Consider the following 53,210-nt stretch of genomic DNA (forward strand, 5'->3'; position numbering starts at 1 on the left):
GCTGCTGGCCGCCGGCGCCGGCAACCTGGAGGGCTCGGCGTCGTTCCGGCTCACCATGCGGGTCGCCATGCCCGGCGGCGACGGCCGTCCCGCCCACCGGATGGACATGACCGGCGTGTGGGACGCGCGGCGGCCCGCGGGCCGCATGGACGGCGTCCTCAGGGACGCCCGCGCCACCGTGCTGTCGATCGACGGCACAGAGTACGTCTCGCTGCCGCCCGCGCTGCAGCGCCGGACCGGCCGCAGCTGGCTGCGCGCGGCCCGCGGCACCCGCACCTTCGCCGGGTTCTCCGACCCGCACCGTGTCGCGATGGTCCTGCGCGCCGCGACGCGTCCCGCCGCGTCCGGCACACCGGGCGGCATCTGGCACGTGCGGGGCGAGATCGACCGGGACGCGGCGCTCAAGGCGAGCCCCGACCCGGCGCTGAAGGAGTTCGTGCGGCTGCTGCCGTCCCGGACCGGCTTCGACCTGTGGACCGACGACGCCGGACGGCCCGGCCGGGTGCGGCTCACCCTGCCCGCCGGAGGGCAGGCCGGGGCCGGGTCCGGCGGGACGTCGGGGAAGAAGGCGTCCCAGGCCAAGACCGTCCAGGGAACGGTCGAGCTGTCGGCGTTCGGCGCCCGGCCCCAGGTCGCCGAGCCGACGGCCGCGCAGATCCTCACCTCCCCTCCCGAGGGGACCAGGTGACGGCGCCCGCGACCGGTCCGGGGACCGTGCCGCGCGCACCGCGCTCGGCGGCCCGCCCGGACGCGCCGGGCGGACCGCCAGGCCAGCGTCCACCCGAGCCGCGTCGCTCCCACTACGGACGGCCGGCGGCGGCCGTGGCCTTTGCCTCTCTGTCGTCCCACCCACCCAGAAAGGTTGCCGAACACCGATGACCCGCCCCTGTACGCCCATCCCCCACCCCCGAGGAGGACCCCGATGAGAAGGATCGCGCGCCGCGGCGTCGCCTCCGGAGCCGCAGCGCTGCTGCTGGCCTCCGGTGCGGTCGCCGTGGCCAACACCCAGGCGGCCGCCGCCGCGGGCTGCAAGGTGAGCTACACGGTCAACCAGTGGGGCACCGGCTTCACCGCGAACGTGGCGATCACCAACCTGGGCGACGCGCTGAGCAACTGGACGCTGGAGTGGGACTTCTCCGGCGACCAGCGGATCACCGGCAGCTGGAACAGCTCCTACACCCAGTCCGGGCAGCACGCCACGCTGAAGAACGCCTCCTACAACGCCGCGCTGGCGACCGGCGCCACGGTCACGCCCGGCTTCCAGGCGACCTACTCGGGCACCAACGCGATCCCGACCACGTTCAAGCTGAACGGCACCACCTGCACCGGCACCACCACCCCGACCGACCCGCCGACGGACCCGCCGACGGATCCGCCCACCGACCCGCCGGCCGGCAGCCGCGTCGACAACCCGTACGCGGGCGCCAAGGTCTACGTGAACCCCGACTGGGCGGCCAAGGCCAACGCCGAGCCCGGCGGCAACCGCATCTCCAACCAGCCCACCGGCGTGTGGATGGACCGCCGGGCCGCGATCGCCGGCACCTCCGGCGCCCGCGGCCTGCGCGCCCACCTCGACACCGCGCTGCAGCAGGGCGCCAACCTCATCCAGGTCGTCGTCTACAACCTGCCCGGCCGTGACTGCTCCGCGCTGGCGTCCAACGGCGAGCTGGGGCCCAACGACCTGGCCACCTACCAGTCCGAGTTCATCGACCCGATCGCGGCGATCTTCAAGGATCCCAAGTACGCCAATCTGCGGATCGTCACGGTCGTCGAGATCGACTCGCTGCCCAACCTGATCACCAACGTGTCGCCGCGGCCGACCGCCACCGCCAACTGCGACACGATGAAGGCCAACGGCAACTACCAGAAGGGCATCGCCTACGCCCTGAAGACGCTCGGCGCCATTCCGAACGTCTACAACTACATCGACATCGGCCACCACGGCTGGATCGGCTGGGACGACAACTTCGGCCCGACCGCCGACCTGCTCGCCCAGGTCGGCCGCGACTCGGGCGCGATGTCGAACGTGCACGGATTCATCACCAACACCGCCAACTACGGCGCGACGACCGAGCCCTACTTCTCCATCAACGACAACATCGCCGGCAAGTCGGTGCGCGAGTCCAAGTGGGTGGACTGGAACCGCTACACCGACGAGCAGTCCTACGCCCTGGCCATGCGGCAGCGGCTCATCCAGGCCGGCTTCGACAGCGGCATCGGCATGCTGATCGACACCTCCCGCAACGGCTGGGGCGGCTCCGCCCGCCCGACCGGACCGGGCCCCCAGACCAGCGTGGACGCCTACGTCGACGGCGGACGCCTGGACCGCCGCATCCACCTGGGCAACTGGTGCAACCAGAAGGGCGCCGGCCTCGGCGAGCGCCCGAAGGCCGCCCCGGTGGCCGGCATCGACGCCTACGTGTGGATGAAGCCGCCGGGCGAGTCCGACGGCGCCAGCAAGGAGATCCCCAACGACGAGGGCAAGGGCTTCGACCGGATGTGCGACCCCACGTACACCGGCAACCCGCGCAACAACAACAACATGTCCGGCGCGCTGCCCGACGCGCCGCTGTCCGGGCACTGGTTCTCCGCCCAGTTCCAGGAACTGATGCGCAACGCCTACCCGCCGCTCCCCTGACCCGGTGAGCGCATGACCAAGGGCCCGACGCGTCCCCCGCGTCGGGCCCTTCCGTCCGTTGATACGGTCGTCGTATGAGCGACCGGGGGGCCGACGCACCGATCGCCGGACGGCAGAACGCGCCGAGCGCGCACCAGCTCCACCTGTTCCTCACGCTCGCCGAGGAGCTGCACTTCCGCCGCTCCGCCCAGCGGGTCTTCATGTCGCAGGGAGCCTTCTCCCAGCAGATCAGCGCGCTGGAGCGCCGGCTGGGCGTGCCGCTGGTCGAGCGGACCACGCGGCGGGTGTCCCTCACCCGCGCGGGCGCCGAGCTGGTGCCCTACGCCCGCGCGGTGCTCACCGCGTTCGACGAGCTGCGGCAGGCCGCCGAACGGCACCGGGACGCCGCCGCCGGACGCGCGGTCATCGGCGCGTCGGAGGCGGTCACCGCGATGCCGCCCGTGCCGGCGGTGCTGAACGGGCTGCGCGAGCGGCTCCCCGGCCTGGACATCCGCGTGCTGCGGACGGGGTTCGCCGAGTCGCCGCAGGCGGTGCTGAAGGGGGAGGTCGACGCGGCGCTGGTGTTCCTGCCGGTGCCCGCCGGGATCCGCGCGCTGCCGCTGGCCACCGGGCCGCGGTGCGCGGCGATGCCCTCCGACGACCCGCTGGCCGGCAAGGACGCGGTGTCGCTGGCGGATCTGGCCGACCGCCCCGTCGTCGGCCTGTCCCCCGGCGTGCCCAGGGTCTGCCGGGACTACTGGTCGGCCGATCCGCGGCCCGAAGGCGGGCCCGTCCGCCGCACCTCCCACCGCGTCACCGACCTGGAGTCCCTGCTGTCGCTGGTGGCGCTGGGCGAGGGCATCGGGTTCGTCCCGTCCCTGGCCCGCGAGATGTATCCGCGGCCGGGCGTGTCGTACGTCGACGTGACCGACCTGCCGCCGTGGACGAGCGCGCTGGCGTGGCTGCCCGAGAACGGCGACCGTCCCGCCGTCGCGGCCCTACGCCAGGCCGCCCGCGCCGCCCTGCGGGAGTCCGGCGGCGCCCCGCTCCACGTGTGACGGGAACAGCCATTCGAGCGCGTGCAGGCTTTTGCGCAGGTACTTCTCGTCGCCGGTCTCGATCCCGAACGCCATGTCCTCCAGGACTCCGCACCGGGCGTAGAACACCGCGCGCTCCGCGGGCTCGCCGCTTCCGTACCCGCGCAGCGCCGCGTCGAGCGCTTCGGGCCCGAGGTCCCGGTACAGCTTGCCGAAGTCGACGGCCGGGTCGGTGATCGCCGCGTCGCTCCAGTCGATGACGCCGGTCACGCGCGCCCCGTCGGCGAGCACGTGCTCGATGCCCAGGTCGTTGTGGGAGAACACCAGATCCGTGCTGCCCTCGGGCGGCGGCGCCGCCAGGAACCTCTCCACGCCCGGACGGTGCTTCTCGGGCACTTCCTCGGCGAGTTCCGCGTACGTCTCCGCGGCCTCCTGCAGCCATATGTCCGTCGGCTCGTCGTCCACCTCGGCGAATTCCGACACCCGGCTCACCGGCACGTCGTGCAGGGCGCGCAGGAATTCACCGAGCACTTCCGCGACGGCCGCCCGCGGCCTTTCCACGTTGATCAACGGAACGCCGGGGAGTTTGGCGTACGCCAGGCATCCCAGTTCCGCGGCGACGAATTTCGGTTCGGGAACGGGCAGCGGTGAGATCCCGGCGACGAAGCCGAGCAGCGCGGCCTCCCGCCGCGCCTTTCCGGCCCGGCTCTCCGGGTCGTCGTCCTTGGCGAACCGCACGATGAGCTCGCCGTTGACCTCGTAGGCGACGTTGTCCTCGCCCTCACCGAGCGCCGCCACCGATTCGACCGGATATCCGGGCAGGTGCTCGCCCAGCACGTCACGAACGTCCACGCCGCCCATTGTGTCGTTTCCGGTCAGCGGGGTGCGCCGAGGCCGTGCAGGAGGGTGTCGACGATCCGGGTGGCGAGGGCGTCGATGTCGCCGTCGGGGGCGGTGCCGCCGTGGGTCACCTCGCCGATGAGCGCGTAGTAGCAGCGACGGGCCCACTCCAGGTCGACGTCGGCGCGCAGCAGGCCCTCGGCGCGGGCGCGCCGGAAGAAGCGGTCGCAGCGGTCGATCACGTCGGCGTGCACGCGGGCGATCTCGGGGTTGGCCGAGGCGGCGGCCCGGGCCATCGCGTAGTTCCAGTCGAGCTTGACGCGCAGCACGCTGGCGGTGACCCGGTGCAGCACGACCAGCGGCGGGGCCGAGTCGGAGATCTCGACGGCGGCGGCGAACTGCTCGGTGGCCCACGCGGTGAGCGCCTCGATCAGCGCCTCGCGGGTGGCGAAGCGCCGGTGCACGGTGGTACGGGCGACCCCGGCGGCCTCGGCGATCTGCTCCATGGTCGCCGCGGGGTCGGCGGACAGCACCCGCTCGGCCGCCTCCAGGATCGCCCGCACGGTCCGCTCGGCGTCGGCGCGCAGCGGCTTGCGAAGGTGCTGTGACGTCACGCGACCAAGACTAGCGCGTGGCCGTTGCGACCCGACTTGCATCATCCATGTTGCAAGTTCTACGGTGATGGCGTCTTCAGTGATGCAGATGGGAGCGAGTCATGGATTTGCGGCTGGACGGCAGGACCGCGGTGGTCACCGGCGCGAGCAAGGGGATCGGCCTGGCCACGGTCGAGCGGCTGACCGAGGAGGGCATGCGGGTGGTGGCCGCCGCGCGCACCGTCACACCCGAGCTGGAGAAGACCGACGCGATCACCGTCACCGTCGACCTGTCCACCCCGGACGGGCCGCGGCGGCTGATCGAGCGGGCGCTGGACGAGCTGGGCGACCTGGACCTGCTGGTCAACAACGTCGGCGGCGGCGACGGCGGCAGCGGCATGACCGCGGGCTTCCTCGACCTGGACGATGACCTCTGGCAGGCCACCTTCGAGCTGAACCTGTTCGCGGCGGTGCGGGCGACCCGGGCCGCGCTGCCGAGCCTGCTGCGTCGGCGCGGCGTCATCGTCAACGTCTCGTCCGTCGGCGCGCGCCTGCCGCACACCGGGCCCATGCCGTACACGACGGCGAAGGCGGCGCTGACGGCGTTCGGCAAGGCGCTGGACGAGGAGTTCGGGCCGCAGGGGGTGCGCGTCGCCACCGTCTCCCCCGGCCCGGTGCGCACCGCCATGTGGGAGTCGCCGGACGGCTACGGCGCCGAGCTCGCCAAGGCGCACGGGATGGAGCGCGAGCAGCTCGTGGCCGGGATGCCGCAGGTCATGGGCATGACCACCGGCAGGATCACCGAACCCGGGGAGGTCGGCGCGCTCATCGCCTACCTCGCCTCGCCGCTGGCGGCGAGCATCGCCGGCGCCGACGTGGCCATCGACGGCGGCGCCCGCAAGACCGCCTGACCCGGCCGGCGTCGAACGCCCCGGACATGACCGCGCCCCCTCGCCGCGACGGCGAGGGGGCGTTCCCGGACGTGGGTCAGGACGGGGGTCAGATCTTGCCGACGCCGGCGCCCGCCGTGACCGTGGCCTTGACGTTGGCCGCGTTCTCGCGGGTGTAGGAGTACGGGATCGCCGCCACCGAACCGGGGTTGCGGGTGACGATCGCACCCGAGTTCACGAAGTGGTTATTGGCCTCCCGGATGTTGCCCTCGTCCGAGTCGCCCTCCTGGATGGAGGTGGGACGGCGGACGTTCTCGAAGTAGTTGCCCTCGACGAACACGCCCGCGCCCATGGTGGACGCGGCGCCGTAACTGCCGATGTTGCTGTAGTAGTTGTTCAGCACGTGCACCGGGTTGGCGAAGCGCACGCGCGGGTGGCGCTGGTTGGTGCCCTGGAACCAGTTGTGCACGTAGGTGACCCGCAGGTGGCCCCGGTCCTGGGAGGCGTTGTCGTCGGAGTGGCCGACCAGCGAGGTCTTGTCGTGGTCGTGGAAGCGGTTCCACGACACGGTGACGAAGTCCGAGCCGCGCTTGATGTCGAGCAGGCCGTCATTGGCGCCCGACAGGTCGTTGTGGTCGATCCACACGTTGGTCGAGCCGTCCTGCAGGTTGATGGCGTCGTCGCCGGCGCCGGTGAAGGTCAGGTTGCGGATGATGACGTTACGGACGCCGTCGATGTCCAGACCGCCGCCGGTGATGCGGCCGTTGGTGCCCACACCGACGATCGTCTTGTCGGACGCCACGTCCTGCATGCCCGACAGCGAGATGGTGCCGTTCACCTGGATGACGTACCGGCCGGACGCCTTGGCGTACTGCAGGAACTGCGAGGCGTTGGTGACCGTCACCGTGGTGCCGCCGGCGCCGCCGGTGGTGCCGCCGTTCTGGGCGGCGTAGCCCACGGGGCTGTTCTCCGCGGCGGCGGCGACGGGACCGGCGTTCAGTTGGGCCTCGGCCGAGCCGTAGGAGCCGGCGGCCACGGTGACGCCCGAGGCGACGACGGATGCGGCGGCGAGACCGAGCACGGTCCTTCTCATGGGGGTTCCTCCTCGTGGCGGGATGCTCAGCGGACGTAGACCGACGGCTGAGCAGGGGCGGACATGCGGTCGCCGATGAAGAAACTGGGGTGGGGCGGCTGGTTGTAGGCGGTGTTCTGCCAGGCCAGCGCGACGCGGTACTGCGTGTCGTGCTGCAGGGTGTAGATCTTGCGGTCGGTGACGTCCCGGGTGGTGTGGATCCGCAGCCGCGTGTTGTCGCCGGTGCGCCAGACGACCTCCTCGCGCCAGTCGCCGAGCAGGTCGCCGGACAGCGCCGGGGTGGCCTTGGTGCCGTTGTTGGACGCCACGCCCGACCCGGTGAGCAGGCGGGTGTCGCCGTTGGGGCCGTACTTGTCGACGTGGGTGCCGTCCAGCAGCTCGCGCACCGGGTCGGCGTCCCACCACACCAGGAAGTTGATCGACGAGGGCTTGCGTCCGGCGTTGTTTCCGGTGACGCTGCGCAGGTTCGCGTCGGAGGCCGACCAGAACTCCGCGCCGACCCGCCCGTTCCAGATGTCGCCGGCGACGCCGCGGCCGTTGTCGCAGCACGCGGGCGTCGACCACAGGATCTGGCCGGTGCGGGCGTCGGCGTACCAGGAGGAGGGCTTGGCGGAGTCCTCGTCGACCTTGAAGTACTCCAGGCCCGGACGCGCCGGGTCGAAGTCGCCCAGGTGGGCGGCGTCGCCGTGGCCGTTCCTGGTGGTCCACAGGCCGTTGCCGTTGTCGTCGACCGCCATCGCGCCGTAGACGATCTCGTCGCGGCCGTCGCCGTCGACGTCCCCGACGGTCAGCGCGTGGTTGCCCTGGCCGTCGTAGCCCTTGCCCGCGTTGGTGGAGCTGTTGGTGTCGAACGTCCAGCGGCGGGTGAAGCGCCCGTCGCGCCAGTCCCAGGCGGCGATGACCGTTCGGGTGTAGTAGCCGCGGGCCATGATGAGGCTGGGCCGGGAGCCGTCCAGGTAGGCGGTGCCCGCCAGGAAGCGGTCCACGCGGTTGCCGTACGAGTCGCCCCACGACGCGACGCTGCCGCGCGGCGGGACGTAGTCGACGGTCTGCATGGCCGCGCCGGTCTGCCCGTTGAACATGGTGAGGTACTCGGGCCCGGTCAGGATGTAGCCGCTGGAGTTGCGGTGGTCGGCGGACGCGTCGCCGATGACGCGGCCGGTGCCGTCCACGGTGCCGTCGGCGGTCTTCATCGCCACCTCGGCCCTGCCGTCGCCGTCGTAGTCGTACACCTGGAACTGGGTGTAGTGCGCGCCCGCCCGGATGTTGCGGCCCAGGTTGATCCGCCACAGGCGGGTGCCGTCGAGGCGGTAGGCGTCGATGTAGACCGGGTCGGTGACACCGGACTGGGAGTTGTCCTTGGCGTTGGCGGGGTCCCACTTGAGCACGATCTCCTGCCGCCCGTCGCCGTCCAGGTCGCCCACGCTGGCGTCGTTGGCGCTGTAGGCGGACGAGGGCGGCTGGATCGGCACGTCGAGATAACCGTCGCCGAACCGCAGCGACGCCTCGGACGCCGCCCCCTCGGCCCCGTTCACCACCGGCCGCACCGTGTAGGTCGCGTCGGCGGCGGCGCCCGCGTCGTAGTAGTTGGTCGAGCCGGTGACCGACGCGATCCGCGTGGAGCCGCGGTACAGGTTGAACGTGGTCTCCGCCGGGTCGGTGCCGAGCAGCCGCCACCCGACGTAGTTCCCGTTACCGGACCGGACGCTGATCAGCCCCCGGTCGAGATCCTCCACCTGCCGCGCCACGGCGGCACGTCTGTCGAGGTGGATCGCGGGCTCGCCCGGCACCGCCACGGCGGTGGCGGCGACCGCTGCGGCGGCCAGGGCGACCGATGTCAGCGGGGTGGCGACGCGGCTGCGGGCGTAACGTCCGCGGGGTGGACGAGTCACGGCTCCTCCCTTGCGGTGGCCCCGGGCGGCGCTCGCACCGCCCTTCCGGAAAGGGCTTTCCCGACCGTAGTCCCCCCACCCCCGCGCGGCCTCGCCGCTTTCACACTTCTTTCACGCCCACCCCGGCGACCTGCCAATACGCCCGAAAACTTTTCGAGACGCGCCCCGTCTGCCACGGGGACATGCGCGACCGCGGGAAAGCCATTCGAACGTGTGGTGGCCGCGGCTGCTCGGCCACCGGGTCTGGGGGCTGCCTCGTATCCTGAAACGTGTGCTGCCGAATGTGGATATCGAGGGCGAGAAACTGAGCAGGCTTGTCCCGGCCGCCGCGACCGAGCCGGACGCAACGGTGCCGCAGCTCCCCGGCGGCCCGCAACGGCACTGAGCCGGCGATGACGAAAGCGGGTGGCGGTGGCCCGCGACCACGCGGCACGTGGTGGCGGGAGGGAGCGATCACGGCGACGGCGTTCGTGGTCTGTCTGCTCGGCGGGCTGGTGCAGGTCGACAACACGCTGTCACCGCCGCCTGCCGCCGCCTACCTCGTCGCCGTGGTGTCCTGTGCCGTGCTGCCGGTGCGGCACCGGGCGCCCCTGGCCGCCATGGCGGCCACGACCGCGATCGGCATGCTGGTGCCGCTCCTGGGCCTCGTGCTGACCCCGCTCATCGTGGCCCCCGCCGTGATCAGCGCCTACTCGCTCGCCGTGCGCACCGAAGGGCGCGTGGCGAGCGCGGTGTCGCTCGCCTCCGCGACGCTGCTGGTCGCCTCCATCCCCTTGTTCGAGGCCCTCTCGTGGCGGGACGCGAGCAGGATGGGAGTGGTGGCGGCGTTCCCGCTGGTGGCCGGCATCCTCGGTCACTCGACGCAGAACCGGCGGGCCTACCTGGCGGCTGTGGAGGAGCGGGCCCAGCGGGCCGAGGAGAGCCGGGACAGCGAGGCGCGCCGGAGGGTGGCCGAGGAACGGGTGCGCATCGCCCGGGAGCTGCACGACCTCGTGGCCCATCAGATCACCCTGGCCAACGCGCAGGCCACGGTCGCCGTCCACCTCTTCGACACCCGCCCGGAGCAGGCCCGCAAGAGCCTGAAGGAGCTCGTCGAGACCACCGGCAACGCGCTCGACGAACTGCGGGCCACGGTCGGTCTGCTGCGTCAGTCCGGGGACGCGGCCGCGCCCGCCGAACCGGCACCCGGGCTGTCCCGGCTTCCCACGCTCCTCGAGTCCTTCCGCCGCGCGGGTCTGGAGGTGTCGGTGCACCAGGAGGGCACGGCCAGGCCGCTGCCGCCGGGGGTGGACCTCACCGCCTACCGCATCGTCCAGGAGGCCCTGACCAACGTGACCAAACACGCCGGTACCGGTAGCGCCCGGGTGCGCCTCGTCTGGAACCGCGATCGCGTGACCATCACCGTCGCCGACGACGGAGGGGACGGACCGGGCGCGTCCACGGTGCCGGACCGTCCGCCCGGTTACGGTCTGATCGGGATGCGTGAACGTGCCACCGCGGTCGGGGGGCACCTCTCCGCGGGCAGGCGCCCGGAGGGCGGCTTCCTCGTCTCCGCCCAACTGCCCCTCCGGCCCGCCAAGGACACGACGCGGACGACTGACGGAGCAACGACCGTCGACGGACGGACGGGCGACGGTGAGGCCGGGGAGGCGCCGTGACGCTCCGGGTGCTGCTCGCCGACGACCAGGCCCTGCTGCGCGGCGCCTTCCGGCTGCTTCTCGACTCCGCCGACGACATCACCGTGGTCGGCGAGGCCGCCGACGGCGGGGAGGCGGTGCGGCTCACCAGGGAGCTGCGCCCGGACGTGGTGATCATGGACATCCGCATGCCCGAGGTGGACGGTCTCACCGCCACGGCGGAGATCTGCGCGGACCCGGAACTGCGTGCCAGCCGCATCCTGATCCTCACCACGTACGAGACCGACGAGTACGTCGCCCAGGCGCTGCGCGCGGGGGCCAGCGGCTTCATCGGCAAGGGCATCGGCGCCGAGGACCTGCTGGACGCCGTGCGTACGATCGCCAACGGCGACACTCTCCTGTCCCCCGCCGCGACCCGCTCCCTGGTCGCCCGTTTCCTGGCCACTCCGGACGGCGCCCCCGCGCACCACCACGAACGGCTCGCCCTGCTCACCCCGCGCGAACGCGAGATGGTGGCTCTGGTCGCGACCGGTCTGTCCAACCAGGAGATCGCCGAGCGGATGTTCCTCAGCCCCTTCACCGTCCGCGCCCACGTGCAGCGCGCCATGACGAAACTGGAGGCCCGCGACCGGGCGCAACTCGTCGTCATCGCCTACCGGACGGGCCTGGCCCGCGCCGCCCCCGACGGCGGCACCGACCGGCTGTCGTAGTCCGATCGGCCTTCGCCTGGACGAAGCCGCGGCCCCGGACGGCCGCCAGGCTCGGAGAACCGCCGCCTGGCGACCGCCGCGATGTGGGCCGCGTCCTCTCGACCGGCGGAGCGTACGCACCGCCCTCGCTGAGCCGGCAGCCGTATCAGGTCAGGGCGCCGGGACGAACTCGGGCAGCGTAAGGGCCGAATGGGCCGGTCGTGCCGTCGCGGAGGGCATGGTGACGAGGTCACGCAGCATGGTGTTGCGTTGCTCCAGGGCCCGCGCCGTGGTGGGGAAGAGTGTGGCCTCACCGTTGTCGACCAGTGCCTGATTCATGGCCACGAACCCGCGGACGTCGCGTTCGTAGGCGGCGAAGGCCGCGGTGTGGTCCCGGTTCGCGGACAGGGCGTTGGCGAGCATGTAGGCGCCGACCAGAGCAAGGCTCGAGCCTTGTCCGGTGAGGAACGAGGGCGCGTACGCGGCGTCGCCGACGAGCGCGACGCGGCCGCTGGACCAGTGGGGCATGCGGATCTGACCGACCATGTCGACGAACAGGTCGTCCGCGTCGCGCATGGCGTTGACCATGCGGGGAATCTCCCATCCCGCGCCTGCGAAGATCCTCGCGACCAGGTCCCGCTGGGCGTCGGGGTCCCGGAGGGCATCGAACGGCGGTTCTGGTTGGTGGAAGTTCAGGAAGGCGTGCAGTTCGTCGTTGTCCCCGACGGCGTAGAGGGCCGCGGCTTTGCCCGGGGTGTTCCACAACATGAGCTCGTGGGAGAGCCCGAAGGTGTTCGGCATGGTGAATATGGCGAAGCAGTACCCGAGGTAGCGGTGGAACTGTTCTTCGGGGCCGAACAGGGACTCCCGGGTAGGTGAGTGCATACCGTCGGCGCCGACCACCAGGTCGAACGTGCGCCGTCGCCCACTGTGGAAAGTGACGTCGACCCCTTGTTCCGACTGGTCGAGGGTGTCGATGGAGTCGTTGAACAGGAATTCCACGTCGTCGCGGACCATCGCGTAGAGGATCGCGGCCAGATCCCCACGACGCACCTCGAGGTCCTGCCCCTCGACACTGCCGGCGACGGCGTGCGGGTTGAGCGAGGCCACTACACCGCCCTCGGCGTCGAGGAAAGTGCAGCGACGCGAGTCGATGTGCGCGTCCCGCAGTCGCGGCAGTATCCCCATCCGCCGGACCACCTCTATCGCGGTACCGCGGATGTCGATCGGGTAACCGCCGTCGCGCAGTGCGCCTGCCTTCTCCACCACTGTGACCGTGAATCCGGACCGGTGCAGCCAGTACGCCAGCGCGGGTCCGGAGATGCCGGCCCCGGAGATCAGAATTTCGCGCTTGGCGGTGGTGCTCACCGTCATCGGCAGACCGGTGGGTGTCATTTCTGGGTTCCCTTCTTCGCGACACGAACAACGAGCAGGGACAGTGCGGCGACGAGGCCGGCGACGGCGAAACCCGTGACGAAGGCCGATTCGGCCGGCCGGCCCGTCATCGGGTCGGCCCCGGCGGCGAGGATCGCGCCGCCGAGCTGGACGCCCAGGGCGACGCCGATCACGCGTGTCACCACGAGCAGGCTGGTGGCGATGCCGGTCTCCCTGGCCTCGACGGCGGTGGCGGTGCCGGCGAGCAACGCCGTGGTGCCGACGCCCGCGGCGAACGCGGTCAGGACCTTCGCGAGGGCGAGCTGCCATGCCGCGGTGTGCAGCGACGCCAGGGCGATCATCGTGGCCGCCGTGACGACGGAGCCCACGATGACCACGGCACGCGGCCCGAACCGCCGCACCGCGATCCCGCCGACCGAATCGCTCACCGCCCCGGCGATGGCACCGGGCATCAGGAACAGCCCGATGTCGGTGGTGCTGATTCCGAAGCCGTATCCGTCGGCCGACACCGCGAACATCTGCGGGATCAGAAAGACCACCATCCCGAAACTCGTGGTGATGACGAAGGTGAGCACGCTCGCACTCCACATCGCGGGCTTCGCCAGCATTCGCAGATCGACCATCGGCGAGGCCGCCCGGCGCTCGACGGCCACCCATCCGGTCGCGAGGGCGGCCACGACCACCGCGATGGCACCGACCGCGAACGGCGGCAGGTCGGCGCTCGTCACCGTCACGAGCCCGAGCATGACCGCGAGCAGCGTGCCGCTCAGCAGGACCACGCCGGGCCAGTCGATCCTGTCGTCCGATGGGATCGGTGGGTCATGCGGCATCAGCCGGGTCACGGCCACCGTGGTTGCGATGATCGCGATCGTCGGCAGCGCGAACATCCAATGCCACGACAGTCTTTCCGCGATCGGCCCGGCGACCAGCGTTCCCACCATGCCGCCGCCCGTGAACAGCGCCATGACCAGCCCGATCGCCACCTGCGACCGTCCGGGCGGGAGGTGTTTGCGCACCAGGATGAACGAGAGGGGCAGCGCACCCACCATGACGCCCTGCAATACCTGACCGAGCAGCAGCACCGGCAGGTTCGGCGCCAGCCCGGCCAGCAGACCACCGGCCGAGACCACGGCCATCAGCCGGACCAGCACCCGCTTTCCGCCGTAGCGGTCGCCGAGTTTGCCTGCGATGGGTGTGACGACCGCGCCGGTGATGAGCAGCGTGTTGGCGACCAATGCCCCTTCGGCGGGACCGACCCCCAGCTCACGTTGCAGCAGCGGGAGCGCGGGCTCCACCACCGACTGCAGGGCGCCGAGGGCGAGTGCCAGGATGCCGAGGCCGCCGATCGACGGTCTCCCGATGCGGACCGGAGGGGAGAGCACAGTTTCGGACATGCATGTCCTTTTCATCGGAGGTTGCCAGCAAGCGCGTGGACCTGCTTGATGCGTGCGCTGCTCTCTCGTGGCGCAGCGCGAGATTCACGCGCCTCCCACACTCCCCTCCGGCACCCCCGCCGGGCATCGTCCCCCGCCACCGTCTAGATCTGGTGCACCCGGACCAGCCACTCACGTGTCCTGGTGCCTATGCACTACAGGCCGACTGGGACCTCACATAGATCGACCCCCGAGATCATTCGCGGTGGGTTCCGGGCCGGAGACGGACCGGAGACGGACCGGAAGCGTCCCGCCATCGCAGGGACCGCCCGCCAGGTCGACGTACACGAGGCAGTCGCTCATGGGAGCCCGCATCTCAGCCTCAGCCGACGCTCCGGAGAGCCGTAGGATCCCGGGATGAGTGACGATGAGTGGAATCACATCATCCGTTCGGCGAAGCAGGGCGAGTCCGGCCCTTGGACGTGCCCTGAGTGCGACGAGTACGCCGTCGAGTTGGGTCAGCGGTTCAAGCAGGGCCACGTGGTGGAGCACACACTGATGTGCCTCGCCTGCCAGGCAGAGGTCGTTGCACCTGCCTGAACTCGACCGTACAAGGACACGGCGTCCCTGCCACGGGCATCGAAAGGCGAGGTGCCGCGCCTTCAGAGCTGCGGCGGCCCGGCGTGGCGCCGGGCCGCCGCAGAGACACCCCGTCCTCCCCGGGCACCGGCCGCCGGATTCCCGCAGGCCGGTCTACACGGCCAAGGGCCGTCGCCCCGCGCGGAACGGCGTCTCATCGGCCTGCCGGTTACAGCGGACGGGGGCGGGTGGTGAGACCGCCGCAGCCGATTTCGCTGGCGGTGGCCGGGGTGTTGCCGGACGCCGCCAGGGCCTCCAGGCGGATGTAGCGGGCGGTGGAGGGGCGGAAGGTGATCTGTTTCAGGGTGTGGTCGGCCGGCCAGTCGCCTTGGGCGACGGGGCGGAAGGTGCTGCCGTTGGTGCTCACCGTGATCCGGTAGGACGTGATGTTGCCGTCGGTGTGGAAGTCCTCCAGGACGAAGTCCGTGCGGGTGTCCTGGCGGGGCAGGTAGGTGAGGACGTCGATGCCGGAGTAGACGCGCCCCAGGTCGAGGGTGACGGATTGCGGGGACGTCTTGGTGGGGGCGGTGTCGGACGTCCACAGTGTTTGGTCGGCTTGGCCGTTCCAGCCGAAGTCGCTGTGGCCGTCCACGGCCCGGGTGGCGTCACCGCTGGTGGCGGTGGCCGCTGCCGGGGTGAGCGGGTGCATGACCGCGTCGGGTTGGGGTGGGAGCGGCGGGCGGGTCCGGTCGGGCCTCCAGCGTCGTCCCACGTCGCGGAGGGTCTGGACGACGGTGTCGTCCAGCAGGCCCTGCGGGTTGGGCGGGCAGTTGAGGATGAAGGTGCAGTACCGGGCTTCGAGTGTTTTGAGGTGACCGTCGACGATCTGCTCGACGCTGAGGAGGTTCGTCGGCGTCGACCGGTGCCAGAACCAGCCCGCCGGGGCGATCGTCTGCCCCTGGGAGGCGGCGTAGAGGTTGCCGGGCGGGCAGAACACCCCGCCCTTGGTCTCCTCGATGAACAACAGTTCCGAGTGCCAGGGGACGCTCAGCCCGTTCAGGTCGAGGACCAGGCAGTCGGGCTGCAGTGACGCCACGTGCTCGCGGATCTCGTGGAACGGCAGCGACTGGTGGCCGAACGCCCAGTGCCAGGCCCAGCCGTCGAAGATCAGCAGCGGGATGGGCCCGTAGCCGGTGAGCAGCTCGGTGAGCTGGTTCTTGACGAACGCGATCGCCTCGGGGGTGATGGGCGGACGGTCGTCGAAGCCGGTGGGGCCGACGCCGTTCGTCCGGTCCCAGATCGAGAAGTACAGGCAGGGTGCCAGGCCGCGCGAGCGGAACGCCTGGACGTACTCGCGCACGATGTCGCGTCCCCGTGCCGGGCTGGACGCCACCGAGTAGGCGGTGTGCTTGGACGGCCATAGGCAAAAGCCGTCGTGGTGTTTCGCGGTCAGCACGCCGAACTTCATGCCTGCGGACTTGGCCGCGTCCGCCCACTGGCCGCAGTCGAGGTGCGTGGGGTTGAAGGACTGCGGGTCCTGTTCGGGCTCCACCCATTCGGCGTCGTGGTAGGTGCCCATGTTGTAGTGCAGGAACATGCCGAAGCGCCAGTCGACGAAACGCTTCTGCAGGGCGTAGCGGTTGCCCCGCGACCCGATCGTCGCCTGGGCGGGGGCGGGCGCGCCGAGGAGCGTGGCGGCTCCGGCGGTGGCGGTGGCCGCGCCGAGGAAGGTGCGGCGGTTGAGCTGCGTCATGAGGTCCTCCCGGGTGAGGGGACGTCGTTGACGGGGACGCCGCCGCGATGGGCGGCCACGGCGTTCAGGCTGATCGGGCCGACCGTGGCCTGACCTTCGGCGACCACGGCGAGGGCGAGGGTGTTGGCGCCGCGCTGCCGCAGGATGCCGGCGGGCAGGGTGAAGTCGCGCTGCGGTCCCCCGGTGACGTACTCGCCGAGGTTCCAGCCGTTGACGTAGATCAGCACGCGGTGTTCCGCGCCGTTTCCGCCGCCGAATCGCAGGGTCAGCGGGACGTCGTGGCCCTTGGGCAGGTCGAGCCGGAAGCCGCTGCGGAACCACGTCACGCCCGGGCCGACCTGGCGCGCGGCCGGGGACGCCGGCGTCCACGAACGGTCGGCGAAGCCGGGCAGGTGCCGGCCGGTGCGCTCGCCGTACAGGCCGCCGTTGTTGAGCGGGCCGCGGACGCGGTCGGTCTTCGCCGTGCCCTGGATCTTCCAGGCGATCGGGCCGGCGCCGGCGACGGACGCGCCGACCAGGCCGCGCGGCTGCTTTTGCCGGGTGTCCTCGGCCGTCCAGTCGTCGTTGTGGCCCATGTTCTCGACCAGGACGGACAGTACGGCTGTTTCGCCCTTCTTCAGCAGCCCGGACGGGACGGTGAAGTTCCCGGGGCCGGGGTCGGGGTTGATGGGGGCGTCGGAGTCCTTCTGCTCGCCGCCCGCGGCCGAGCCCAGGTAGCGGCCGTTGAGCCACACCTGGTAGATGCCGCCCTTGCCGGTGATGGCGTTCAGCCGCACCTCGCTCTCCTCGCCGGTGGCGGTGAAGCGGCCCCGGTACCAGACGTGGCCGTGGTGGTAGCCGTAGTCGTCGGCGTACAGGACGGGCAGGGTCTTCGGCTTGATGGGGCTGACGGTGGTGGTGCGGTCGGCGACGGTCCAGGTCCGGTCGTCGAAGCCGGGGGCGGCCTCGGGCGCCTCGGAGGCCGTGCGCCAGCCGGTGAGCTCGGGCAGCCGGACCTTGGCGGGCCCTGGCACGCGGCCGATCACCGTGCGGTCGGAGGTGTTTCGGGTCGGGACGGGGGCGCCGTTCACGGTCATGCGGGACGCGTTCGTGAACACCTCGACGTCGGTGGCCCTGTCGGTGTCGGCGCGCAGGTGGACGGTGTTTCCGGTGATCTTGGCGGAGCGCACCAGGGTGCCGCCCCGCACCAGCAGGTCGCCGGACTTCCAGAACTTCGCGGCCTCGGCCTCGGTGCCGAGCAGGAGCAGCAGCGGCCGCCGCCCGCCGCCCGTGATCAGTACGCGGGCGAGGCCCCGGTGGTCGTAGTCGAGCTGGAGGTTGCCGTTGCCGTCGTAGGTCGAGCGGACGTCGCCGTCCAGCACCTTGACGGTCGGCTTGGACGTGTAGCGCAGCACGGTCATGCCGGGGACGTCCTCGGTGCCGTAGAGCACGGCGACGTCGCGTCCGCCGGCGGTGGTGTGGGTGAGCAGTTCGGAGCTGGAGACCGCCAGGCGCTGGCCGCCCATGTCGTACCCGGCGACCAGCACCTTGGCGTCACGTCCCTTCACCCGCACCGGGACCTTGTAGGTGCCGTCCGGCGCGTTCCAGGTGAGGTCGGCGGACGCGTCGGCGTCGGTCTTGCGGTCGGGATGCCGGACGAGCACGAACTGCGTGCGCGTGTCGGGGTTGGCGCGGGCCTCGGTGTGCACGGCGGCGTCGTCTGACGACGGCGCGGCCGCCGGGTCGGTCTTGGTCAGCGGCGCGACCGTGGTGGTGAACAGCCCCTGCCGCTTGAACTCGTCGTACTTGCCGGTGAGCTGCCGGTTCTCGGTGATGGCGGCGCCGTAGTCGTAGGAGGTGTAGACGTCGTTGGGCTGGGCGAGGCGGCCCCAGTTCGTGCCGCCGAACGACATGTAGTAGCCGAACATCGTCGCGCCCGAGGTGATCAGGTTCGACTTGTAGTACACCTTCATGAAGTTCGGGCCGGTCAGCTCGCGGCAGCCCTCGCACCCGGCCTTGTTGCCGTCGATCGCCCCGGCCTGGTACTCGGCCGCGTACACGGGGGCGTCGTCGCTGAGCCGTTCGGTGACGCCCTCGCCCCAGGTGCCCCACACGTCCGGCTCGCGGCACTCGAACGCCTGCGGGTAGTCGTCCACGCCGGGGATCTGCACCGCTCCCTGCCCGGACGCCCACGTCGGCGTCCACGACGCGTCGCAGCACTGGTTGTGGGTGATGGGCACGTCGATGCCGGCGGCCCGCGCCTGCTTCTGGACGTCCTGCATGTAGGCGGCGTCGGTGTTGGCGGCGTACTCGTTCTCGGCGTTGTAGGCGATCACCGAGCCGCCGCGCGTGAGCTGGTGCCGGGCGATGATCGGGTTGATGTGCGACAGCCACTCGCGGTAGGCGCGGGTGTAGCCGGGGTCGCTGGAGCGGGCGCGTCCCGGCACGTTCTTCAGCCAGGCGGGGAAGCCGCCGCCGGTGGTCTCGGCGTTGATGTACGGGCCGGGACGCGCGACGACGTACAGGCCCGCCTCCTCGGTCATCCGCAGGAGCCGGTCGACGTCGCGGACGCCGGTGAAGTCGTACACGCCGGGCGCGGGCGAGTGGTAGCCCCAGTGGAAGTACAGCGACACGCCGTTGAACCCGGCGGCCTTGATCTTCTCCAGCACGTCCCGCCACAGGTCGGGACTGGGCAGGCGGAAGTAGTGGAACTCGCCGCTCCACAGCAGCACGCGCCTGCCGTCGACCATCATCGAGTACCGGTCGTAGGTGACGCGGTGCGCGGGCTTCCCGGCGGTCGCTGTTTCGGCTGTCTTCTCGGTGGCGGCGGCGCCGGTGGGCGCCCAGAGGCCGCCCGCCGCCGCGAACGCGGCGAGCAGGACGGTGAGCTTCGTTCGGGGACTTCCTGGCATGTCGGCGTCCTTCCAGGAGGGGGTGGACCCGGAGGAGACGGACGGCGCCCCGCCCCGCGCGAGGCGGCGGGGCACCGTCCGTGGATCGGCGGATTACCTGGTGAAGGAGAAGGAGCTCAGCCGCACGTCGCCGCGGAACACCAGGTACACGTCCTGGCGTCCGGTGGCGCCGGAGATCGGCGCGGTGAGGTCGCGGTAGGCGTACTTGTCGCCGGTGGACGGGACGGTGATCGTCCCGGCGCGGCGGCCGTCCGGCCCGCCGAGCCGGACCTCGATCGTCGCGTCGCCCACGTCCGCGCGGGACGCCCGCGCCGTGATCCCCGTCACGCCGCGGCCGAGGTCGGCGCCGGCGAAGGAGATCCAGTCGCCGGAGCCCGCGCCGACCGCGTCGCCGCGCACCTTGGACTCGTCGACCAGCTCGGCGCCCTGCTGGTCGTCGAAGTCGGCGGCGCGGGTGGACTTGGCCAGGTCGCGGGCGGGGATCGTCTCGCCGCGGACCTTCAGCGCGGCGCGCTGCCGGATGTCGGCCGACGACGCCCCGATCAGCACGTCGTGCGCGGCCTTCTCGACCGTCCACTTGTCACGGGTGACGTCCCAGTGGCCGAGGTCGGCGGCGCGCAGGGTGAGCGTCACGGTCTTCGTCTGGCCGGGCGCCAGCCGCACCTTCTCGAACGCGCGCAGCTGCTTGACCGGCTGCTTCACCCGCGAGGACTTCTGGTGGGTGTAGAGCTGGACGACCTCGTCGGCGGTGCGCTCGCCGGTGTTGGTGACGGGGACGGCGACCTTCACCGTGCCGTTCGCCGCGACCGAGTGCGCGCTGAGCTTCGGCGTGCCGTACCGGAACGAGGAGTACGACAGCCCGTACCCGAACGGGTAGAGCGGCTTGCCCTTGAAGTACAGGTACGTGCGGTCGTTCTTGATGATGTCGTAGTCGAGGATGTCGGGCAGGTCCTTGTCCGACCGGTACCAGGTCTGCGGCAGCCGCCCGGACGGGCCGGCGTCGCCGAACAGCACCGAGGCCAGGGCGTTGCCGGTCTCGGCGCCCGCGTGGCTGGTCCACAGCAGGGCCGGGACGTTGTCCTGCTCCCAGTTGAGGGTGGTCGGGTAGCTGTTCTCCACCACCACGACCGTGTTCGGGTTGGCCTTGCGCACGGCCTTGACCAGCTCGGACTGGGCCCCGGCCAGCGCCATGGAGGCGCGGTCGTGGGCCTCCCGGCCGTTGATGAACGGCATGCTGCCGACGACCACGACGGCGGCGTCCGCGCCGGTGGCGGCCTTGACCGCCTCGTCCACGCCGCTGCGCAGCACCTCGCGGGTGAAGCGGGCGGCCTCGGCCTTGGTGCCCAGCGCCAGCCGCCCGTCGGCGGCGGCCTTCAGGTAGTTCTTGTCGGGCTCGCCCCAGCTCTCGTCCTTCTCGTAGCCGGTGTAGCGAACCAGGTAGGACCCGTCGTCCTGCTTCTCCAGGTCGAACATCTGCTGGACGAACCAGCCGTTCGGCTGCGCCTGGTCGTTCTTGAAGTTGTCGCCCGACCGGCCCACGATCTTCCCGTTGGCGACGTTGCGCAGGGTGAGCTTGCCCTGCCCCCAGTCGAACACGTCGAACTGGGTGGTGGCGTCGGCGGTGGTGGCGCCCAGCCTGAGGAAGTCGCCCTCGGCCGTGCCGCCGCCGGTGATGTAGCGGCCGGTGGCGGTGTCCTTGAGCGCGACGCGGTCGGCGGCCTCGGTGCCCGCGACGGTGCCCCTGTTGCCCAGGCGGTTCTTGATGCCGTCCAGCGGGGTCACCCGGTACGGCAGGGCGCCGGAGTACCAGTCGGTGTAGAGCGTGTTGGCGAGCGGGCCGACGACGGCGACCTTCTTGGTCCGGCCCGCGTCGAGCGGCAGCGTCCTGCCCTGGTTCTTCAGCAGGACCATCTGCTCGGTGGCCGCCTGCCGGGCCAGGGCGCGGTGCGCGGGGCTGTCGACGACGTTCTTGCCGATCCGGCCGTACGGGCCGCCGTCCGGGTCGAACTCGCCGAGCCGCACCCGCAGGTTCAGGATGTGCCGCACGGCCCGGTCGACGTCGGACTCGGCCAGCAGGCCCTTGGACAGCGCCTCCTTGACGGCGTTGATCGTGATGGACGAGTTGGTGTCGTCCACGGTGAAGCTGTCCACGCCCGCCTTGATGGTGGCGGCGTCGGCCTCGGCCAGCGTGCCGTAGTAGCGCTGGGAGTTGACCAGGTTGTTGGGGCCGCCCGCGTCGGTGACGTTGAACAGCGGCTTGGTGGCCCACTTGCGCACCAGGTCGTTGACGTCGGAGTGCGCCGTGGCCGGGCGACCGTTGATGAGGTTGTAGGCCGTCATGACGCCGGTCGCCGCGTCGGCCTGCAACGGCTGCTTGAACGGGACCTCGTCGTACTCCTTCTTCACCCGGGGGCGCAGGCTGGAGTTGGTCTGGTCGCGGCGGACCTCGTTGTTGTTGGCCATGTAGTGCTTGAGCACCGGCGCGGCCTTGAGGTACCTGCCGTCCTCGCCCTGGACGCCCTTGCCGTACGCGGTGGCCAGGGCGCCGGTGAGCAGGGCGTCCTCGGAGTAGCCCTCCTCGTTGCGGCCCCAGCGCGGGTCGCGCAGCAGGTTCACCACCGGCGCCCACAGCTGCAGGCCCCAGACGTCGGAGTTCTCCTTGTTGTAGCCGCGGGCCTCGTCGCCGACCGCCGACCCGACCTTCTTCAGCAGGTCCGGGTTCCAGGTGGCGCCCAGGCCCACCGACTGCGGGAAGACGGTCGCGGTGGCGGTGCGCACCGCGCCGCCCGCGTTGACGTCGGTGGACCAGGCCAGGCCGTGCAGGGCCTCGGTGCCGGTCTTGAACCGCTTGATGCCCAGCCGCGGGATGGCCGGCTGGTACTGGTGCAGCAGCGACACCTTCTCGTCGAGCGTCAGCCGCTTGAGCAGGTCCTCGACCCGCGCGTCCACCGGCAGGCGGGGATCGCGGAACGGCAGGGTGTCGCGCGCGGCCGCCGGTGCGGCGGTCAGCCCCACCGAGGCGACCCCGGTGACGGCGGTCAGGGCCGCGGCGACCACGGGGATCAGCGGCCGCCGGAAGCGGCCGGGCGAACGGGTACGTCTGGACGACCATGGACGGGTGATCGGCACCACGCCTCCTCGACTCGTGCGACGATCAGGAAATTCGGCCCCATCCCCCGAGGTGTGCGGTTGTGCGGTTGTGTTCGGTTGCGTGCGGACGTGTTCGGTCGTGTCGGGCGTTCGACGTCCGGGTCCGGCGGCGCCGCCCGCGCCGTCCGCACCGACGAAATCGAAGCGCTTCGATTGGCCGACGGGATCGCTTGTCCCAGGTCCTCCTAGCGGTGAGCGGATCGAGCGGTGAGCGAGCGGGAGATCGGTCAGGACGGGACGGGCGCGGGCGCGCTGCTGGCCCGCGCGGTCAGCCGGGGCGGCACCAGGGTGGCGGCGGGCACCCGGTCGCCCTCCAGCTTGGCCATGAGCAGCTCGACCGCCTGCCGCCCCACCTCCTCGGCCGGGACGGCGACGGACGTCAGCGGCTGCTCGGCGTGCTCGGCCACCTCGTCGGGGCAGATCGCGACCACCGACAGGTCGCCCGGGACGCGCCGGCCGGCGGCGCGGAACGCCCGCACCAGCGGGTCGACGATCGGCTCGTTGTGCACCACCACCGCGGTCGGCCCGTGGGCGTCGGCCAGCAGCCGGGCGGCCAGCGCGCGGGCCGCGTCGGCGGTGGCCTCGCAGGGGTGCAGCGCGCCGGTCATGCCGCGCTCGGCCACCGCCGCGTGGAAGCCCTCGGCGACGCGTTCGGCGTAGCCGCTGCGCCGCCGGTAGACCTCCGGCGGCGAGCCGACCAGCGCCACCGAGCGGTGCCCCAGCTCGGCCAGGTGCCGCACGCACGCCTCGGCGGCGGCACGGAAGTCCAGGTCGATGCAGGTCAGGCCGGTCGCGTCGGCCGGGAACCCGATGAGCACGCTGGGCCGGTCCAGGGTGCGCAGCAGCGGGACGCGCGGGTCGTCCATCTGCACGTCCATCACGATCAGCGCGTCCACCAGCGCGCTGTCGGCGACCCGGCGCAGCCCGTCCACGCCCTCCTCCTGGGTGAGCAGCAGCACGTCGTGGTCGTGCCGCCGGGCGGTGGTGACGGCGGCGACGGCGAACTGCATGACCACGGGCACGTGGATGCCGCTGCGCAGCGGGATCATCAGCGCCACCACGTTGGACCGGCTGCTGGCCAGCGCGCGGGCGCCCGCGTGCGGCCGGTAGCCGAGCTGGCGGATGCTGGCCAGCACCCGCTCGCGGGTCTCGGCCGAGATCGAGCGCTTTCCGCTCAGCACGTAGGAGACCGTGCTCGGGGACACCCCGGCATGGCGCGCCACGTCAGTGATCTTTACCACGTGCCGTCCTCGTCTGCGGATATGTGAAGCGATTCGATTCTGGAGAGGATAGCGGCCGGTTCAGGGCGGCTCCCGACCGCGCGGCGGCGGCCTCGGCCGTGGTCACGGGGTGCCGGCGGGGGCGCCGCCCGCCGCGATGAGGTCCCGGTACCAGCGGGCGCTGTCCTTCCAGGTCCGGCGGCCGGTGGGGTAGTCGACGTGGATGAGGCCGAACCGCTTGGAGTAGCCGTAGGCCCACTCGAAGTTGTCCAGCAGCGACCAGGCGAAGTAGCCGCGCACGTCGGCCCCGGCGTCCATCGCGGCGCGCACCGCGGCGATGTGGTCGCGCAGGTAGGCGACGCGGCGGTCGTCGTGGACGCGGCCGTCCCGGTCGACCTCGTCGTCGAACGCGGCGCCGTTCTCGGTGACCACCAGCGGCACCCCGGGATGGTCGCGGTGCAGCCGCAGCAGCATCTCGGTCAGTCCGGTCGCGTCGATCGGCCAGCCCATCGCGGTGTACGGGCCGGGCTGGCGCGGGAACTCCACGTCCTCGCAGCCGACGAAGGGGGTGGCGGCGCCGTCGCGGTGGCCGTCGTCGGTCTCGCGCGGGGACGCGCCGTCCCACCGCCGCACCCGGGTGGGGTTGTAGTAGTTGACGCCGAGCATGTCCAGCGGCGCCGCGGCGGTCTTCTCGTCGCCGTCGCGGACGAACGACCAGTCGGTGAGCGCGGCGGTGTCGTCCAGCAGGTCGGCCGGGTAGCCGCCGCCGAGCATCGGGCCGAGGAAGATCCGGTTGGCGACCGCGTCCACCTTCCGCACCGCCTCCGGCTCGCCGCGCAGGTGGTGCAGGTTGAGGGTGACCGAATGCCGCGCCGACGGCGCCACCACGTCGCGCAGCGCCCGGTTGGCCAGGCCGTGCGCCAGGTTGAGGTGGTGCGCGGCGGTCAGCGCGGCCACCGGTTCCGTCCGGCCCGGCGCGTGCACGCCCGAGGCGTAGCCGAGGAACGCCGAGCACCACGGCTCGTTCAGCGTCGTCCAGGTGTGGACTCGGTCGCCGAGCGCCTGGCCGACGCGGGCGGCGTACTCGGCGAAACGGTACGCGGTGTCGCGCCGGGGCCAGCCGCCCGCGTCCTCCAGCTCCTGGGGCAGGTCCCAGTGGTAGAGGGTGACGACGGGGGCGATGCCGTGTTCGAGCAGCGCGTCCACCAGGCGCGAGTAGAAACCGATGCCGAGCGGGTTGAGCCGCCCCTCGGGCAGCACCCGCGACCAGGAGACGGAGAAGCGGTACGCCTTCAGGCCCAGCTCGGCCATGGCCGCCACGTCCTCGCGCCACCGGTGGTAGTGGTCGGTGGCCACGTCACCGGTGTCGCCGTCGAGCACGCGGCCCGGGGTGTGGCTGAAGGTGTCCCAGATGGACGGGGTGCGGCCGTCCTCGGCGGCGGCGCCCTCGATCTGGTACGACGCGGTCGCCGCGCCCCACAGGAAGTCGTCGGGGAAGGTCATCGGTCCTCCAGGGTGATGGCGATCTGCGGGCCGGCGGCGTGCACGAGCGTGCCCTGCTCGTGCTCGGCCGCCGTGCCGCCCTCCACGCGGGCGACGGACCGCACACCGGCCAGCAGCACGTTCCACGACACGTCCGCGCCGCCGGTGAACTCGGCCGCCACCCGGACCGCCGCGCCGTCCCGGGAGGTGACGAACGACGCGGCGGTCCCCCCGCCGGCCGGGGCGGGGATCTCGGTGGTGACGCGGGCGCCGTCGGCGAGCTCGTACACCCGCAGCGTCACGCCGTCGGCGTGGTCGTAGTCGGGCCGGTCGTCCACGGCGCCCTCGGGGATCACGGCGCCGGGCCGCACCAGCAGCGGCAGGCTGTCGAAACCGTGCCGCTCGCGCACCCAGCGCCCGCCCTGCACCTTCTCGCCCGTCAGGTAGTGCGTCCACACGCCGTCGGGCACGTAGTAGGCGACCTGGCCGTCGGCGGAGAAGACCGGCGCCACGAGCAGGTCGTCACCCAGCATGTACTGCCGTTCCAGGTGCGTGCAGGCCGGGTCGCCGGGGAACTCCAGCACCATCGCGCGCATCATCGGCAGTCCCTCGCCGTACGCCTGCCGCGCCGCGCCCGCCAGGTAGGGCATCAGCCGCATCTTCAGCCGGGTGAAGTCGCGCAGGACGTCCACCGACTCCTCGTCGAACAGCCACGGCACCCGGTAGGAGTGGCTGCCGTGCAGGCGGCTGTGCGACGACAGCAGACCGAACGCGATCCACCGTTTGAACAGGGCGGGGTCGGGCGTCCCCTCGAAGCCCCCGATGTCATGGCTCCAGTACCCGAACCCGGACAGGCCCAGCGACAGGCCGCCGCGCAGGCTCTCCCCCATCGCCTCGAACGTCGACTCGCAGTCGCCGCCCCAGTGCACCGGGAAACGCTGCCCGCCCACCGTGGCGGACCGGGCGAACACCACCGCCTCGGCCTCGCCCCGCCTCTTGCGCAGCAACTCGAAAACCGTCTGGTTATAGAGGTAGGTGTAGTAGTTGTGGGCGCGCTCGGGGTCGGAGCCGTCGAAGAACACCGCGTCGGTGGGGATGCGCTCACCGAAGTCGGTCTTGAAGCAGTCCACGCCCATGTCCAGCAGCGCGTCCAGCTTGGCGGCGTACCACTCGCGGGCCTCGGGGTTGGTGAAGTCGACGACCGCGCAGCCCGGCTGCCACTTGTCCCACTGCCACACGTCCCCGTTCGGCCGCGTCAGCAGGTAGCCGCGCGCCCTGCCCTCCTCGAACAGCGGGGACCGCTGCCCGATGTAGGGGTTGATCCACACGCAGATCCGCAGCCCGCGGTCCTTCAGGCGGCGCAGCATGCCCGGCGGGTCGGGGAACACCCGCGGATCCCACTCGAAGTCGCACCACTGGAACTCGCGCATCCAGAAGCAGTCGAAATGGAAGACGCTGAGCGGCAGGTCCCGCCGCGCCATGCCCTCGATGAACGAGGTGACGGTCTCCTCGTCGTAGGAGGTGGTGAACGAGGTGGACAGCCACAGCCCGTACGACCAGTCCGGCACCCGCGCCGGACGGCCCGTCAGCGCCGTGTACTTGCGCAGGATCTCCCGGGGCGTCGGCCCGTAGATCAGGTAGTAGCGCATCGACTGGCCCTCGACGCTGAACTGCGCGCGGGCCACGGCCTCCGACGCCACCTCGAACGACACCCGGCCCGGATGGTCGACGAACACCCCGTACCCGGCGTTGGTCAGGAAGAACGGCACGTTCTTGTACGCCTGCTCGCTGGCGGTGCCGCCGTCGGCGTTCCAGATGTCGACCGACTGGCCGTTCTTGACCAGCGGCCCGAACCGCTCCCCGAGCCCGTAGACGAAGTGGTCGACGCCCAGGTCGAGCTGTTCGCGCACGTAGTGGCGGCCGTCATCGGTGTCGATGACCGCCATGGCCTTGGAGCCGCTGCCGGTCAGCCGCCGTCCCCCGGCCAGGAACTCCACCCGCCACTCCTCGCCGCGCGCCACCCGCACCGTCAGGTCGCCGGAGGTGAGGGCGACCGCGTCGTCGTCCACGGCCACCGTCGCGGCGACGTCGGGGTCGGCGGCCACCTCGAACTCCGGACGCGGCGCCCGCTCCCCGGCGAAGTGGGTGACGGTGACGCCGACGACGTCCCGCATGGGCGAGGAGCAGGTCAGCGTCACCACCGGGCCCTTGAGCAGATCGCCGCGGTGCCGGATGCGCTGCACGGGCGCGTGCACCACGAACGAGCCCGTCCCGGCGTCGACGTCGAGCACCTCCGCCGGGTAGGACGCGCGCACGCCCTCGCGCATCATCCAGTAGCCGTCGGTGAACTTCATTTGATGGCTCCAGCCGTGAGTCCGCGCGACAACGTGCGCTGGAAGATCAGGAAGAAGACGACGGTCGGGATCAGCCCGAGCAGCGCCGCGGCGCTGGACATGGTGGCGTCCATCAGCCGCTGCCCGTGCAGCACGCCGAGCGCGACCGAGACCGTCTGATTGTCGTTGGACTGCAGGAAGACCATGGGGATGAGGAACTCGTTCCAGGTCCAGATGAAGAAGAACACCAGCAGGACCGACAGGGTGGGCCGCACCACCGGCACCACCACCCGCCACAGGATCTGCCGGCGGCCCGCGCCGTCGATCCGCGCCGCCTCCAGCAGCGGCCGCGGGAACGTCGACAGCACCGACGACAGCAGGTAGGTGCCGAACGCGCTCTGGATGACGGTGAACACGATGATCACGCCGAGCCGGGTGTCGTACAGCCCGAACTGCTTGGACAGGTAGAACAGCGGGTAGACCAGCGCCTCCTGCGGCAGCGTGTTGGCCATCAGCAGCGCCACCAGCACCCACATGCGGCCCTTGACCCGGCCGATGCCCAGCGCGTAGGCGTTCAGCACCGACAGCAGCACCGCGCCGACCGCGACCGCCCCGCTGATCAGTGCGCTGTTGAGCAGCACCCGGCCGAAGTCCACGCGTTCCCAGAAGTCCCGCACGCCCTGCAGGTGCACGCCCTCGGGCGGAGCCAGCGGTCCGTTGGCCGTGTACTCGGCCGGCGACTTCAGCGCGTTGAACACCACCACCACGAACGGGATCAGCATGATCGCGGCCAGCGCGGTCATGCCGATCAGCACCGCGTACGCCGACGGCCCGCGCCGGCGCCGCCGCCGGGTCCGCCGCGCGGGGCCGCGCTCCTCGCCGGCCGGCGCCCCGGCCGTGCGCGTGGTCAGCGTCGTCACCGCTCCTCCCCCAGGTCACGGCTCTGCATCCGCAGGAACACCACGGTCAGGGCCAGGATGATCAGCGTCAGCACGGTGGAGATGGCCGAGCCGTACCCGACGTCGGTGCGTTCGAAGAAGCTGACGTAGGAGTAGTAGGACGGCACGTTCGTCGCGCCGCCCGGCCCGCCCTTGGTGAGCACGAAGATGTGCGCGAACGCCTTGAGCGCGGCGATCGTCGTCCACAGCAGCACCACGAAGATCTCCGGGCGGATCTGCGGCACGGTGACGTGCCGGAACCGCCGCGCCCAGGACGCCCCGTCGATCTCGGCCGCCTCGTACAGGGACGGGTCCACCCGCTGCAGCCCGGACATGAACACCACCAGCGGGAACCCGATCTGCACCCACACCATCACGGCCATGACCGTCCACAGGGCGGTGCCCGGGTCGCCGAGCCAGTCGTGCGCCAGCGAGCCCAGGCCGACCGCGTCCAGCAGCTCGTTCACCGCGCCGTTCTCGGGGTTGAGCAGCCAGCTCCACACGATCCCGGCGATGACGACCGGCAGCACCTGCGGCAGGTAGACGCAGGCGCGCAGCACGCTGGCGGTGCGCGGCCCGAAGTGCCGGTCGATCAGGTCGGTGAGCACGGCGGCCAGCACCAGCCCGACCGCGGTCGGCGCGATCGCCATGCCCACGATGACCAGGACGTTGTTGCGGAACGACGACCAGAACTCGCCGTCCCCGGCCAGCTCGGTGTAGTTGTCCAGGCCGATCCAGCGCGGCGTGCCGATGCCCTCCCACTCGGTGAAGCTGGTGTAGAGGTTCATCAGGAACGGCACGCCGATGACGCCTGCGAACAGCAGCACCCCGGGGACGAGGTACGGCAGGTAGGCCAGGCGGCTGTCGCGGTGACGGGCAGCCGCCTGCTTCGGGGCCCGCTCGGTCACTTCGGCACGCCGCTGTCGTAGTCCTTCTGCAGGTCACCCAGGACGGAGCCGGGCGAGCTGCCGTTCATCAGCTTCTGCCCGGCCGACACCCACTTGTCGTAGAAGCCCGGCACGGGCCAGTCCGGGTAGAACGCCAGCGCGTTGTTCCTGGCCAGGTCGTCGAAGTTCTCGATGAGCTTCTTGGCCTTCGGCTCGGTGATCGCCGCCGGGTCGGCCGCGACCGGCACGCCGCCCGCGTTGCCCAGGGCGTTCTGGATGTTCTTCTTCATCGTGATGTCGATGAAGTCGTAGGCCAGCTTCTTGTTCTTGGAGCCCTTGGGGACCACCCACAGGTTCCCGCCGGAGCCGGCCGTCATCTTCCCGCCCGGCCACACCATGGTGTCCCAGTCGAACTTGGCCTCCTTGACCACCCGGCCGAACCACCAGGTGCCGGAGAACATCATCGGGAACTTGCCCTGCATGAACGCCACCCCGGCGTCCTCGGCCTTCAGGCTGACCGAGCTCTTGGCGACGTAGCCCTTCTTCACCCAGTCGGCGAACGTGGTGGCCCCGGCCGTCCACGCCGGATCGGTCAGGTTGGCCTTGCCGGTGTAGCGCTGGTAGGCCTCCACCCAGCTCTGGTCGGCCTTGTCGAGGGCGAGCTGGTAGATGAAGTGCTGCGCCATGACCTCGGCGCCCGCGTTGGTGAACGGCGTGACGCCCTTGGCGACGAACTGGTCCATCGCCCGCACCAGCTCGTCGTAGCTGGTCGGAACCTTGACACCGTGCTTGTCGAACAGGTCCTTGTTGTAGTAGATCAGCGTGTACTCGGCGTAGTTGGGGATGCCGAACCACTTGTCGCCACCCATGGTGCCCTTGGCGTCGTACTTGGACGTGGCGGCGATGTTCGGGCTGAGCATCTTGTCCCAGCCGCGCTTGGCGACCTCGGCGGACATGTCGTCCAGCAGCCCCTGCTTGGACAGCAGCCCGGCCGTGGCGTTGCCCTTGTTGTACTCCAGGATGTCGGGCGCGTCGTTGGAGTTGAGCACCATCGGCGCCGTCTTCTGGATCTGCTCGAAGCCCTTCTCCTCGAACTTGACCTTCACCCCGGGGTGGGTCTGCTCGAACTCCTTGATGGCCTGGTTCCAGGCCACGCCCATGGCGCTGTCGGGCGCCTCGTAGTGCCACAGCCGCAGCTCGTTGGGGTTGGACTGGTCGTCTCCGCCGCCGCACGCGGTCAGCGCCAGCGAGCCCGCGGCGAGCGCGGCCAGCAGCGCCGTGCCCCTGCCTGGTCTGTTCATCGGTGCTCCTCCGGGGGTGGGAACTCGCGGCCCCCGCGCCGGGCGACGCGAACGTTCCGGTCGCGGACGGGCCGGTGGACGCTCGGTCGTGAACGCGGGTGTCGAAAGGGGTGTCGAAGCGCTTCGATTGTGGGATCGTAGACCCGCGTGACCTGGGACACAATAGGAGAGTTACCGAAAGATCCCTTGTACCCGAGCTGACCAGGGGTTTTCTATGGGAGCGCTCCCAGCATCGGCGGCCCGGCCCCGTTCCGGCGGCCGCGGCGGCACGCCGCTGTTACCCTCGGACGCCCGGAAGCCAGGGATGATCAGGACAAGTCGACCCGAAGGCGGTGGCGGCCGTGCCGCAGCAAGCGCGGGAGTGCTCCTCATGAGGTCCACCGACGACACGTTCGACCCGGCGTCCGACGACATGGCGTCCGGCGACCGGACGCACGACGAGGAGGCCGCACAGCCGGGCGGGATGCCGGGGGAGGCGGGCGGGGCGGCGGCGGAGGAGGAGCGCGACGAGGAGGCGTTCCGCCTGGAGTTCCGGCGGTTCTTCGAGCGGCACCACCGCGACCTGGCCCGGCTGGCGCACCTGATGCTCGGCGACCCCGACTCGGCCGACGACCTGGCCGCCGACGCCCTGGCCGCCGCCTGGCACCGCTGGGACCGGGTGCGCAGCTCCGAGCATCCGCTGGCCTACGTCCGCCGGATCGTGCTGAACATGTGCCACAGCCGCATCCGCGCCCTGGTGCGCGAGCGGGACCGGCTGGCGGCGCTCGGCGCGACCGTGCAGGAGCACGCCGACGGGCCGGACATGCCCGCCGTGCTGGACGTGCGCGCCGCCCTGCAGCGGCTGCCCGAGCGCAAGCGCGCCTGCGTGGTGCTGCGGTTCGCCTTCGACCTGTCGGAGAAGGAGACCGCGCGGGTGCTGGGCATCACGGTCGGCACCGTCAAGAGCCAGACCTCCAAGGGCATCGCCGAGTTGCAGCGGGCGCTCGGCGACCCGGAGTCGCCGCGTGCGGAGCGGCCGGGCGGGGAGGGCCGCGGCGCCGGGCCGCAGCCGAGCGCGAACGCCCATCAGGAGGACAGGCGGCTCGCGGACGTGCATGCTAAGGAGAACGGGCCCGCGGACGCGGGCGGTGACGGCGGGCGGTCCGGCGACGACGGCGGACGCTCCGGGAACCGGCGGCCGGGGGCGATGCTCACCGGTTCGGCACGGCCGGAGGAGACCGCCTCGGGTGGCAGGCGGCCGGGCGGCGGGCGGCCCGGCGGGGCACAGTGGCGGCGCGGCGCGGTCGGCGTCCTGTTGGGTGCGGTCCGGGCGGGTGAACGGCCGCAGGAGGGCGCGTGATGGGGGGCCGAGGGAACGATCCAGAGCGCACCGAGGAGTCCCTGGCCCGGCTGCGGGACTGGCTGCACGCCGAGGCCGAGCGGCACGAGCCCGACCGCGAACGCATCTGGGCGCGGATCGAGGCGGCCATGGACCGTCCCGCCGAGACGATCACGGCGGGCGGCACGCACCCCGGCGACCCCGCCGGAAACGGGCACGCGGACGGCGCCGAGGGCGGCCACGAGGGCGCGCGCGGCGGCCGCGAAGGGGTGCGCGTGGGCGGCCACGAGGGTGGACGGCGCGGCGGCCGTCACGCGGCCGAGCCGCCGCACGACTCCAGGCGGCGCTGGCTGCGCGCGGGCGTGGCGTCCCTGGCCACGGCGGGCGTCGTCGGCCTGACCTCAGGGGTGTTCTGGGGATTCAACGAAGGGGACACCGGCCCCGCGCTGCCATTGGCCGGGCGGAGCGGCAACCAGCCCGAGTCGCCCGCCGGCACCGATTCCTCCACGCCGGCCGGCAGCCCGCTGACCGGCAGGACCGCACCGGCGGCACCGTCCTCACGGGGCGAGAGCGAGTCCTCGCCACCGCCCCGGCGCTCCGCGTCCGGCGAGGGCAGGCGCACGGAGCGTCCCGAGAAGTCGCCGTTCGCGGCGCGCGGCGCCCTGGACTCCGGGAGCAACGAGTACTGGGCGCAGAACAACGTCGTGCTGCGGGTGCACGAGCCGCTGCACGCGCTGACGGTCACCATCCGGGTGCGGCGCGGCGAACGCGTGTCGTCCACGGGCTCGTGGCTGTCGCTGCCCAACGGCGACTTCCGTTCGTCCATCGAGACGACGCCGGACGTCATCGTCTACAAGTGGACGCTGCTGCCCGGACGTACCGTGTCGCCGGGCTCGTACACCTTGGCGGCCCAGTACAGCCGGACCGCCGCCCACGATCCGGGCAAGGACGTCTACTCGGTGCGGGCGGCCGTGCGGGACGGCCCGTCCGACCCAGCCGAAGGCCACTTCTGACCCAGGCGACGAGCGGAGACGCTTGCGTTCCCTCGTTGCGGTGCGCGCATCACCTCCCAGAAGGAAAGCGCTTGCCGCCGACGTTAAACACTCCGCGCGTCCGCGTCAATACACTTGAGAAGTTCTGGGGAACCGCGGCAACCTCTTGGGGCGCCCAGACGACTATGGCGATGAAGGCTCCCCGCACCGGCGCCCCTACCCTGCCCCGGTGCGGGGGGTCTGCCAACGTTCAGGCCCCCGCGAGACGGGCCGCGTACTGGATGCCGCCCAGCAGGTGGGCGCGGAACTCCGGCTCGGCGAACGACTCGACGGTGTGGCCGAGCGCGGTGTAGAAGCAACGGCCGTCATCGATGTCGTGGCACCAGGCGAGCGGATGCGGCTCCCCCATGCGGGCGCCCTCGTAGCTGGACTCGTCCACGGTCAGCAGCACCCGGACGCGCGCGCTTGGAGCGGACGCGAAGTCGTACCACTCGTCGGTGCGCGTCCACGTCCGTCCCAGGTGGGCCGTGGCGGGATGGTCGTGGTGCTGGACGAGCATCGTGGCGGGCTGCACGTGCGGGTGGCGCGCGAACCGCGCCCCCACCAGCTCGCCGTAGAAGGGCCAGTCGTACTCGGCGTCGGCGGCGGCGTGCACGCCCGCGAAGCCGCCCCCGCCCCGCACGTAGGACTCCAGCGCCCGCCGGTGCGCGTCGGCGAACAGCTCCCCCGTGGTGCTGAGGAACACCAGCGCCCGGTAGCGGGCCAAGATGTCGGGTGAGAACAGCACGGTGTCGTCGGTGACGTCCACCGTGAAGCCGTTGCGGGCGCCCAGTTCGCGGACGGCCTCGGCCCCCGCGGGGATCGAGTCGTGACGGTAGCCGGTGGTCTTGGCGAACACGAGCACCCTGGGCATGGCGCCTCCCGTCACTGCGCGGACCGGCAGTCCCGGCCGTTGAGCGTGAACCGGCCGGGACGTCCGTTCCCGCCGTCCTGGCGGCCGATGAACCCGAACTCCACGACGCCGCGCGGCGGGATGGTGCGGTTCCAGCCGGCCGCGGTCACCTCCACGTCGGAGCCCTGCTGGCGCTGCGCGCCGTTCCACAGCTGGGCGACCCGCTGCCCGTCGGGGAACGACCAGGCCAGCCGCCATCCGTCCAGCGGCGCGTCCGCCAGGTTGGTGACGCGCACCCGCGCCTGGAAGCCGTCCGGCCACTCGCCGACGACGTCGTACGACACGGCGCACTCGCCGGCCCCGGACGACGACGCGCCGTGACCGGGCGCCGGCCCCGCCGCCCCTCCGCCGGAGGACTCGGGGGACAGCGCGACGAGCAGCAGGGCGAACAGGCCGAGCGCGCCCACCACGCCGCCGACGACCAGCAGCAGCGGCCTGCGGGCGCCGCTGCCGGGAGACGGCGCCGGCGGGGGGCGGGGGTCGTCCAGGACACGCGTGTGGTGGTCGCGCGCCGGGCCGTGCGGCGGCGGCGCGGTGGTCGCCCCGACGACGGCGTCCTGCGGGATCCCGGCGGCCGCGCGCAGCACCGCGGCGACCTCGGCCGCCGACGGCCGCGCCTCGGGCCGCTCGTCCACGCACCGCCGCCACAAACGCTCGACCTGCTCCGGCGCGCCCTGCGCAGGCTCGTCGCCGGCCAGGGACTCGCGGAGCAGAACGCCCAGGGAGTACACGTCGGCGGCGGGGGTCGGCGCGGCGCCGCCCAGCAGCTCGGGCGCGACGTAGGCGGGGGTGCCGAGCACCGGGCCGGCGCCGTCCGGCCGCCCGCCGGCCGGGGCGGTGAACGCGATGCCGAAGTCGAGGATCTTCGCGCCGGTCGCGGTCAGCAGCACGTTGCCGGGTTTGACGTCCCGGTGGACCACGCCCGCGGCGTGCGCGGCGGCCAGCGCGTCCGCCAGCTGCGCGCCCAGCACCGCGGCCTCCCGCCACGGCAGCGGGCCGCGGGCCAGCCGCGTCGCCAGGCTCTCGCCGTCCAGCAGCTCCATCACCACGTACGGCAGGCGTTCGCCGTCCGGCAGGTCCGCCTCGCCGTAGTCGTAGACGCCGGTGATGTGCGGGTGGGTCAGGCTCGCGGCGGCCTTGGCCTCCTCGTGCAGCCGCGGGGTCAGCTCCCGCGGCCAGCCGTCGCGCGGCAGCTTGACCGCCACCGGCCGGTCGAGGACCAGGTCGACGGCGCGCCACACCGTCGCCATGCCACCCGAGCCGACGGGCGCCACCAGCTGGTAGCGCCCGCCCAGACGGCCCCCGGGGATCTGCGACATGCCTGGCAGCTTATTCGGCCGGTCCCCGGGGGCGCCTGTCCGCTCTTGCAGGGGTCATGGTCCAGGGGTCATGGTCCAGGGGTCATGGGCTAGGAGGTCATGCAGTGGGTGTCCAGGCCGCTGACGGCGCTGGACGTCTTGGCGGTGAAGCCGAACGTGGTGGACGCGCCGGCCGCCAGCGAGCCGTTCCAGGAGGCGTTGGCGACCTCCACGTCCGCCCCGGTCTGGGTGTAGGAGCCGCTCCACAGGCCGTCGACGGTGCCGCCGTTGGCGAACGTCCAGTGCACCCGCCAGCCGTTGATCGGGACGGTGCCGGAGTTGGTGACCTTCACCTCGCCCTGGAACCCGCCGTTCCACGAGCTCACCGTGCGGAACGAGGCGGTGCACACCGCGCCGGGCTGCTGGGTGGGCGGGTCGGTCGGCGTGGTCGGCGGGGTCGTGGGACCGCCGTTGCCCGAGCCGATTCCGGTGACCTCGCCGTTGCCGCCGTCGAACACCACGTCGGAGCAGTTGTAGAACGTCTCCTGGCTGTCGGAGCGCTGCCACACCGAGTAGATCAGGTGGCGGCCGCTCTTGCCCGACGGCAGCCGCGCGTTCCAGTAGTAGTACGCGCTCTCGCTGCCCGGCGACCCGACGCTCGGCGGGTCGGTGACCGAGTCGAACGGCTGCTCCTCAAGGTCGTCCCAGGTCAGCGGGCGCGTGGGGCTCCAGCTGTCCTTGGTGATGTACGACCGGAAGGTGCCCGGGTGCGCGGCCCACTTGTTGTAGCGCATCTGGATCTGCGCGCCGGACGTCAGGTGCGTGACCGGCCAGTCGTTGCGCGGCAGGTCGAAGCCGCTGAAGTCGTACACCTTCGCGTCGCCGCTGCACAGCTTGCCGTCGGGGATGAAGCCGCGCATGCGCCCGGCGCCGTCCGAGCGCAGCACCGCGAACCAGTTGTAGAGGGAGTTGGTGCCGCTCTGCGCGACCGCGGCGGCGCACGCGGGGTTCTTGGGCTGGATCGCGCCGGTCGAGGTCAGCCCGTCCTTCCAGCACAGGTACGTGCGGCTCCCCGGAACCATCATCGCGCCGTGCGCCGACGCCGGGGCGGCCGTCAACACGGATCCGAACACGGCCGCCGCCGCTCCGAGCGCTCCTCCGGCGAGCACCGCCCGCCGCCGCTGACTCATCGAAACGCCTCCGTTCTCCGCCCCTGATGGTGGCCTCTGGCCGTCGCCGGACGGCGACGTCCGTCGCGCTGGAACGTAACCGGCGCCGACGGGTCGGGTGAACGGCTCTTTCACGCTTTCATGGGTTCACTAGACTGGTCGAAAGCGCTTTCCACCTGGCGGGGGGTCAGATGGTCACTCTGGAGGACGTGGCGCGGCACGCGGGGGTCTCCCTCGCCACCGCCTCGCGGGTGCTCAACGGCAGCAACCGGCGGGTGGGGGCGGCCCTCCGGCAGCGCGTGGAGCTGGCGGCGGCCGAGCTCGGCTACGAGCCGGACGTCACCGCGCAGGCGCTGGCCCGGGGGTCCAGCAACGTCATCGGACTGGTCGTGCACGCGCTGACCGACCCCTACTTCGCGGCGCTGGCCGAGGGCGCCATGCGCGCCGCCGACCGGCACGGGCTGACGGTGATGGTCGGCACCACGCACCGCGACCCGGAGCGCGAGATCGCGGTGGTGTCCACGCTGCGGGTGCAGCGGGTCCGCGCGATCGTGCTGGCGGGCTCGCGCACCAGCGACGACACGATCACCAAGCGGCTGGCGGCCGAGCTGGCCCGCTACCGCGACTCCGGCGGGCGGGTGGCGTGCGTCGGCCAGGACCTGCTCGGCGTCGACACCGTCGCCCCCGCCAACCGGGAGGGCGCGGCGGCCCTGGCCCGGTCGCTGGCCGGACTGGGCCACCGCCGCTTCGCCGTGCTGGCCGGTCCGCCCGGCCTGCTCACCGCCGCCGACCGCACCGCCGGATTCACGGCGGCGCTGGCCGACCTCGGCCTCCCCGCCCCCCGCGTGCTCCACGGCGACTTCGACCGCGACGGCGGCTACGCGGCCGCGGCGGAGCTGGCCGGCTCCGGCCTCGGCGACGTGTCCTGTGTGTTCGCCGTCAACGACGTCATGGCCCTGGGCGCCCTGGCCGCCCTGCGCGACCGCGACGTCGACGTTCCCGGCGACGTCTCGGTGGCCGGCTTCGACGACATCGCCACCCTCCGCGACCTGGTGCCCGCCCTGACCACCGTGCGCCTGCCCCTGACGGAGATGGGAGAGCGGGCGCTCGACCTGGCCCTCTCCGACACCCCCGAACCCACCACCGAGCAGATCACCGCCGAGGTCATCCTCCGCACCAGCACCCGCCGGGTCTGAACGGGCCCGGCGCCTTGGAGGGCTCGTCTCCCGCCGCCACGGGATCGTGCCCCGATACGGGACGCGAACGCCTCGGGCTCGGAACCGGACGGGTTCCGAGCCCTGGGATCGAGGCGGCGCTCCGGCCTGCGGGAGGTGCGGGCCGGGGGGCTTGCTGCGGCCTTGAGGCCGCAGGGGGTGGGTCAGGGGTAGTTGGGGTTGTTGGCGTCGGGGATCTCGATGCTGATCGGCAGGTCCCCGCCGGACAGGACGAGCAGGGCCGCCAGGCGGAGGATCTCGTCGAAGGCCCAGTAGAACTTCTGCAGGGCCCCCGGCGCCTGCTCCATCGAGAGCAGTCCCTCGCGGACGGCGACGAAGGGCTCCCAGAGGGTCTCGAAGACGCCGTCCCACAGCGGTTCCCTGGGGATCTTCAGCCAGTTGGCGATCTCGTCACCGAGCACGTAGCGGGTGAGCGAACCGAGGATGGGCTTGGTGACGTACCTGAGGGGGCCGCCCGGGACGATCGTGGCGAGGTTGAGCAGGATGTCGGCCAGCTTGATGCCCTCGGGCGTCGGGGCCAGGATCGGGTTCAGGACCTGCCTGGCCTGGGCGTTGGCCTCGTCCCACGAGCTGGGGATGTACTCGTCCCTGATGCCGAGCATGTGCGCGCACAGCTGCCACGAGTGCAGGAACGCCTCGGACTCGGCGGCGGGGATCGGCACCTTCCACTTGACCAGGTTCTGCATGACGGTCGTGGGCAGGCTGTGCCAGGTGACCATCATGTCCGCCTGGCTGATCGGGATCGTCTCCTCGGCGACCTTGTTCCAGTGCGGGGACTTCGGCAGCAGGTGGCGTACGCCGGCGTGCGCCAGCCGGGTCTTGACGCAGGTCACGATCATCTCGCCGTCGGGCCTGTAGGCGTTCGACGACCCGATGTCGTATCCGAGCTTGGCGGTCTTGGTGATGCGGTCGCGCATGTCCGCGCCGCCCTTGGAGTAGTAGACCGCGCGCGCCTCCCTGGGGATGACCGTGCTCATCATCCCGCTGGCGAAGCCGTAGGTGACGCCGAGGTAGAGGCCCCGCTTCTCGTTGAAGTCGACCGCGGTGGCGAGCTTGCCCTGGTCGGCCCAGGCCGGCATCCGGCGGGCGCGTTCCATGAAGTCCCGCAGGTCCGCCGGCAGGTCGCTGGGCAGCGGCTGGCCGTTCTTGGTCCACTTGCGCAGTGCCCTGTTGGCCTTGGCGACGTCCCCCCGGTCGATGATCGAGGCGACGAGTTCATCGGCCTCCGGGTCCCACACCCACCGCGGGTCGGCGCCTTCTCCGGCGCCCGCCACCGAGCCCTTGGGCGACCACGTCCACAGTGAGCCCGCCTGCGCGGGCGCGGCGACGCTGAGCGCGCCGACTGCGCCCAGCGTCCCGCCCGCCATCAACACGTTGCGCCTGCTGGGATTCTCCATGCCTTGCTCCTCCTCGGGGCCGAGAGCACCGTTCTGATACGGTGATACGTGGTTCGTATCTGCGTATCATCGACGGCATGTCCAATACAGCACACTGTGGCGGCCGCCACAAGACCCGAACGTGAGGGAGGCTGTCGGAGGGTGAGGCAGAATCAGGCGACTCAGGAGGAGCCCATGGAACCTGCGCTGTCCGCCCTCATGACGGCCTCGGGCGCGGAGTCGTTGCTCGAACGCGCGTACATCGACGCCGTCGAACAGGTCGACGACATGGACGAGACCCGCGCACAGATACTGGACGCCGCGTACGAGCAGTTCTGCCGGATGGGCGTCCAGCGCTCCACCATGGAGGACGTGGCCCGGCGGGCGGGGGTCTCGCGGATCACGGTCTACCGGCGGTTCGCCACGAAGAACGCGCTGGTCGAACATGTCGTGCGGCGGGAGTTCCGCCGGTACTTCGACCAGTTCCTGCGCGACATCCAGCAGGCCGAGACCGCCGCCGACCGGGTGGTGCTGGGCTTTGTGAGCTCGTTGCGCGCCATCCGGAGCAACCCGCTGATCGGCGGTCTGATCGCCACGGAACCGGACCTGCTCGTGCCCTCCATGATCAGTGACGGGGGGCGCACCCTCGCCACCGTGCGGCAGTTCGTCGCGGGCCAGCTCCGCCAGGAGCAACGCGCGGGCAACGTGTCGAGCGACCTGGACGCCGACCTCGTGGCGGAGATGATGGTCCGGATCTCCGCCTCGTTCCTGGGGATCCCCAGCCACCTCGTCGACCTCGACGACGACGAGCAGCTGGCCATGGTGGCCCGGCGGTTCCTCGTGCCCATGCTGGAACCGCCGGCTCCCCTGGCCGATCGCGAATAGCCCGTCGCCCTCTCAGCCTTTCGGCGTCAGGGCGACGGGCGGGAGACCGTGGGTCAGGGCGCGTCGACGACGACGGCGCCGGCGGTGCTCCGGGTCGCGGCCAGGCTCGCGTAGTTGGATTCGACGGCGGCGCGCTCGGAGGCGTTGGGGGTGGCGTTGGTGCAGGTCACGCCGCCGGTCGAGCCGGACATGAGGGACGAGCACGGGCCGGGCTTGCGGTCGGGCAGGCCGAGGCTGTGGCCGAGCTCGTGGGCGGCGATGCGGGTGGTGTTGTAGCCCTCGTTCACCGCCTGCCGTCCGAACCACACGGTGACCTGGCCGCCGGGGCGGACGGGGCCGAGCGTGGCGCGGGGCCATCCGTCGTCGGCGATGACGCGGATCTGGGCGCGGGTGCCCGCGGGGGCCTTGACCAGGCGGACGTTCTGGACGCTGGAGTTCCACGACTGGGCGCCGGCGGCGACCGCGCTCTTGAACTCCGCGGCCTGGCTGTCGTCGTAGTACAGCGTGGTCACGGCGAGGGACGGGGCGGCGCCGGCCGCGGGGGCGAGGGTGAGGGACAGGGCGATCGCGCCGGCACCGACGAGGGTGCGCGCGACGGTGCGATGCAGCATGGCGGGGGCCTTCCTGTGTCGGAACGGTGCTGCCGCAAGGTCGGCCCGAGCGTATTTGCCATGCCTTTACTCAACAAGTGGCGTCATTTACTGAAAAGTCCGGAGTCGTCTGGCAGCTGTTCGAGAACGCCGTAACGGGACCGGAGATGACGCCGGAAGGCGGCCGGTGCCACGGAGGGGTGCGGCACCGGCCGCCGGGGTTCAGGCGAGGGCGGGGGCGATCAGGGTGGTGAAGCGTTCCTTCATCGTCGCCAGCACCGTGTCCGGGTCGGCGGCCCAGACGTCGGCATTGAAGATCTCGACTTCGATGTCGCCGTCGTAGCCGGTGGCGGTGACGGCCTCCGTCAGCGGGGTGAAGCCGATGACGCCGTCGCCCATCATGGCGCGGCCCAGCAGCACGTCCTGCGGGAGCGGGTGCAGCTGGTCGCACACCTGGTAGCTGGCGACGCGGCCCTCCGCGCCCGCACGGGCGATCTGGTCGTAGACCTCGGGGTCCCACCAGATGTGGAAGGTGTCGACCACGACCCCGACCTGGTCGGCCGGGTGGGGGGACGCCAGGTCGAGCGCCTGTTTCAGCGTGGACAGCACCGCGCGGTCGGCGCAGTACATCGGGTGCAGCGGCTCCAGCGCCAGGCGGACGCCGCGTTCGGCGGCGTAGGGCGCCAGCTCCTCCAGCGCTTCGGCCACGCGCGCGCGGGCGGCCTTCAGGTCGCGGGAGACGCCGTCGCCCAGCGGCTCCCCCGGGACGACGCCGGGCAGGCCGCCGACCACCAGCACCAGGCAGGCCGCGTCGAGTTCGGCCGCCTCGTCGATGGCGCGGCGGTTGTCCTCCAGCCCGGAGCCGCCGGTCAGGAAGCCGCCCCGGCACAGCGACGAGACGCGCAGGCCCGCGTCGCGGACGAGCTTGGCGGTGGCGGCGAGGCCGTGCTCGGCGACGGGCTCGCGCCACAGGCCGATGGCCTCGATGCCGTGGCGCCGGCAGCCGTCCACGGCATCGGGCACCGACCAGCGCCGGGTCGTCCACTGGTTCAGCGACAGCCGGCTCATGCGTCCACCCCGTGGACGGCCAGCAGCGCGCGCATGCGGCGGACGGCCAGGTCGGGGTCGGGCAGCAGGCCCGCGGCGTCGGCCAGGCGGAACACCTCGGCCAGGTGGACGACGGAGCGGGCGCTCTGCGCGCCGTTCACCATTGTGAACGCCTCCTGGTGCCCGGCGAGCCAGGCCAGGAACACGATGCCGGTCTTGTAGTTGTAGGTGGGCGTCTCGAAGATCTTGCGCGACAGCGGCACCGTCGGCCCGAAGATCTCGGCGTAGGCGGCGGTGTCGCCCGCGTCCAGCGCGTGCAGGGCGGCGGCGGCCGCGGGCGCGATCGCGTCGAAGATGCCCAGCAGCGCGTCGCTGCCGGACGCGATGAGGTCGGGGTAGTTGAAGTCGTCGCCGGTGTAGAGGCGGACGCCGTCGGGCAGCCCGGCGCGGATCTCGATCTCCCGGTCGGCGTCCAGCAGGGACACCTTGACGCCGTCGACACGGGACGCGTGCTCGCGCACCAGGTCGAGGAAGTGGCCGATGGCCTTGTCCAGGTCGTCCGAACCCCAGTAGCCCGCCAGGTTCGGGTCGAACATCTCCCCCAGCCAGTGCAGGATCACCGGGCGGTCGGCCTGCTCCAGCAGGCGGCCGTAGACGGCGCGGTAGTCCTCGGGACGGCCGGCGGCGATCCGGGCGAGCTGACGGCTCGCCATGATGATCACTCCGGCGCCGGCGTCCCGGACGACCTCGATCTGCTCCTCGTAGGCGGCGACGACGTCGTCCAGCGTGGCCGCGTCGGGCCGGTGGTCGGTGCCCGCGCCGCAGGCCACCAGCTCGGCCGGGTCGCCGTGCGCCCCGGCCTCGGCGGCGCTGCGGCGGATCAGCTGGCGGGTGGCGTCCCAGTCCAGGCCCATGTTGCGCTGGGCGGTGTCCATCGCGTCGGCCACGCGCAGCCCGAGCGACCACAGGTGACGGCGGAAGCGCAGCGTGGCGTCCCAGTCCACGGTCGCGGGGACGCCGGGGCCGTTGTCGGCGCGCGGGTCCGCCACGACGTGCCCGGCGGCATAGGCGATGCGGGACGACGGCGGCCCGGACGGCGTCCGCCAGGCGCGCGGCTCGCCCGGGGAGTACGGCTCCAGACGGCCGTCCGCGGTCGGCAGTTTCAACGTGTTCGGCGTGATCATGAGGCTCACTCCTCGCCGAGGTCGATCGGGTCCAGCTCGACGCGGCGTCCCTCGGCGGACGACAGCAGGCCCGCCTCGGCGAGCTGCACGCCGCGCGCGCCGGCCGCGAAGTCGTGCGGGAACGGGGCGTCCTCGACGACGTGCCGGACGAACATCTCCCACTGCACCTTGAAGCCGTTGTCGAAGTCCTCGTTGTCGGGGACCTCCTGCCACTGCTCGCGGAACCTCTCGGTGGCGGGCAGGTCGGGGTTCCACACCGGCTTGGGCGTCATCGCGCGGTGCTGGACGCGGCAGCGGCGCAGCCCCGCGATGGCGCTGCCCTCGGTGCCGTCCACCTGGAACTCCACCAGCTCGTCGCGGAACACCCGTGTGGTCCACGACGAGTTGATCTGCGCGACGACGCCGCCGGCGAGTTCGAAGATGCCGTAGGCGGCGTCGTCGGCGGTGGCGTCGTAGGGCGAGCGGCTCTCGTCCCAGCGGCGCGGCACGTGGGTGACCGCGCGGGCCGTCACCGCCTCCACCCGCCCGAACAGGTTCTCCATCACGTAGTGCCAGTGCGGGAACATGTCGAGCACGATGCCGCCGCCGTCCTCGACGCGGTAGTTCCAGCTGGGCCGCTGGGCGTCCTGCCAGTCGCCCTCGAACACCCAGTAGCCGAACTCGCCGCGCACCGACAGCACGCGGCCGAAGAAGCCGCCGTCGATGAGCCGCTTGAGCTTGCGCAGGCCCGGCAGGAACAGCTTGTCCTGGACGACGCCGTTCTTGACGCCGGCCGCCTGCGCCGTCTTGGCCAGCGTGATGGCGTCCTCGAGGGACTCGGCGGTGGGCTTCTCGGCGTAGACGTGCTTGCCCGCCTCGATCGCCCGGGTGACCGCGCCGACGCGGGCGGAGGTGACCTGGGCGTCGAAGTAGATCTCGGTGTCGGGGTCGGCGAGGGCGGCGTCCAGGTCGGTGGTCCAGTCGGCGATGTCGTGCCGTCCGGCCAGCTCGCGCAGCTTGCCGGCGTTGCGGCCGACAAGGATCGGCCGCAGCCGGACGCGGCCGCCGCCGGTGAGCGGGACGCCGCCCGCCTCGTTGATCGCCAGGACGGAACGCAGCAGGTGCTGGCGGTAGCCCATGCGGCCGGTCACGCCGTTCATCACCACGCCGAGGGTGCGTACGGTCATCGTTCTCCTTGGGGCCGGAGGAAAAATGAAGTAAGCGCTTTCCCGCACCCTAGGCCGGAAAGCGCTTACTCTCAAGTGCCCTGGTCAGCGCACCCCGTAGAGGTGCTCGAGCGCGAGCTGGTCCAGCCGCTCGAACGCCGCGCCGCGCGCCGCCAGGGCCTCGACGTCCGGGGTGAACTCGCGCACCGACCGCCAGTCCTCGCCCTCGGCCAGCGTCGGGGTGCCCAGCTCGTCCACACGGGCCGCGCGCAGCGCCTCCCCCACCTCGGGGTCGGCCCGGAACGCCCGGACCTTCTCCCGCAGGATCAGCCAGTTGCGCATGCAGCCGCGCGCCGACTCCCACACGCCCTCGTCGTCCTCGGTGCGCGGCGGCTTGAAGTCGAAGTGGATCGGCCCGTCGTAGTCGCTGCCCTCGATCAGGTCGACGACCCAGAACGCGCCGCGCGCGTTGCCGGCCCCGAACCGCAGGTCCTGGTCGTAGCGCGGGCCGTTCTGCCCGTTCAGGTCGATGTGGAACAGCTTGCCGTGCCACAGCGCCTGGGCCAGCCCGTGCGCGTAGTTCAGCCCGGCCATCTCCTCGTGCCCGACCTCGGGGTTGAGGCCGACCAGCTCGGAGTGCTCCAGCTCCTCGATGAACGCCAGCGCGTGCCCGACGGTCGGCAGCAGGATGTCGCCGCGCGGCTCGTTGGGCTTGGGCTCGATCGCGAACCGCAGGTCGTAGCCCTTGTCCAGGACGTAGGCGCCGAGGATGTCGAACGCCTCCTTGTAACGGTCCAGCGCGGCCCGCACGTCCTTGGCCGCCCCGGACTCGGCGCCCTCCCGGCCGCCCCAGCACACGTACACCTTGGCGCCCAGCTCGGCGGCCAGGTCGATGTTGTCCATCACCTTGCGCAGCGCGAACCGGCGCACGTCGCGGTCGTTGGCGGTGAACGCCCCGTCCTTGAAGATCGGGTGGCCGAACAGGTTCGTCGTCGCCGTCGTCACGACCAGGCCGGTCTCGTCCAGCGCCTTGCGGAACGCGCCGATCCGCTCGTCGCGCTCGGCCGCGGTCGCCTCGAACGCGAACACGTCGTTGTCGTGGAAGTTGACGCCGTACGCGCCGATCTCGGCCAGCTTGCGCACGGCCCGCTCGGCGGGCATCGGCGGCCGCGTGCCGGGGCCGAACACGTCGACGCCCTGCCAGCCCACCGTCCAAATCCCGAACGAGAACTTGTCCTCCGGGCGCGGGGTGAAGCGGTCCTCGGTCACGAATTCCTCCTCATGCGTTGCCGTTGCGGTCGGATCACCAGGTCGCGGTGGCGTCGCGCAGCACGCCGTAGCGGGCCCGGACGGACTCGGCCGCCGCCGCGTCGCCGGGCGCGGCCTCGTGCTCGCTGGCGGGACGGTCGGGCCAGGCGGGCGGTTCGGGCGTCCCGGCCAGCGCCCACGCGGCCTGCCGGGCGGCGCCGAGCGCCACGTACTCGGCCGGTTCGGGGACGGTGACGGGCGTGCCGAGGATCGCGGGCGCCAGCGCCCGCACGGCCGCCGACCGCGCGCCGCCGCCGATCAGCAGCGTGCGCCGCGGCCGGACGCCCTGCGCGGCCAGGTGGTCGACGGCGTCGGCCAGCGAGCACAGCAGCGCCTCGACGGCCGCCCGCGCGATGTTCTCGCGGGTGGCGTTGGACGTGGTCAGCCCGGACAGCACGCCGGTGGCGTCCGGGCGGTCAGGGGTGCGCTCGCCGTCCAGGTACGGCAGCAGCGTCAGCCCGCCCGCCCCCGGCTCGGCCGCCAGCGCCAGGCGCGACAGCTCGTCCAGGTCGGCGCCCACCATGGCGGCGGCCGAGGTCAGGACGCGCGCGGCGTTCAGCGTGCACACCAGCGGCAGGAACCGTCCGGTCGCGTCGGCGAACCCGGCGACCAGCCCGGACGGGTCCCCGGCGGGACGGTCGGCGACCGCGTACGCCGTGCCGGACGTGCCGATCGACAGCACGACGTCGCCCGCGCGCAGGCCGAGGCCGAGCGCGGCGCCCATGTTGTCGCCGGTGCCGGGGCCGATGCGCGCGCCCCAGGCCGTCTCGCCGACCGTCTCCCCCGGCGCTGCCACGCGGGGCAGGCCGGGTTCGTGGCCGAGCGCCGCCGCCGCGATCTCCGGCAGGTAGCGGCCCTCGGCGGGCGACCAGTACCCGGTGCCGGACGCGTCGCCGCGGTCGGTGACGTGCCCGGCGGCGCCGAGCCTCCAGGTCAGCCAGTCGTGCGGGAGCAGCACGGCGGCGGTGCGGGCGGCGTTGTCCGGCTCCCGCTCGGCCATCCAGCGCAGCTTGGTGACGGTGAACGAGGCGACCGGCACCAAGCCCGTCCGCTCGGCCCAGGTCTTGGCGCCGCCCAGCTCGTCGACCAGCGCGCGGGCCTGCGGCGCCGAGCGGGTGTCGTTCCACAGCAGGGCGGGGCGGACCACCTCGCCGCCCTCGTCCAGCGCCACCATGCCGTGCTGCTGCGCGGCCACCGCCACGGCGTCGGCGCGTTCCAGCAGCTCGCGGGCCTGGTCGAGGGCGTCGCTCCAGTGCCGAGGGTGGCATTCGGTACCGTCGGGGTGGGGCGCGGAGATCTGGTCGACGATCCGGCCGTCCTCCGCCCGGCAGAGCACGACCTTCGTGGACTGGGTGGAGGAGTCGATCCCGGCGACGAGCATGGTCCTCCTCGGAGGGGTTCGCGAAAGCTTTCGGTGATAACCCCGAAGAACTTTCGAAACGCTTCGACTGCGTGCAGCCTACGACGCCTGTGACCCCCGGCACAACGGACGCCCGCCCCGGCCGGACGCCGCGCGACGCACCTGGCCGCAACCGGCCCGGTCAACCCGTACCCCGGAGGTGGGTGATCGAAGCGGACGACGAACCGGCCGCGGATCTGTCACCGGGCGGAAGGGGCGTGCCGCCATACGGGCCACCCGGGAGACCAAGGTCGTCAAGGTCTACGTGAACAGCCGCGCGGACACGTGTGGGCGGCCGCGGAACTGTTCGTCGGTCACCCGTCCGCGGTCCAGCCGGTCTTCGGCCGCTGCCTGCGCGCGATCGGCACCGCCGTCGACGTCTTCCGCGAGGAGATGGCGCCCCCCGGCCGGACGCCGTGACGCGCGGGATCCCACCGGCGACTCAGCCGAGGACGATGTCCGCGACGGTCTCCTCGCCCGGCCGGACGGTCACGCGGGTGACCCGGCCGCTCCCGCGGGCGTCCGGGCAGCGCGCGGTGAGGTCGTAGGTGGCGCGCGGCAGCGGCCAGCGGTAACGGCCGTCGGCGTCCGACAGGACGGCCATCTCGGGAACGGGCGGACGCGGCCGGGACGTCGCCTCCGGCACCACAGAACAACCGGCCACCGGTGCACCGGACCGTGTCAGCACACGGCCCGTGACCACCCCTGACCGCGGGGAGGCCGGACCCGTGTCCGGCGGTGGGGCGTCACTGGAACGCGAGGCGTCCGCCCCGATCGGCGCGCCGGTCATGCAGGCCGCCGTCAGCGTCACGGCCGTCAGCAGCCGCCGATGTCGTCTCATGGCCTCGATTCAACGACGTGAGCCGGGGCTCCGGCGTCGCCCGACACCGAAGCCCCGACGTCCTCACTGGAAGATGACCGCGTCATGCACTCCAGCTGACGTAGTTGTTGAACGCGGGTTCGGTGATGCGGGTGCCGCGGTTGTAGGCCGAGCCGCCATAGACGCCGTAGGCGTGGACGGCGATCCCGCAGTTGGCACCGCAACCCGGAATGGTCACCGCCGAGCCGCTCTGCCCGCCGGCGGTGTCGATGGAGTAGAACAGCTGCCGCGTCGCCGACGAGGCGATCGGACCCGACATCTGCCACATGGTGTTGGCCGGCTTGTCGCCCGGGTACCCGGTGATGTTGGCCTGCGTTCCGTCGTAGGAGGCGGCCTGCCAGCGCAGCCCGTGCCAGCCGGTGGTGTTGCCGATGCTGCAGTTCAGCTTGATCGCGCCGTAGTCGTACTCCGGGTTCTGGTCGTTGATCCAGCCGTTCACCGAGTAGGCGGTGGCCCAGCCGCACGAGCCGTAAGGCGTCGACGAGCCGTTGCGTCCCGGCCAGAACACGAAGTTGCTGCTCCAGCCGTGCGTGCTCCCCTCATGGAAGTACACGCAGTGCCCCGCGGTGGCGACGGTGTCGGCGTCGTAGAGCCACGCGGTGCAGCCGTAGGTGAGGCCGTTGGGCGCGGTGAACGTCAGCTTCCCGGCGACCGTGTAGGGATAGGTGGTGGTCGCCGTGACCTGCGTCCGCTCATCGGTGCCGATGACGCTCTGGGTGGTGAAGTCCCCGCCGAGCATCTTGACGTTCTTGGGGAACTTGCGCGAGAAGCTCACGCCGTCGGCGTCGGCGAGATCTCCGGTGCCGCGGAAGCCGCTGGACGAGTTCGCGGCCGCCTTGGCCACGGGCGCCTGGCCGACGGACGTCCTGCCGCTGCTGGACCTGGCCACCGGCGTGTCGGCACTCGCCGCGGCCACCTGACGGTCCGGCGTCGCCGTGGTCACGGCGCCGGCCGCGGGCAGCCCGAACGTCACCGTGCCGAGCGAAGCCGCCGCAGCGGCCACGACCACGGTTCTTCTCCAGCGCCGCACGGCGCCGCCGAGGGGGTTGTTCATGCGCAATTCGCCTTTCATCAGTACGGCCATTCATGGCCGCACCGAGGGGTAAGACCAGGTCACGACACAATTCACGAATCCGCCGTGCTGGTCACTGGCCGTCTCCGGGAGATGGTCGGACAGCCGGACGGGAACTGCTGTGGCACCACAAGAGGGATTCGAAGATGGACTCTGTTTCCCGGTGACGTCGACGCCCCTATATATAGGCACCTTTAAAGGAACGAGTCATCTCCCTGACCTGATGTGGTCAACAGCACCCGCCCCGTCCGACACCCCCAGCGGAACCTGCGCCAAGTCCCTGAACTGGCCCTACAGCACCCCACCGAACCACCCCCCGAGACCACCACACCTCCAGTCCGCGCAATCCGAATATCCACGACGCCCCCCTGACAAGAAGCGGACGTTGACAACGACAACAACGACCGCAAGAATCCTTCACCCCCGAAATTAGACCCGCACCCAATAATGCCAACACAAACCCAAACGACCGCCCCAACACCCCAACCACCCATAAATGTTCAGCCCCACCCACCCCCACCTTCCGCACCGTCCACCAAACACACCGCCCCACACCCCCCAACCAGCTGACCCCAACCAGCCAGAAACACACCCCGCCACAAAACCTCAACACCGCGTGACAACCCCAAAACACCAGCACGCCACTCACCCCCCGGCCAAAAACCACCCAGCCGCCGCACCACCAGCCTCCACGCCGAACAGCGGATCCAAATCCCGCCAACTCCCACCAACCAGACACACGCCCCGCCGCAGAACCTCGGCAGCGTGACGGTGCTGGTCGAGGCCGCGATCCGGCCGACGTGCGGTACGGACGCCGCCGAGAGGACACCGGGCGGTCGCGGCGGCGATCTGCGATGTCGAGCAGCCGGTCAAATCGACCGATTCAAACCGGGCGGACAGGGGTGCGCCGTGCGGAACCCGGTGCCATGTGGTGGTGTTTCGGGTGGCGCCGCGACTGGCTGATGGCGAATCGGCGCTGGCGGTCGCCGTGCGCTGATTCGCGAGGTTGTGCTGCGGGAACCGCGCCTTCCGCTCGGCGGGTCCAGACGGGGGGACAGGCATGCGCCGTCGTGGAAGCTCGGGGGTGTGTGGTCGTGCGGATGGTTGTGCAGGAGGCGGCGGGGGGTGCTGAGGGGATTGGTGGTGCGACGCGGGCGATGGGGCGAGGGGCGTCTTGGTAGCACTCACGTCGACTGGGGCCCGGGACGGGTAACGCCGGTGAGCGGGGCGGGGGCTACGGAGTGCTGTGGGGGGCGTAGTTCATGACGTGGTCGTGGAGCATGCGCGGGGCCTCGGGGTCCTGACGGCGGAACGCCTCGATCAGGGCGGCGTGCTCGGCGGACTTGGAGTAGATCTCGGTCTCGTGCAGGCGCAGCGACAGCGTCGTCCACAGTTCGATGCCGAGCGACTCCCACACCGACATCAGCAGCCGGTTGCCCGACGACTCCACGACCACGCGGTGGAAGCCGATGCTGAGGCGGATCTGGGCGTCCAGGTCGCCGGACTCGGCGGCCTCGGCCAGGCGCCTGTTCTCCTTCTCCAGCACGTCCAGCCGGTCGGCCAGGCGGGGCAGGGCCAGTTCGACGGCGGTGCGCTCCAGCCCGGCCCGCACGGGGAAGATCTCCACCATGTCGCGCTCGGTGAACGGGCGCACGCGCGCGCCGCGGTTGGGCAGCGACTCGATCAGCCGCAGCGCCTCCAGCTGGCGCAGCGCCTCCCGCACCGGGCCCTGGCTGACGCCCAGCTCGGTGGCGATGCGCCGTTCGACGATCCTCTCGCCGGGCTGCCAGCGGCCGGCGCTGATGCCCTCGACGATGAACTCGCGGATCTGGTCGGCCAGCCCCGTGCGCCGCAGCGCCGGGCCCGAGGTCGCGGTGGACGGTGAGTTCACGGAAGCAATGGTAGATGGGCCGGTGGTCCAGACCTTTCGGCCGCCTGGGCGGACGCCGCGCCGGACGTCACGACGGCGAGGCGGTTCGCCCGGTTTTGGGCTAGTAATTCGCAGGAGTGGACGCGGCGGGCGCCGATGTGCGTGATGACCATCACGAGGAGTCCGTCCGCGTCGGAGACGGGTTGCGGGCGCTTGGCGGCGGTCTCCGGCAGGCCGGCAGAAGCGGGCTCGGCCACGGGGGCACGGCGGGCCGGCAGCCCCCTCGGTACCGGGGATCTCGGTTCTTCGGCGTCCCGGCGGGCGTCCCCGCTGGTCCGCGACGTTCCGGGGGTCCCCTTTCGGGCAATGTGCCGGTATGATCGATCATTGATCAATGATGATCGGTGAAGCGCCGCGGCGACCCGCGGCACGCTCCCCGACGGAGGTAGAACGCCGATGGCTGAGACCACCAAGGCCACCCGCTCCCGGCGGACGCGCGGTGCCGCGGGCCAGGGCAAGGGCGCGTCCGGCGCCGTGTCCGAGGCCACCGCCCAGGACGCGGGCGCCGGCGCCGCGGACGCCGAGGGCGCCACGAGCGCGGAGGCGCCCGCGGGCACCGTCGGCGGCGCGCACGCCGACGCCGAGACGCTGGTCGCCTACTACCGGCAGATGCTGCTCATCCGCCGGTTCGAGGAGCGCGCCGCCCGCGCCTACACCCAGGCCAAGATCGGTGGCTACTGCCACCTCAACCTGGGCGAGGAGGCCACCATCGTCGGGTTGATGGCGGCGCTGCGTCCCACCGACTACCTGTTCACCAACTACCGCGAGCACGGCTACGCCCTGGCCAAGGGCATCGACGCGCGCAGCGTCATGGCCGAGCTGTACGGGCGCACCACCGGCGTGTCCAAGGGGTGGGGCGGCTCGATGCACATGTTCGACGTCAAGACGCGGCTGCTCGGCGGGTACGGCATCGTCGGCGGGCAGCTCCCGCTGGCCACCGGCGCCGGGCTGGCGGTGTCCTACAAGGGCGGCGACGAGGTCGTCATGTGCCACATGGGCGACGGCACTGCCGCGATCGGGGCGTTCCACGAGTCGCTGAACATCGCCGCGCTGTGGAACCTCCCGGTGATCTTCGTTGTGATCAACAACGGGCTCGGCATGGGGACGACCGTGGAGAAGTCGGCGGCCGAGCCCGAGCTGTGGCGGCGCGGCGCCGCCTACCGGATGGAGTCGGCCCGCGTCGACGGCACCGACGTGCTGGCCGTCCGCGAGGCCGCCCGGATCGCCGTCGAGCGCGCCCGCGCCGAGAGCAAGCCCTACCTGCTGGAGGCGACCAGCCCCCGGCTGCGTGGCCACTCGGTCGTCGACCCGGCCCGCTACCGCTCCAGCGAGGAGAAGGAGGCCCTCAAGGCCGCCGACCCCCTCGCCAGGATGGCGCTGGAGCTGGAGGAGGCCGGGATCCTGGACGCCGAGGCGCGCGACAAGCTCGACGCCGAGGTGACCGCCGAGGTGGAGGACGCCGCCGCGTTCGCCGACGACAGCCCGCACCCGGACGTGTCCACGCTGTTCGACTACACCTACGCCACGCCCGTCCCGGGCGAGCTGCGCCGCCTGCCCGCCGACCCCGTGTTCCGCTCCTGAGGAGACCCGACCGATGGCAACCGTCACCTACCGCCAGGCCCTCCGGGACACGCTGCGCGCGGAGATGCTCCGCGACGAGAACGTGTTCCTGATGGGTGAGGAGATCGGCGTCTTCGAGGGCTCCTACAAGATCACCGAGGGGCTGCTCAAGGAGTTCGGGGAGCGCCGGGTGCGCGACACCCCGATCGCCGAGGAGGGCTTCGTCGGCGCCGCGATCGGCGCGGCCATGCTCGGCCTGCGGCCGGTCGTGGAGATCATGACGATCAACTTCTCGCTGCTGGCGCTGGACCAGATCGTCAACCACGCCGCCAAGATCTACGGGATGTTCGGCGGCCAGTGCAGCGTGCCGCTGGTCATCCGCACCCCGGGCGGCGGCGGCCAGCAGCTCGGCGCCACCCACTCGCAGAACGTCGAGCTGTACTACTCGTTCGTCCCGGGCCTGAAGGTGGTGGCGCCCAGCACGCCGCTGGAGGCGTCGGCCATGCTCAAGGCCGCGATTCGCGACGACGACCCGGTGCTGTTCCTGGAGAACCTGGCCCTCTACAACACCAAGGGCGAGGTGCCCGACGACATCGCCGAGGTCGAGCCCGCCGAGATCGGCCGGGCCGCGGTGACCCGTCCGGGCACCGACATCACCATCGTCGGCTACTCGCGGATGGCGCACGTCGCGCTGGAGGTCGCCGAGAAGCTGGCCGCCGACGGGATCTCCGCCGAGGTCGTCGACCTGCGCAGCCTGCGGCCGCTGGACCGGGAGACGATCGTTGAGTCGGTGCGCCGCACCGGCTGCGCGGTGATCGCCGAGGACGACTGGCTGACCTACGGGATCGGCGCCGAGATCGCCGCGACCATCCAGGAGGGCGCCTTCGACTGGCTGGACGCCCCCGTGCGGCGGGTGGCGATGGCCGAGGTGCCGCTCCCCTACGCCAAGCCGCTGGAGCTGGCCGCGCTGCCGTCGGCCGACTCCCTCGTCACCGCCGTCCGCGAAACGCTCCGCGCGACCGGCCGCCTGTCCCTGGAGACCGCTCGATGACCGACATCCTCATGCCGCGCCTGTCCGACACCATGGAGGAGGGCGTGATCAGCTCCTGGCACAAGAAGCCGGGAGACGAGATCGCCGTCGGCGACGTCCTGTGCGACATCGAGACCGACAAGGCGATCATGGAGTACGAGGCGTACGAGGCCGGCGTGCTCGAGAAGATCCTGGTCGAGGAGGGGCAGACCGCCACGATCGGCGCGCCGATCGCCGTGCTCGTCCCGGC

43 protein-coding genes are annotated in these 53,210 nt (G+C 71.9%); 15 read left to right on the forward strand and 28 right to left on the reverse strand.

The window, feature by feature from the left end:
• From ABD811_RS34135 to ABD811_RS34145, 3 genes are all read left to right on the forward strand, one after another.
• Positions 1–688: hypothetical protein (locus ABD811_RS34135; protein ID WP_344956025.1), on the forward strand; the 688-nt coding region annotated here is incomplete at its 5' end.
• Between the two features lie 234 nt (positions 689–922).
• Positions 923–2,638 (forward strand): glycoside hydrolase family 6 protein, encoded by a 1,716-nt coding sequence (locus tag ABD811_RS34140; RefSeq protein ID WP_344956027.1) that lies wholly within the window; start codon positions 923–925, stop codon positions 2,636–2,638.
• Positions 2,639–2,712: 74 nt separating this feature from the next.
• A complete protein-coding gene (locus tag ABD811_RS34145) occupies positions 2,713–3,675 on the forward strand; it encodes a LysR family transcriptional regulator (protein WP_344956029.1) in 963 nt (320 codons plus the stop codon).
• Here the strand turns inward: ABD811_RS34145 and ABD811_RS34150 are convergent.
• Positions 3,616–4,506 (reverse strand): phosphotransferase family protein, encoded by an 891-nt coding sequence (locus ABD811_RS34150; RefSeq protein ID WP_344956031.1) that lies wholly within the window; start codon positions 4,504–4,506, stop codon positions 3,616–3,618. The two genes, ABD811_RS34145 and ABD811_RS34150, sit on opposite strands and share 60 nt — an antisense overlap.
• Before the next feature lie 23 nt (positions 4,507–4,529).
• Positions 4,530–5,108, reverse strand: coding sequence for a TetR/AcrR family transcriptional regulator (locus ABD811_RS34155; RefSeq protein ID WP_344956033.1), 579 nt, complete (start codon positions 5,106–5,108; stop codon positions 4,530–4,532).
• Between the two features lie 101 nt (positions 5,109–5,209).
• Between ABD811_RS34155 and ABD811_RS34160 the strand changes: the two genes are divergently transcribed.
• Positions 5,210–5,998 carry an oxidoreductase gene (locus ABD811_RS34160; RefSeq protein WP_344956034.1) on the forward strand — a complete coding sequence of 263 codons (789 nt, stop codon included), beginning with the start codon at positions 5,210–5,212 and terminating at the stop codon, positions 5,996–5,998.
• 88 nt (positions 5,999–6,086) lie between these two features.
• On the opposite strand, the gene ABD811_RS34165 is transcribed toward ABD811_RS34160, so the two are convergent.
• Both ABD811_RS34165 and ABD811_RS34170 read right to left on the reverse strand, forming a co-directional pair.
• Positions 6,087–7,070: a pectate lyase family protein gene (locus ABD811_RS34165; protein WP_344956036.1), complete on the reverse strand. Its 984-nt coding sequence runs from the start codon at positions 7,068–7,070 to the stop codon at positions 6,087–6,089.
• Between the two features lie 26 nt (positions 7,071–7,096).
• Complete coding sequence (locus ABD811_RS34170; protein ID WP_425549489.1) at positions 7,097–8,962, reverse strand: rhamnogalacturonan lyase; 1,866 nt, start codon at positions 8,960–8,962, stop codon at positions 7,097–7,099.
• Positions 8,963–9,354: 392 nt separating this feature from the next.
• Here ABD811_RS34170 and ABD811_RS34175 point away from each other — a divergent pair, with 392 nt between their 5' ends.
• Together ABD811_RS34175 and ABD811_RS34180 are read left to right on the forward strand one after the other, a co-directional pair.
• Entirely contained in the window at positions 9,355–10,620 is a 1,266-nt protein-coding gene (locus ABD811_RS34175) for a sensor histidine kinase (protein ID WP_344956038.1), read from the forward strand.
• Positions 10,617–11,309, forward strand: coding sequence for a response regulator transcription factor (locus ABD811_RS34180; protein WP_344956039.1), 693 nt, complete (start codon positions 10,617–10,619; stop codon positions 11,307–11,309). Before ABD811_RS34175 ends, ABD811_RS34180 begins: the two co-directional genes overlap by 4 nt.
• A gap of 150 nt (positions 11,310–11,459) precedes the next feature.
• Here ABD811_RS34180 and ABD811_RS34185 read toward each other — a convergent pair whose 3' ends face one another.
• Positions 11,460–12,683, reverse strand: a complete 1,224-nt coding sequence (locus ABD811_RS34185) for an FAD-dependent monooxygenase (RefSeq protein WP_344956041.1) — start codon at positions 12,681–12,683, stop codon at positions 11,460–11,462.
• Positions 12,680–14,077 carry an MFS transporter gene (locus ABD811_RS34190; RefSeq protein ID WP_344956042.1) on the reverse strand — a complete coding sequence of 466 codons (1,398 nt, stop codon included), beginning with the start codon at positions 14,075–14,077 and terminating at the stop codon, positions 12,680–12,682. The genes ABD811_RS34185 and ABD811_RS34190 overlap by 4 nt, the downstream gene beginning before the upstream one ends.
• 396 nt (positions 14,078–14,473) lie before the next feature.
• On the opposite strand from ABD811_RS34190, the gene ABD811_RS34195 reads away from it, so the two are divergent.
• Complete coding sequence (locus ABD811_RS34195) at positions 14,474–14,656, forward strand: hypothetical protein (protein WP_344956044.1); 183 nt, start codon at positions 14,474–14,476, stop codon at positions 14,654–14,656.
• 208 nt (positions 14,657–14,864) lie between these two features.
• Here ABD811_RS34195 and ABD811_RS34200 read toward each other — a convergent pair whose 3' ends face one another.
• From ABD811_RS34200 to ABD811_RS34240, 9 genes are all read right to left on the reverse strand, one after another.
• Complete coding sequence (locus ABD811_RS34200) at positions 14,865–16,388, reverse strand: alpha-L-fucosidase (protein WP_344956046.1); 1,524 nt, start codon at positions 16,386–16,388, stop codon at positions 14,865–14,867.
• Positions 16,385–19,279, reverse strand: coding sequence for a beta-galactosidase (locus ABD811_RS34205; protein WP_344956048.1), 2,895 nt, complete (start codon positions 19,277–19,279; stop codon positions 16,385–16,387). Before ABD811_RS34205 ends, ABD811_RS34200 begins: the two co-directional genes overlap by 4 nt.
• A 93-nt stretch (positions 19,280–19,372) precedes the next feature.
• Positions 19,373–22,408, reverse strand: a complete 3,036-nt coding sequence (locus ABD811_RS34210) for a glycoside hydrolase family 3 protein (RefSeq protein ID WP_344956050.1) — start codon at positions 22,406–22,408, stop codon at positions 19,373–19,375.
• 248 nt (positions 22,409–22,656) lie between these two features.
• Positions 22,657–23,670: a LacI family DNA-binding transcriptional regulator gene (locus tag ABD811_RS34215; RefSeq protein WP_344956051.1), complete on the reverse strand. Its 1,014-nt coding sequence runs from the start codon at positions 23,668–23,670 to the stop codon at positions 22,657–22,659.
• Between the two features lie 102 nt (positions 23,671–23,772).
• The gene (locus ABD811_RS34220) at positions 23,773–25,152 is read right to left on the reverse strand and encodes a GH1 family beta-glucosidase (protein WP_344956053.1); all 1,380 of its coding nucleotides are present in this window, start codon (positions 25,150–25,152) and stop codon (positions 23,773–23,775) included.
• The gene (gene yicI / locus ABD811_RS34225; protein ID WP_344956055.1) at positions 25,149–27,485 is read right to left on the reverse strand and encodes an alpha-xylosidase; all 2,337 of its coding nucleotides are present in this window, start codon (positions 27,483–27,485) and stop codon (positions 25,149–25,151) included. Before yicI ends, ABD811_RS34220 begins: the two co-directional genes overlap by 4 nt.
• Positions 27,482–28,384, reverse strand: a complete 903-nt coding sequence (locus tag ABD811_RS34230) for a carbohydrate ABC transporter permease (RefSeq protein ID WP_344956056.1) — start codon at positions 28,382–28,384, stop codon at positions 27,482–27,484. The genes yicI and ABD811_RS34230 overlap by 4 nt, the downstream gene beginning before the upstream one ends.
• The gene (locus ABD811_RS34235) at positions 28,381–29,310 is read right to left on the reverse strand and encodes a carbohydrate ABC transporter permease (protein ID WP_344956059.1); all 930 of its coding nucleotides are present in this window, start codon (positions 29,308–29,310) and stop codon (positions 28,381–28,383) included. The genes ABD811_RS34230 and ABD811_RS34235 overlap by 4 nt, the downstream gene beginning before the upstream one ends.
• A complete protein-coding gene (locus tag ABD811_RS34240) occupies positions 29,307–30,590 on the reverse strand; it encodes an ABC transporter substrate-binding protein (RefSeq protein ID WP_344956061.1) in 1,284 nt (427 codons plus the stop codon). Before ABD811_RS34240 ends, ABD811_RS34235 begins: the two co-directional genes overlap by 4 nt.
• 370 nt (positions 30,591–30,960) lie before the next feature.
• On the opposite strand from ABD811_RS34240, the gene ABD811_RS34245 reads away from it, so the two are divergent.
• Together ABD811_RS34245 and ABD811_RS34250 are read left to right on the forward strand one after the other, a co-directional pair.
• A complete protein-coding gene (locus tag ABD811_RS34245) occupies positions 30,961–31,929 on the forward strand; it encodes a SigE family RNA polymerase sigma factor (protein ID WP_344956062.1) in 969 nt (322 codons plus the stop codon).
• Positions 31,929–32,921: a hypothetical protein gene (locus ABD811_RS34250; protein ID WP_344956064.1), complete on the forward strand. Its 993-nt coding sequence runs from the start codon at positions 31,929–31,931 to the stop codon at positions 32,919–32,921. The genes ABD811_RS34245 and ABD811_RS34250 overlap by 1 nt, the downstream gene beginning before the upstream one ends.
• Before the next feature lie 229 nt (positions 32,922–33,150).
• Here the strand turns inward: ABD811_RS34250 and ABD811_RS34255 are convergent, their stop codons facing one another.
• The 3 genes from ABD811_RS34255 to ABD811_RS34265 all read right to left on the reverse strand — a co-directional run bounded on the left by ABD811_RS34255 (position 33,151) and on the right by ABD811_RS34265 (position 36,340).
• The gene (locus tag ABD811_RS34255; RefSeq protein WP_344956066.1) at positions 33,151–33,813 is read right to left on the reverse strand and encodes a ThuA domain-containing protein; all 663 of its coding nucleotides are present in this window, start codon (positions 33,811–33,813) and stop codon (positions 33,151–33,153) included.
• 11 nt (positions 33,814–33,824) lie between these two features.
• Positions 33,825–35,171, reverse strand: a complete 1,347-nt coding sequence (locus ABD811_RS34260) for a protein kinase domain-containing protein (RefSeq protein ID WP_344956067.1) — start codon at positions 35,169–35,171, stop codon at positions 33,825–33,827.
• An 89-nt stretch (positions 35,172–35,260) separates the two neighbouring features.
• On the reverse strand, positions 35,261–36,340 hold the full coding sequence (locus ABD811_RS34265; protein WP_344956069.1) for a lytic polysaccharide monooxygenase auxiliary activity family 9 protein: 1,080 nt from the start codon (positions 36,338–36,340) through the stop codon (positions 35,261–35,263).
• Positions 36,341–36,510: 170 nt separating this feature from the next.
• Here ABD811_RS34265 and ABD811_RS34270 point away from each other — a divergent pair, with 170 nt between their 5' ends.
• Positions 36,511–37,515 carry a LacI family DNA-binding transcriptional regulator gene (locus ABD811_RS34270; protein WP_344956070.1) on the forward strand — a complete coding sequence of 335 codons (1,005 nt, stop codon included), beginning with the start codon at positions 36,511–36,513 and terminating at the stop codon, positions 37,513–37,515.
• A 182-nt stretch (positions 37,516–37,697) separates the two neighbouring features.
• On the opposite strand, the gene ABD811_RS34275 is transcribed toward ABD811_RS34270, so the two are convergent.
• Entirely contained in the window at positions 37,698–38,951 is a 1,254-nt protein-coding gene (locus ABD811_RS34275) for an oxygenase MpaB family protein (protein WP_344956072.1), read from the reverse strand.
• A 174-nt stretch (positions 38,952–39,125) separates the two neighbouring features.
• Here ABD811_RS34275 and ABD811_RS34280 point away from each other — a divergent pair, with 174 nt between their 5' ends.
• Positions 39,126–39,815 carry a TetR/AcrR family transcriptional regulator gene (locus ABD811_RS34280; protein ID WP_344956074.1) on the forward strand — a complete coding sequence of 230 codons (690 nt, stop codon included), beginning with the start codon at positions 39,126–39,128 and terminating at the stop codon, positions 39,813–39,815.
• A gap of 53 nt (positions 39,816–39,868) precedes the next feature.
• Here ABD811_RS34280 and ABD811_RS34285 read toward each other — a convergent pair whose 3' ends face one another.
• The 6 genes from ABD811_RS34285 to xylB form a co-directional block, all read right to left on the reverse strand.
• Complete coding sequence (locus tag ABD811_RS34285) at positions 39,869–40,426, reverse strand: snapalysin family zinc-dependent metalloprotease (RefSeq protein ID WP_344956075.1); 558 nt, start codon at positions 40,424–40,426, stop codon at positions 39,869–39,871.
• Between the two features lie 201 nt (positions 40,427–40,627).
• Positions 40,628–41,473, reverse strand: coding sequence for a sugar phosphate isomerase/epimerase family protein (locus ABD811_RS34290; protein ID WP_344956077.1), 846 nt, complete (start codon positions 41,471–41,473; stop codon positions 40,628–40,630).
• Entirely contained in the window at positions 41,470–42,636 is a 1,167-nt protein-coding gene (locus ABD811_RS34295) for a dihydrodipicolinate synthase family protein (RefSeq protein ID WP_344956079.1), read from the reverse strand. Before ABD811_RS34295 ends, ABD811_RS34290 begins: the two co-directional genes overlap by 4 nt.
• 5 nt (positions 42,637–42,641) lie before the next feature.
• The gene (locus ABD811_RS34300) at positions 42,642–43,802 is read right to left on the reverse strand and encodes a Gfo/Idh/MocA family protein (protein ID WP_344956081.1); all 1,161 of its coding nucleotides are present in this window, start codon (positions 43,800–43,802) and stop codon (positions 42,642–42,644) included.
• A gap of 84 nt (positions 43,803–43,886) precedes the next feature.
• A complete protein-coding gene (gene xylA, locus ABD811_RS34305) occupies positions 43,887–45,050 on the reverse strand; it encodes a xylose isomerase (RefSeq protein ID WP_344956082.1) in 1,164 nt (387 codons plus the stop codon).
• Positions 45,051–45,084: 34 nt separating this feature from the next.
• Positions 45,085–46,470, reverse strand: a complete 1,386-nt coding sequence (gene xylB / locus ABD811_RS34310; RefSeq protein ID WP_344956084.1) for a xylulokinase — start codon at positions 46,468–46,470, stop codon at positions 45,085–45,087.
• Positions 46,471–46,773: 303 nt separating this feature from the next.
• Between xylB and ABD811_RS34315 the strand changes: the two genes are divergently transcribed.
• Positions 46,774–46,908, forward strand: a complete 135-nt coding sequence (locus ABD811_RS34315) for a hypothetical protein (RefSeq protein WP_344956085.1) — start codon at positions 46,774–46,776, stop codon at positions 46,906–46,908.
• A 22-nt stretch (positions 46,909–46,930) separates the two neighbouring features.
• Here the strand turns inward: ABD811_RS34315 and ABD811_RS34320 are convergent, their stop codons facing one another.
• From ABD811_RS34320 to ABD811_RS34330, 3 genes are all read right to left on the reverse strand, one after another.
• Complete coding sequence (locus ABD811_RS34320) at positions 46,931–47,329, reverse strand: carboxypeptidase-like regulatory domain-containing protein (protein ID WP_344956087.1); 399 nt, start codon at positions 47,327–47,329, stop codon at positions 46,931–46,933.
• A gap of 82 nt (positions 47,330–47,411) precedes the next feature.
• Positions 47,412–48,422: a trypsin-like serine peptidase gene (locus ABD811_RS34325; protein WP_344956088.1), complete on the reverse strand. Its 1,011-nt coding sequence runs from the start codon at positions 48,420–48,422 to the stop codon at positions 47,412–47,414.
• 1,252 nt (positions 48,423–49,674) lie between these two features.
• Complete coding sequence (locus tag ABD811_RS34330) at positions 49,675–50,331, reverse strand: GntR family transcriptional regulator (protein WP_344956090.1); 657 nt, start codon at positions 50,329–50,331, stop codon at positions 49,675–49,677.
• Between the two features lie 435 nt (positions 50,332–50,766).
• On the opposite strand from ABD811_RS34330, the gene pdhA reads away from it, so the two are divergent.
• The 3 genes from pdhA to ABD811_RS34345 all read left to right on the forward strand — a co-directional run.
• The gene (gene pdhA, locus ABD811_RS34335; RefSeq protein ID WP_344956092.1) at positions 50,767–51,951 is read left to right on the forward strand and encodes a pyruvate dehydrogenase (acetyl-transferring) E1 component subunit alpha; all 1,185 of its coding nucleotides are present in this window, start codon (positions 50,767–50,769) and stop codon (positions 51,949–51,951) included.
• A 13-nt stretch (positions 51,952–51,964) separates the two neighbouring features.
• The gene (locus ABD811_RS34340; RefSeq protein WP_344956094.1) at positions 51,965–52,981 is read left to right on the forward strand and encodes an alpha-ketoacid dehydrogenase subunit beta; all 1,017 of its coding nucleotides are present in this window, start codon (positions 51,965–51,967) and stop codon (positions 52,979–52,981) included.
• A partial coding sequence (locus ABD811_RS34345; protein ID WP_344956097.1) for a biotin/lipoyl-containing protein occupies positions 52,978–53,210 on the forward strand: 233 nt, incomplete at its 3' end. The genes ABD811_RS34340 and ABD811_RS34345, both read left to right, overlap by 4 nt.

It is taken from the genome of Actinomadura miaoliensis (assembly GCF_039536785.1).
In the GTDB taxonomy this organism is placed as follows: Bacteria; Actinomycetota; Actinomycetes; order Streptosporangiales; family Streptosporangiaceae; genus Spirillospora; species Spirillospora miaoliensis.

Excerpts from the sequence above, each read along its gene's own strand:
- ABD811_RS34340 (WP_344956094.1), top strand. The coding sequence starts at position 51,965 with ATGGCAACCGTCACCTACCGCCAGGCCCTCCGGGACACGCTGCGCGCG.
- ABD811_RS34290 (WP_344956077.1), bottom strand. The coding sequence starts at position 41,473 with ATGAGCCGGCTGTCGCTGAACCAGTGGACGACCCGGCGCTGGTCGGTG.
- ABD811_RS34300 (WP_344956081.1), bottom strand. The coding sequence starts at position 43,802 with ATGACCGTACGCACCCTCGGCGTGGTGATGAACGGCGTGACCGGCCGC.
- pdhA (WP_344956092.1), top strand. The coding sequence starts at position 50,767 with ATGGCTGAGACCACCAAGGCCACCCGCTCCCGGCGGACGCGCGGTGCC.
- ABD811_RS34320 (WP_344956087.1), bottom strand. The coding sequence starts at position 47,329 with ATGAGACGACATCGGCGGCTGCTGACGGCCGTGACGCTGACGGCGGCC.
- ABD811_RS34270 (WP_344956070.1), top strand. The coding sequence starts at position 36,511 with ATGGTCACTCTGGAGGACGTGGCGCGGCACGCGGGGGTCTCCCTCGCC.
- ABD811_RS34145 (WP_344956029.1), top strand. The coding sequence starts at position 2,713 with ATGAGCGACCGGGGGGCCGACGCACCGATCGCCGGACGGCAGAACGCG.
- ABD811_RS34140 (WP_344956027.1), top strand. The coding sequence starts at position 923 with ATGAGAAGGATCGCGCGCCGCGGCGTCGCCTCCGGAGCCGCAGCGCTG.
- ABD811_RS34265 (WP_344956069.1), bottom strand. The coding sequence starts at position 36,340 with ATGAGTCAGCGGCGGCGGGCGGTGCTCGCCGGAGGAGCGCTCGGAGCG.
- ABD811_RS34325 (WP_344956088.1), bottom strand. The coding sequence starts at position 48,422 with ATGAACAACCCCCTCGGCGGCGCCGTGCGGCGCTGGAGAAGAACCGTG.
- ABD811_RS34280 (WP_344956074.1), top strand. The coding sequence starts at position 39,126 with ATGGAACCTGCGCTGTCCGCCCTCATGACGGCCTCGGGCGCGGAGTCG.
- ABD811_RS34160 (WP_344956034.1), top strand. The coding sequence starts at position 5,210 with ATGGATTTGCGGCTGGACGGCAGGACCGCGGTGGTCACCGGCGCGAGC.
- ABD811_RS34250 (WP_344956064.1), top strand. The coding sequence starts at position 31,929 with ATGGGGGGCCGAGGGAACGATCCAGAGCGCACCGAGGAGTCCCTGGCC.
- ABD811_RS34255 (WP_344956066.1), bottom strand. The coding sequence starts at position 33,813 with ATGCCCAGGGTGCTCGTGTTCGCCAAGACCACCGGCTACCGTCACGAC.
- ABD811_RS34260 (WP_344956067.1), bottom strand. The coding sequence starts at position 35,171 with ATGTCGCAGATCCCCGGGGGCCGTCTGGGCGGGCGCTACCAGCTGGTG.
- ABD811_RS34185 (WP_344956041.1), bottom strand. The coding sequence starts at position 12,683 with ATGACACCCACCGGTCTGCCGATGACGGTGAGCACCACCGCCAAGCGC.
- xylB (WP_344956084.1), bottom strand. The coding sequence starts at position 46,470 with ATGCTCGTCGCCGGGATCGACTCCTCCACCCAGTCCACGAAGGTCGTG.
- ABD811_RS34175 (WP_344956038.1), top strand. The coding sequence starts at position 9,355 with ATGACGAAAGCGGGTGGCGGTGGCCCGCGACCACGCGGCACGTGGTGG.
- ABD811_RS34295 (WP_344956079.1), bottom strand. The coding sequence starts at position 42,636 with ATGATCACGCCGAACACGTTGAAACTGCCGACCGCGGACGGCCGTCTG.
- ABD811_RS34190 (WP_344956042.1), bottom strand. The coding sequence starts at position 14,077 with ATGTCCGAAACTGTGCTCTCCCCTCCGGTCCGCATCGGGAGACCGTCG.
- yicI (WP_344956055.1), bottom strand. The coding sequence starts at position 27,485 with ATGAAGTTCACCGACGGCTACTGGATGATGCGCGAGGGCGTGCGCGCG.
- ABD811_RS34165 (WP_344956036.1), bottom strand. The coding sequence starts at position 7,070 with ATGAGAAGGACCGTGCTCGGTCTCGCCGCCGCATCCGTCGTCGCCTCG.
- ABD811_RS34195 (WP_344956044.1), top strand. The coding sequence starts at position 14,474 with ATGAGTGACGATGAGTGGAATCACATCATCCGTTCGGCGAAGCAGGGC.
- ABD811_RS34245 (WP_344956062.1), top strand. The coding sequence starts at position 30,961 with ATGAGGTCCACCGACGACACGTTCGACCCGGCGTCCGACGACATGGCG.
- ABD811_RS34220 (WP_344956053.1), bottom strand. The coding sequence starts at position 25,152 with ATGACCTTCCCCGACGACTTCCTGTGGGGCGCGGCGACCGCGTCGTAC.
- ABD811_RS34205 (WP_344956048.1), bottom strand. The coding sequence starts at position 19,279 with ATGCCAGGAAGTCCCCGAACGAAGCTCACCGTCCTGCTCGCCGCGTTC.
- ABD811_RS34275 (WP_344956072.1), bottom strand. The coding sequence starts at position 38,951 with ATGGAGAATCCCAGCAGGCGCAACGTGTTGATGGCGGGCGGGACGCTG.
- ABD811_RS34285 (WP_344956075.1), bottom strand. The coding sequence starts at position 40,426 with ATGCTGCATCGCACCGTCGCGCGCACCCTCGTCGGTGCCGGCGCGATC.
- ABD811_RS34200 (WP_344956046.1), bottom strand. The coding sequence starts at position 16,388 with ATGACGCAGCTCAACCGCCGCACCTTCCTCGGCGCGGCCACCGCCACC.
- ABD811_RS34240 (WP_344956061.1), bottom strand. The coding sequence starts at position 30,590 with ATGAACAGACCAGGCAGGGGCACGGCGCTGCTGGCCGCGCTCGCCGCG.